The sequence below is a fragment of the Amycolatopsis sp. NPDC003731 genome (assembly GCF_053586895.1).
In genome coordinates, this window is sequence record NZ_JBSFNC010000037.1 from 1 (window position 1) to 57221 (window position 57221).

Consider the following 57221-nt stretch of genomic DNA (forward strand, 5'->3'; position numbering starts at 1 on the left):
GGATGCTGAGGATCGAGTCGCCGCCGAGCTCGAAGAAGTTGTCCTCGACGCCGACCTCGGGCAGGCCGAGGGCGTCGGCCCAGATGGTCGCGAGGAGCCGTTCGGTGCCGGTGCGCGGCGCGACGCGGGTGGTGCCGCCGGTCCAGTCCGGGGCGGGCAGGGCGCGCCGGTCGAGCTTGCCGCTCGGGTTGAGCGGCAGCCGATCGAGGGGCACGAACGCCGAGGGCACCAGGTGGGCGGGCAGCGAGGCGCCGAGGAAGTCCCGCAGGTCGGCGGGCGCCTCGGGCACGACGTAGGCGACCAGCCGCTGGTGCCCGCCGTCGGTGCGCGCGACGACGACCGCCTCGGTGACGTCCGGGTGCTTCCGCAGCGCGGCCTCGACTTCGCCGGGCTCGATCCGGAAGCCGCGGATCTTGACCTGGTCGTCGGCGCGGCCGAGGTACTCCAGTTCGCCGCGGGCGGTCCAGCGCACGACGTCGCCGGTCCGGTACATCCGGGCGCCGGGCGCGCCCGCGGGGTCGGCCACGAACCGGCTCGCCGTCAGCCCGGGCCGGCCGAGGTAGCCGCGGGCCACCCCGGCCCCGCCGAGGTGCAGCTCACCGGCGACGCCGACCGGTACCGGCCGCATCCCGCGGTCCAGGACGTACGCGCGGATGCCGGCGATCGGACGGCCGATCGGCGGCGTGCGGTCGGTGTCGTGGTACCAGGCGGTGGCGTACACAGTGGACTCGGTGGGCCCGTAGATGTTGGCGATCCGGCTGTCCGGCAACGCTTTCCGGATGTCGAGCAGCGCGTGCCGGGTCAACGCCTCGCCGGCCAGGACCACGGTGGACGGCCGCACCGTCACCGCGCCCTGGGCCAGCAGCTGCGCGAACGCCGAGGGCACGCCGCTGACCAGGCCGACCGGCCGGCCGGTGTGCTCGCCTTCGCCGAGGGCCAGCACGTCCCGGACGATCTCGACGGTGGCACCGGTCATCAGCGGCGCGAAGATCTCGAACACCGAGACGTCGAAGTTCAGCGACGTCGAAGCGACCACTGTGGACCCCGGCCGGAAGACGTCCGCGAAGTCCGTGCGCGCCCAGGCCACCAGGTTCGCGGCGCTGCGGTGGGCGACCACAACGCCCTTGGGGCGGCCGGTCGAGCCGGACGTGTGGATCACGTAGGCGGGGTGGTCGGGGTTCGTGGCGCGGTCTCGCTGTGCGGGGGCGCCCTCGAACAGGGCGGGATCGTCGAACGCGAGCGCGGGGACGGACCCGGGGCCGCGGCCGTCCGGGGTGAGCAGCAGGGCCGGGCCGGCGTCGTCGAGGATCAGTTCCTGGCGGTCGGCCGGGTAGGCGGGATCGACCGGGAGGTAGGCGGCGCCGGACTTGAGCACCCCGAGCAGCGCCACCAGGATCCGTTCCGTGCGCGGCAGGGAGACGGCGACGAACCGTTCGGGCCCGGCTCCGCGTTCGGCCAGGACCCGGGCCAGCCGGTCGGCCTGCTCGTCGAGCTCGGCGTAGGTGAGCGAGCGGCCCTCGCAGACGACCGCGACCGCGTCCGGCGTGCGGGCCACCTGGGCCTCGAACAGTTGCGGCAGCGTGACTTCCGGCTCTTCCAGGACCGGCCCGCACGAGAGACCGGCCAGGTGCGCCAGCTCGGCGTCGTCGAGGATCGGCAGCTCGGCCACCGGCCGGTGCGGTTCGGCGACCACCGCTTCGGCCAGCACCCGCAGGTGCCCGGCGAAGCGGTCGATCGTGGCGGCGTCGAAGAGCGCGGTGTCGTACTCGATCGCGACACTGCGGCCCTGCTGCTGGAACTCCAGCACGAGGTCGAACCGGGCCCGGGGGCGGGGCAGATCGTGCTCGCCCAGGCGGAGGGCGCCCGCCTCCCGGGGCCGGACGAGGTCCTGCTGCAACACCAGCAGGACCTGCACCAGCGGGGTCCGGCTCGGGTCACGGGCCGGCCGCAGGTCGTCGACGACCTGGTCGAAGGGCACTTCCGCGGCGGCGAAGGCCGCCAGCGTCGTTTCCTTGACCCGGCCGAGAAAACGGTCGAACGGTTCCGCCGCGTCGACCGCGGACCGCAGGACGAGGGTGTTGACGAAGAACCCGGCGAGCCGTTCGAGCTGGTCGTGGTCGCGGCCGGAGACGGCGGTGCCGACGGCGACGTCGTCCTGCCCGGTGTAGCGGGCCAGCAGCACCTGGACGAGCGCGGTCAGCGTGGTGAACAGCGTCGCGCCGGTGTCGTGGCCCAGTGCGGCGAGGTTGTCGGCGAGCTCCGCCGGCAGCTCGTACCGGCGGATCGCGCCCTCGGTGGCCCGGACGGGCGGGCGCGGCCGGTCGGTGGGCAGGTCGAGGGGTTCGAGGCCGGCGAGCTGCGTGCGCCAATACGCGAGCTGCCGGTCGCGGAGGCCGGCCAGCCGGTCGTGGTGCCAGCGGGCGTAGTCGCGGTAGCCGATGTCGAGCGGGGCGGGCTTCTCCCCCGCGTAGAGCGCGGCGAGCTCGTCCACGAGCAGGCCGACCGACCAGCCGTCGGTGATGATGTGGTGCTGGCACAGCAGGAGCAGGTGGTCGTCCGGGCCGCGGCGGATCAGCGTGGCCCGGGTGAGCGGCCCGGTCGTCAGGTCGAAGGGGCGGTCCAGTTCGGCCGCGAGCTGCGCGTCGAGGTCCGCTTCGGCAGCGGTCTCCCGCAGCGGGATGGTGCCCTCGTCGGCGACGATCTGCACGCCCTCGCCGTCGACGGTCCGGAACGTCGTCCGCAGCGACTCGTGCCGCGCGGCCAGCCCGTCGAGGGCGGCGCGCAGGGCGTCGCGGTCCAGCGGGCCGGTGAGGGTGAGGCCGACGCCGGCGTTGTATTCGGTGCTGCCGGGGTTCTGCTGGTCGAGCACCCACAGGCGGCGCTGGACGGGCGAGAGCGGGACCACGGCCTCGTGCGGCACGGGCTCGATCCGGCCGGCCGGGGCGCCGTCGTCGGGCAGCAGCTCGGCGAGCTTCGCGATGGTGCGGGCGTCGAACACCACGCGTGGGGACAGGTCGGCGCCGAAGCGGGCGCGGATCCGGGCGAGCGCGCGGGCGCCGAGGATGGAGTCGCCGCCGAGTTCGAAGAAGTCCGCGTCGACGCCGATGTCCGGGACACCCAGGACGTCGGCCCAGATTGCGGCGAGCGCGTGCTCGGCCGGGGTCCGGGGCGCGGTGTGCGTGGCGCGGACCTGGGCGGACCAGTCGGGTTCGGGCAGCGCGTCGCGGTCGAGCTTGCCGTGGTGGGTCAGCGGCATCGCGTCCAGGGGGACGAAGGCGGCCGGGACCATGTACGGCGGCAGCCGGTCGGCCGCGGCGGCCCGCAGGTCGGCGGGATCGGCGTCCCCGACGACGTAGGCGACCAGGCGTTTGACGCCGGGCTGGTCCTCGCGGGCGACGACGACCGCCTCGCGGACGTTCTCCTGCCCGAGCAGCAGTGCTTCGATTTCGCCCGGTTCGATCCGGAAGCCGCGGATCTTGACCTGGTGGTCGGCCCGTCCGACGAACTCCAGCTCACCGGTTTCCGCGCGGCGGACGACGTCACCGGTCCGGTACATCCGCGCGCCCGGTGCGCCGAAGGGGTCGGCGACGAACCGGCTCGCGGTCAGGCCCGGCCGGTCGAGATAACCGCGGGCCAAGCCGGGGCCGGTGACGTAGAGCTCGCCGGTCTCGGCGGGGCGCAGCGCGTCGTCGAGGACGTACGCGGTGGCGTCCGGCAGCGGGTGGCCGATCGGGGGCGTGCCGCCGGGGACCAGCGGGTCGCTCCAGGTGGCGACGACGGTGAATTCGGTGGGACCGTAGGAGTTGATCATCCGGCGCCCGGGCGCCCAGGTCCGGACCAGTTCGGGCGGGCAGGCGTCGCCGCCGACGATCACCGTGCGGAAGTCCGGCAGCGCGTGGCCGGCCGGCAGCGTGGCCAGTGCGACCGGCGGGATGAGCGCGTGGGTGACCCGGTGCTCGGCCAGGACGTCCGCGAGCCGCTCGCCCAGCAGCGGGCCGGGCGGCGGCACGACGAGAGCAGCCCCGTGCGGCAGCGCCATGCCGAGTTCGAGGACGGAGGCGTCGAAGCTCGGCGAGGAGAACTCGAGCACCCGGTCGCCGGGGCGCACGTCGTATTGCTCCCGCATGGCGGCGCAGAAGCCGGCCAGGCCGCGGTGGGTGACGAGGACGCCCTTGGGCACGCCGGTCGAGCCGGACGTGTAGATGAGGTAGGCCGGGTGGTCGAGGTGCAGCGGGGGCGTGGGGTCGGCGGCTGTTTCGTCGTCGGTTTCGCTGTCGGTCTCGCTGTCGGTTTCGTCGAGGTCGAGGGTGGCTGCCGCGTGCCCGCGGCCCACGACGAGCACGGGCTGCGCGTCGGAGAGCACGAAGGCGACGCGCTCGGCGGGCTGCTCGGGGTCGACGGGCAGGAAGGCGGCCCCGGCCTTGGCGACCGCCAGCTCGGCGACGACGAGGTCGGCCGACCGGGGCAGCAGCAGCGCGACGACCTTTTCGGGGCCGGCGCCGCGTCGCACCAGCACGCGCGCCAGCCGGTTCGCCCGCGCGTTGACGGTCGCGTAGGTCAGGGTGCCGTCGGCGCCGGTCAGGGCCGGTGCATCGGGGGTGCGGGCGACTTGCGCCTGGAACAGCCCGGCGAGGGTACGCGCGGGCACCGATCTGTCGTCGTCGGCAGCAGGAACCGAGACGTCGTATCGCGGCATTGCGGAAACCTTTCGAGCACGGATGAGGTCAGCGCGGGGCCGTCCAGGCGCTGGCAGAAGACAGGCAGAAGGGGCCCGCGACCAGGGAAATCGGCAAAAGACTTCCGTCCGGGCAACCGGGTATTTGCCACTCGTTCAACAAATCGGCCCGGCGTGCCACACACCGGGCGAACCCGCAGGAACGAGCGCGAGACACATTGATCCTTTCCAGCGTGACAGCCGCGCGGCAACCCCCGGAAACAGTTCCGATTTCGACGGCACCCCCGCCGTGCCGATTAGGCACCGGCGACCGCCGAACGCGCGCGACAACCAGCGTTCTTCGTGCAGCAGGTCGGTCACCCGGCAGTCGAGTACCCCCAAGACCAGCCGGATTGGCATCACGCTACCCAGTGAACGCGTTGCTCGTACCGCCGAACGGAGCATTGGCAAAAATGTCCAAAAATCGCGGAGGCTTTGCCCGGACAGCGAGTAGTACAGCGACAGTTTTTGTTCACTCTTCTGCCGGAAAATGTTACCTCGATTGGGAGGTTTGACTTTACAGCAGAGCGCTCACCAGCGAAGACACCGCGTCACTCGGGTGACGAAGCCGGGTGACGCCGGGAGTATGCCGGTTTCGGGAGTTGTGGTTCAGCTTACGACACGTCACCCGATTGGCGGGTAACACGGAAGAGAGAGGTGCACCGGTGAAATGATCGATCGAAGAAGCGGTCCCGGGGCGCGGGATGCAGATCCTTGACGGGTCCCGCCCAGTGGGCCGAGTTGACGCGGGAATGCCGGAGGTCGCCGATTGAGCGAGAGGTGAACGGCGTTCACCGGGCCGGGGAAGCGGCGGGGGTTGGCCGGCGCGCTGCCCGTGGTGATGACGGAGGGTGGCACCGCGGGCTCGCGTTGCGGAGCGAGGCTTCCCCCAAGCCCGGCGGCGCGGGCTCCCCACTGCGGCCGGGCGACCCAACGGGCCCGGGCTTCCCACTGCGACGGGGCGACCGAACGGGCATGGGCCCCCACTGCAACCGGGCGACCCAACGAGCGCGGGCTCCCCACTGCAACCAGGCGACCAACAGGCACGGGGCTCCCTACTTCAACCGGCCGCCCAACGAGCGCAGGCTTCCCACTACGACCGGGCGACCCAACGGGCACGGGACTGCCCGCCGCGCGCGCCGACCCGCACCCGCCGGCCGGGCCACAGCCGCCCTGCACCGGCGCCGGCTCAACCGGCGCCCCACGCCCGCCGCAGTCAGGGCCCGCGCCTCGCCCCGCCTCGGCCCGCACTCGCCGACCGCGCCACGGCCGGCGCAGTGCACCCCATCCCAAGAGCCAGCACCTCGCGTCGGCCGCCCCGGCCCCGGCCGGCGCCCCGCACCCACCGGCGCCCAACCTCGCTTCCGGCCAGCCGCCGCGCACCCTGCGCCGCCCGCCACCCCACGCGCCCCGCATCCAGCCAAGTCGCCCCGCACCCAACGCCCGCCGATCCCGCCGCAGCCAGCGCCCAACGCCCGCGCCCGTCCCCGATCTGCATTCCCGCCCGCGCTCACCCACCCCAGAGCCGCATTCCCGGCCGATCCCCCCTCACCCCGCCGATCCCGCCACAGCCGACAGCCAACGCCCGCCGCCCCAGCCCCGGCGGGCGCCCCACCTGTCCCCGAACGCATTCCCACCCACGCCGAGCCACTCCCCGCTCGCCCCGCCGATCCCGCCACAGCCCGACACCCAACGCCCGCCGCCCAGCCCCGGCGGGCGCCCCACCTGCCCCCGACCCGCATTCCCACCCACGCCCACCCACCCCAGAGCCGCATTCCCGGCCGATCCCCGCCCACCCCGCCCCGAGCCGCCGACACCCGACCACCTGCCCCCTCTGATCCACAACCACCGGAATTGCGGCCGACGCGATCACGCCATCCCCCCACCGGAGCCCCACCCGACCCACACCACCGACCAGCATTCCCGGAACAACTTCACCCCAACCCGGAATCCGCCGGACGACCCCACCCTCAGCCGTCCGGAAAGGACGTCCACAATAGACCCATCCCGACCCATATCCGACGACCTCAGCCTCTTCGCCCGCCGAGACCCCTGACGCACCCACCGGGACCCGGCCCACCCCCACCCCGCCGAAGTCGTTCTTCACCCATTGAGGCGACACCCACCCCATTTCCCACCCCCGTCGACCCCGCCTCCTTGCCGCTTCGATGCGGGCAATTACGCCGAACGGACCCGCCCCTGTTTTACCCGCGAGTTGAATTCCCTTTCGCGCCGGTTGTGGATACACTTCCCCGGGAACGCGGGCGCATTGTGCTGTTCGCGTTCTCGAGCGCACATCCACCGGAGGAGCACCCACGTGGCCCAGAAAGTCTCCGTCGAGATCCTCGACGACATCGACGGCAGCGCCGCCGCCCAGACCGTCCAGTTCAGCCTTGATGGCGTCACCTTCGAAATCGACCTTTCCGACCGGAACGCGGCCGCCTTGCGTGACGAACTGGCCCGCTACATCGGCGCCGGCCGGCGGGTCGGCGGGCGCAAGGTGCGCGTCGCCACCGGGCAGTCGACCACCGCCGCCGATCGTGAGCGCAACCAGCGGATCCGGGCCTGGGCGAACGCGAACGGCTTCGACGTCTCCGAGCGCGGGCGGCTCTCCTCCGAAGTCGTCGCCGCCTTCGAACGGGTGCACGGGGAAGACGCGGAATCGCCCGTTCCGTCGCCGCGCAAGCGCGCTCCGCGCAGGAAAGCCGCCGCCTGACTCCCGAAAACGGCAGGAAACATTTTCCCGGCCCTTCGCCGGCGCGCCGGAATAACCGGCCGCGCCCGCGGTAATGCCTGATCGGCCCTTGTGGTCCAGACCCACCCGCCCTACGGTCGGCGAGGTCCGGGCCGCCACGGGGAGGAGCCGAAAAGGTGCTGGGAACCGTTCTGGCGAGCGCACTTCTGCTGACCGGCGCCGCCCCGGCCGTCGCCGACGCCGGCTGGACACCGGCGCCGATCGTCTGGTCGGCGTGCCCCGTCGACCCGGACAGCCCCACGCCGCCGGACGGCGAGTGCGGCACGGTCCGGGTGCCGCTGGACTGGAACTCGCCGCACGGACCGTCGATCGACCTCGCCGTGGCCCGGCACCGGGCCACGGATTCCGCACACCGCCTCGGCGTGCTGATGGCGGATTTCGGCGGCCCTGGCTCGTCGAATGCGGAACTCGCCGTGACGCCGACCGTGTTCAGCCCGGAGATCCGGGCCCGGTTCGACGTCGTGGGCTTCGACGTGCGCGGCACCGGCCGCAGCCACTTCATCGAATGCGAGAACACGGGCGCGCCGCCGAGCGACGAGCCGACCGGGCCGGCCGAGTTCGCCGCGCTGCGGACCTACAGCGAGAAACGAGTCTCCGCCTGCCGCGCCCGCAACCTCCCCGTCTTCGACCACGCCGACACCGGCGTCAACGCCCAGGACATGGACGCGGTCCGCCGCGCGCTGGGCGAAGCGCGGCTCAGCTTCTTCGGCATCTCCTACGGCACGCTGCTCGGCCAGCAGTATGCCGAGAAGCACGGGGACCGGGTGCGGGCGCTGGTGCTCGACAGCTCCATCGACCACAGCGCCGGCCTCACGCGGTTCCTCGGCGACCGGGCCGCCGCCGCGGACGACGCGTTCCGCCAGTTCGCCGCGTGGTGCGACCGGACGACGACCTGCGCGCTGCACGGCCAGGACGTCTTCGCCGTCTGGGAGAAAGCCCTCGCGATGACCGCCGGGGAGCCGCTGGCGCAGAACGAACTGCGCGACCGGGTGCTGAAAGACATGTACCGCCCCGACTACACCGACCTGGGCGAGACGATCGCCGAAGCCGCGGCCGGCAATCCGCCGATGACCGCCCAGTTCTCCTACAACTACGACTCCATCCGCCTCGCCGTCGTCTGCCAGGACTTCGACCTCCGGATCCGGAGTTTCGCGCAGTACTCGGTGCTGCACGCCGAGGAGCTGCGCCGCGGGCCGCTCATGCGCGGCAGCACGTTGAGCCACAGCGAAGCGATGGCGTGCCTGGGCGTCCAGGGCCCGCCGTCGAACCCGCCGCACCGGCTGAGCATCCCGCGCGCGCCGCAAGTCCTCCTGCTGAACTCCCTCCACGACCCGGCGACGCCGTACGCCTGGGCCCTCGCCATCCACCGCCAAGCCCCGGCGAACACCACGTTGGTGACGTACGAGGGCGCGGCCCACGGAGTCTTCGAAAAGAACACCTGCACCCGGTCGGCCGTGGCACGCTACCTGCTGGCGCTGGAAGTGCCGGACCGCGACATCAGCTGCCCGGCCTGACCCCTACCGGCGCCACGCCGTCCGCGACGGCCTGCACGGCGACGGCGGGAGGGCTCGCAGGTAGATGTGCTCGTCCAGGTCGTCCCGGCTTCGGGAGAACTCCTCCGCCGAGCCGGGTGCCTTCGTCCACTCCCGACACTCCACAAGAGACGCCGGCGGGCAGGCCGGTCACCAGCGGTAGTTGCGGCGCAGAGCCCGCTTCACGACCTTCCCGGTCGCATTGCGCGGCAGCTCCTCCACGAACACGACGTCTCGCGGCACCGCGAACCGCGCCAGCCGCTCCCGTACGTGCGACCGCACCGTGTCCGCGTCCAGGTGGGCGCCCGGGGCCAGCACGAGGTAAGCCGCCAGGCGCTGGCCGTACTTGGCGTCGCGGACTCCGACCACCGCCGCCTCGCGGACCTCCGGGAGGCTCAACAGCACTTCCTCCACCGGGGCCGGGGCCACGTTCTCGCCGCCCGACACGATCATCTCGTCTTCGCGGCCCTGCACGAACAGCAGGCCGTTCGCGTCGACGTACCCGCGGTCGCCCGTGTCCATCAGGCCGTCGCGGACGTCCAGCTGCTCTCCGTCGGTGTACCCGTCGAACAGCAGGCGGTTGCCCACGTACAGCCGGCCCGTCGCGCCCGGCGGGACCGGGTTGCCCGCCCGGTCCAGGACGCGGATCGCCGTGCCGATCGGCGGGCGGCCCGCCGTTCCGCGGGCCGCGCGAAGATCTCCTGGGCCGGCGATCGCCGCCCACGACACCTCCGTCGAGCCGTACAGGTTGTAGAGGATGTCGCCGAACGCGTCCATGAACTCCTCGCCCAGCCGGCCCGGCAGGCCCGCGCCGGAGCTGGCGACCACGCGCAGCGACGACAGGTCGTAGCGGGCCCGGGTCTTCTCCGGCAGGTCCAGCAGCCGCCGCAGCATCGTCGGCACCGCGAACAACGCCGTGCAGCGCTGCTTTTCGATCATCGACAGCGTCGCCTCGGGGTCGAACCGCCGGGGCAGCACCAGGCCCGCCCGCAGCGCCATGGCGAGCTGGAGCGCGGCCAGGCCCCACGTGTGGAACAGCGGCGCGGCGACCAGGATCGGTTCCCCGGCCCGCAGCGGGATCTCCGAGAGCACCGCGGCGGCGTCCGCGACGTTGTTCGGCGTCGGGCGGCGGGCGCCCTTCGGCGGGCCGGACGTGCCCGAGGTGAGCACGACGAGCCGGCCGGGCTTGGCCGGCGGGGCGAGCCGGGTGGGCTCCTGCGCTTCGATCAGCCCTTCGATCGTCGGGCCGTGCCACCCGTTGCCGGGCGGCCAGGTCCACAGCTGCGGGATGTCAGACGGCAGCTGCCCGCGCAGGGCGGCGAACTCGGCGTCGGCGAGCACGAGCTGGGAGCCGTGCCGCAGAGCGAACTCCGCCGCCTGGCCCAGGGCCAGCCCGGTGTTCATCAGGGCCACGTCCGCGCCGAGCTTGCTGCAGGCGATCATCGCCTCGACCATCGCGTTGTGGTTGCGGCACATCAGGAGGACCCGCGACCCCTCGGTGATGTCGTAGCGCTTCAGCACTGCCGCCAGCCGCGTGGTGCGGTCGTCGAGCTCGCCGAAGGTCCGCTCGGAACGCTCGTCGCACAGCGCGAGGGACTCCGGCGCGCGACGGGCGACCGCCTCGTAGCCGCCGGCCAGGGTCGAGCCCCAGCGGCCCACCGCCCGCAGCTGCCGCAGCGTCCCGGCGGGCTGGGCCGGGGTGAGCACGCCGGCCTTGACGAGGATCCGGGCGAACTCGCGCTTCGACGGGCGCGGCGGCAGCGGATCGGCCGCGGGGACGCCGCCGAGGTGGTCGCTGATCGCCGCGACCGCGTCCAGGATCCGCTGCCGGATCCGCGGGACCGCCGGCGACCGGCCGTCGAGCAGCGTGAGCAGGAGGGTGATCGCGCAGCCTTCGGGCACCGGGCGCAGAACGACGGACATCCGGTGCCGCCGGCCGGACCAGGCCAGGTGCTCGTCCCGGCGGTGGACGAAGATCTCGGCCTCGCCCTCGCCGCCGGCGCGGTACCGGTAGCGGGCGCCCCGGCCGGTCGCCTCGGAAACCGGCTCGCACGCGGTGATCCCCCGGACGAACCGCGGGTACAGCTGCGGGCTGCCCACGATCGTCCACACCGCCGCGGGCGGGTGCGGCAGGGTGACGGTGATCTCGAGGAGTTCGGGCTCCATCAGGACACGGCGGGAGGCGCCGGCACGGCGGTCATGACTCGGCTTTCTCCCTTGTGTCGATCCGGGGGGTTCGGCCTTTCGGCCGCTCTGCCGAGCATCCGTTTGCGCCGGCCGTCGTGTCAACACGCGGTCGCACGATTCGATGTATTCAATCGTGTGGAGCGCGCAAAAACCAGCGAACCGCCGAGTGCTTCACAGCTTTCTCACGCCGCGGCGGATCACCACGGCGGCGGGCCGGTGCTGCCCCGGACCACCAGGGACACCGGAATCCGTTCGAGCGTCGCCGTCCGCGCGCCCGACCCGAACTCGCCGAGCAACGTCCGCACCACCCGGTCGCCGAGTTCGGCGAACGACTGCCGGACCGTGGTCAGCGGCGGCCAGAAACTCGCCGCCTCGGCCATGTCGTCGAACCCGACGACACTGACCTCGCCCGGCACGGAACGGCCGGATTCGTGCAGCGCCCGCAGGAGTCCCAGCGCCATCTGGTCGTTGGCCGCGAAGACCGCGGTGATCGCCGGCTCGTGGGCCAGCACCCGGCCGAGCGTGTAGCCGGATCCGGCCGTCCAGTCCCCGACCACCGGCACCGGCACCGTGCGGTCGAACCGCGTCAGCGTCCGCCGCCACGCCCGTTCCCGGTGTTCGGCCGCGAACGAATCCGTCGGGCCCGCGATGTGCCACACGGTTTCGTGGCCGAGGGCGAGCAGGTGCTCGGTCGCCAGCACCGCGCCCTGTGCCTGATCGGTGTCCACGGTCGGATATCCGGCGCGCACGTTGGAATCGACGACCACCACCGGGATGCTGTCCGGGAAAACGATTCCCGGCCAATCCAGGTCGTATTCCTCGACCAGCACGACCAGCCCGTCGACGACGTGGTCCCGCAGTTCGCGGAAGGCATCGGTGACCGCGTCGCGGGTCGGTTTGCCCAGGGGCATCAGCTTGATCGCGTACCCCTCGGCCGCGGCCGCCCGCGCGACGGCGTCGAGCGTGCGGCTGTTGCCGAGCGTGGCCAGCGTCGAGGTGAGCACGCCGATCGAGCGCGCCGGGTCCGGCAGCACGACGGCCGCGCCGCCGCAGAGGTCCCCGCTGGTCCGTTCCCGCACGCCGCCCACCCCTCATCGGTCGCCCACACGACGACTCCGTCGCTTCGAGGTCACCACAGCGACGGGCGATGTTCACCTTGACGTGGGCAACACCGCTGTTCGCGACGCTCGTCAGCCAATCGCCATCCGCCATGAGAAGCGGTTCCGACCTGGGCACCTGTGCCACCGGAGGCCCCGCGTGGCCGGCAGCCGTCCTGGGCGGCTCGTGAAGAAGATCACTAAGCGACCGCTCAGTAACAGGCTGGCACCGGGGCGAGGGCCGGCCGCCGGTGGTGGTGCGGCGGGGTGACGAATCGGCGCGTTCGACGGATTCGACGGCGAGCGCACCACCGAGTTCTGCCTGCTGCACCGGGGCTTCCCGTTCACGCGGCCGTGCTGGCCGGCCGTGGCTAGGCTGGGCGAACCTGACCGAACGAAGGAGTTCCGCCTCGCGAAAGGTCCCCGCCATGTCGCAGCAGGTGCAGCACGACACTTCGGCCGACGGTGGGGTGAACCGGCGCCGGGTGCTCGCCGGCCTCGCCGGTTCCGTCGCCTCCGCCTCCGTCGCCTCCGCCGGGCTGCTCGCCCCCGCCGCCGAAGGGCAGACCGCGCGCCCCGAGCGGAATCCGCGGGTCGAAGCGCTGCTCGAGCAGATGACCCTCGCCGAGAAGATCGGCCAGCTCCAGCTCGTCGGCGACGAAACCACCGCCCGCGCCGCCCTCGCCGGTGGCCGGCTCGGCGGGGTCTTCTCCGTCGTCGGGGCCGCGAAACTCAATGCCCTGCAACGCATCGCCGTCGAGCAGACGCGCCTGAAGATCCCGCTCGTCTTCGGCCTCGACGTCATCCACGGGTACACCACCAACTTCCCGATCCCGCTCGCCCAGGGCGCGAGCTTCGACCCCGCCGTCGCCGGGACCGACGCCGCCGTCTCGGCCAAGGAAGCGCGCAGCAGCGGCATCCACTGGACCTACGCGCCGATGATGGACGTCACCCACGAGCCGCGGTGGGGGCGGATCGCCGAGGGGTACGGCGAAGATCCCTACCTGGCGACGCAGTTCGCCGTCGCCAAGGTCCGCGGCTACCAAGGGAACGACTACTCCGCCCCGGACCGGCTGGCCGCCTGCGCCAAGCACTTCGTCGCGTACGGCGGCGCCGAAGGCGGCCGGGACTACAACACCGTCGACGTCTCGCTGCAGCGGCTGCACAACCTCTACCTGCCGCCGTTCAAGGCCAGCGTCGAAGCGGGCGTCGCCACCGTCATGGCGAGCTTCAACACCATCAGCGGCGTCCCCGCGCACGGCAACGGTTACGTCCTGCACGACGTCCTCAAGGGCGCCTACGGCTTCCGCGGCTTCGTCGTCAGCGATTACACCGGCATCGAGGAACTCATCCTGCACGGCCTGGCCGGCGACGGCGCGGACGCCGCGGCGGCCGCCCTACCCGCCGGTGTCGACATGGAGATGGTCAGCACCAACTACGCCCGCTTCGCCGAACGGCTGCTCGCCGAGCGCCGGATCACCCGCGACCAGGTCGACGACGCCGTCCGCCGGATCCTGCTCGTCAAGGTCCGGCTCGGCCTGTTCGAACGCCCGTACGTCGACGAAGCCACCGAGGTGAAAGCGCCTTCTCCGGCCGCGCTGGCCGCGTCGCGGCAGGCCGCCGGGCGGTGCATGGTGCTGCTCAAGAACGACGGACCGGTGCTGCCGCTGGCGAAGTCCGTCGGCTCGGTCGCGGTCGTCGGGCCGCTCGGTGCGGCGACCTACGACCTCAACGGCACCTGGGCCGGCCTCGGCACCGGCGCCTCGACGACGCCGCCGGTGACCGTCGTCGACGGGATCAAGGCGGCGGCCCCCGGCGCCACCGTGACCTACACCCCCGGCTGCCCGGTCGACGGAACCGACACCGCCGGATTCGCCGCCGCGCAGCAGGCGGCGCGCGCCGCCGACGTGACGGTCGTGGTGGTCGGCGAAACCGCCGCGATGAGCGGCGAAGCGGCGGCCCGCAGCAGCATCGACCTCCCCGGCGTGCAGCAGCAGCTGGTGGCCGCGATCAAGGAGACCGGGAAGCCGTTCGTGGTCGTGCTCGTCAACGGCCGCCCGCTGACGATCCCGTACCTGCACGACAACGCCCCCGCCATCCTCGAGGCGTGGGCCCCCGGTGTGCAGGGCGGCCACGCGATCGCGGACGTCCTCTTCGGCGTGGTGAACCCGGGCGGCAAGCTGCCGGTGAGCTTCCCGCGCGCGGTGGGCCAGATCCCGATCTACTACAACCACGAGAACACCGGGCGCCCCGCCGACCCGGCGAACAAGTACACGTCGAAGTACCTCGACCTCGCGAGCGGACCGCTCTACGAGTTCGGCCACGGCCTGTCCTACACGACGTTCCGCGTCGACACCCTGCGGCTTTCGGGCACCCGCCTGCCGGCCCGCGGCGGCCGGATCGAGGTGAGCGCCACCGTCACCAACACCGGCGGCCGCGCCGGCGACGAGGTCGTCCAGCTCTACCTGCGCGACCCGGTCGCGAGCATCGTCCAGCCGGTCCGGCGGCTGCGCGGCTTCCGCCGGGTGACCCTGGCCGCGGGCGCGTCGACGACGGTGTCGTTCACCCTCACCCCGGACGACGTCGGGTTCTACGACAACACCGCCCGGTTCCGCGTCGAGCCGGGGAAGATCGAGGTCTACGTCGGCACCAGCTCGGCGGCCACGCTGTCGGCGAGCTTCACCGTGGTCTGACCCCGCTCAGCCGGCCGGTGCGTGGACGGCCGGGAGGTGCAGCCAAGCGCGCGTCGTGGTTTCCTTCACGGCGGCGAACACCGAGGTGTAGCTCCCGGGATCGCCGAGCTGGAGGTGGCGGATGACCTCTTCGTAGAACCAGTTCGACGTGATGACCGCGATGTCTCCGTCCGAGGCCGACAGGGCGTCCTTGACCGCGCGGGAATCGAGGAGCCGGAACGCGTGGATGATCGCCGAGCCGGTGAAACCGTAGGCGTCGCGGGTGATTTCGCCCGCGTGCAGCGCCATCCGCAGCCGGATCCGCTCCTCGGCCGCGTGGGCGTCGTTGTGCGCGAGCAGGTTCTTCGCGAGTTCCTGCGGCACCCGTTCCCCGAAGACGGCCTTCGGATACGCTCCCGGAGCCAGCAGGAGCACGCCGTCGCCGAGGTCGCTCCGGTGGCAGCCCTGCCACCGGACGCCCGAGGCGGCCAGGGCCTCCTCAACCGCTCGGTACAGCCCGGACCGGACGACGACCCGGTGGAGATTGGTCCGTTCCGGAGCGTTGAAGCGTTCCACGTCCACGGCGAGGATCGTGTAGTGCATGGCGTCCGCGATGGGCTTGATCCTTCGCTCGGTGGTCGGCTGAGGGGCCGTGGTCTTCCGGTAGGGCATCTGTTCTCCAGGTGGGGCGTGGGTGGGGCCGATCAAGATCCGGGTAGCCCGGCCATGAGCACGGTCGTGACGTTGAACGGCGTGGACAGCATCTTCTGGCTCAGCATCAGATCGGCGACGCGCTGGAGCTCGCCGAGATCCACGTAGGCGGGGTAGCTGCCGACGCGGACCTCACGGGCGGTGCCGGTGTCGATGCCCAGGTACTGCTGGAACACCTGCTCGCGGACATCGCGGTTCTGCACGTCGCCGACGCCACGGGCGAGCGCCCGCTGAAAGGCGCCGACCACCTCCGGCCGGCTCGCGGCGAAACTCGCCGGAGCGACCCAGCCGGACATGGGGATCTCGAAGTTCAGGTCGAGCCCGAGATCGAGCAACTGGACCGCGCCGGCTTCGGCGGCCCTCGTCACGAACGGTTCGGCGACGACGGCGCCGTCGAGCTCGCCGCGCTGCATCGCCGGCACCATCGCCCGCATGTCCATGGTCTTCCAGTCGATGTCGGCCGGATCCCCGCCGGCCTGCCGGATCTCCGAGATCGCGAGCAGGTCCGAGATCGATCCCCGGCTCGTGACCCCGATCCTCTTGTGCGCGGCCTGGTCGGGCCGGGTGAAGGACCGGTTCGGTGCGCCGACGAGCATCAGGTGGCCGGGCTTGGCGACGTAGGCCGGGGCGATGACCTTCAGGTCCGCCGCGTGGGTGGCCTGGGCCATGAACATCCCCGGATAGCTGCTGAAAGCGATGTCGAGCCGGCCCGTCCGGAGCCCGCGCACCGCCTCGGGACCGCTGGCCACGGTGGTGACCTGGACGTCCAGGCCGGCCGACCGGAAATACCCCTGGTCGACGGATCGGTAGAAGGCGGCGACGTCGACGAGGGGCAGGACGCCCACGCGGACCGTGATCGGTGGCGGCGCCGCCGGTTGCCCGGACCCGCGGCTCCAAGAGAAGCCGCCGACGACGGCCGACACGACCAGCACCACCGTCAAGACGACCGCGGCCGCCTGCCGGCGCTTGCCGGAGACCCGTCCGCGGCCCGCGGCGAGGTCGGGTCCGGCCGGGCCACGGCGTCCGGCTTTCCGTCGCGACCCCACCAGCCGCAGCGGCACCGCGGCGGCGCCCGGGTGCGCGTCCGGGCCGGTGCCGCTGATGGCGAGCAGCTCGCGGCCACCGGGCCTGCGGCGACGCGCCGGGTGGTCGGACCCGGTACCACCCCGGTGCGCCGGCGCGGAGCCCAGCGCCCGGCGAAGATCCGCCAGGCGCCGGTCGAGCTCGACGTCGTCGATCTCGCCGGCCGTTCGGCCGAACCATCCGAGAACCATGCTCCCCGCTCCTTCGCTCGTTCTGTCCATTGCGCTCAGTCGGCTCACGTGCTCTCAGCGGTGGGGCGTGCCGAGAGCCCGCCGGAGCCTTTCCCGGCCTTTCTTGTAGCGGCGCTGGGCCATCCGCAGGCTGATTCCCAGGATCTGCGCCGTTTCCGGGAGGGAGAGTTCGTCCAGGCAGACCAGCGTCACGACTTCTTGCAGGTCGCCGGGCAGCGCGCGGAGTGCGTCAAGGGCGTCGATGATCTCGGCACGCCGGTCCGCGAAATCCTCCTGGCGCAGGGATTGAACGGCGATCAGGGTCTCCGACGGCAGCAAGACCTCCCGGCCGTCCGTCCGCGACTGGTCGATCGCGAGGTTGCGGGCGATCGTCAGCGCCAGCGGAACCAGGCTCGCCGCCTCGGCACCGGGATTGCGGTCCAGGTGCTGCTGAAGCCGCAGGATGGTCTCGGCGACGACGTCGTCCGGGTCCGCCCGACGGGCGTGCGCGCACGCGTATCTCCTGATTTGTGGACCGACGAGCTCGAAAAGTTCGGTGAGGTACGGTCCCCCTTGATCGGCGGGCCGGGTTTCCCGATCACTGGTCACCCTCACTCGCTTTCGGCGAGCCGGCGACCAGCGGCCCGGAATCTCCCCGGACCGCAAGTACGCCCCCGGACCATGCGCTCCACGGGTGATTCCTGATCAATGGCGTCGACGCTCATGCTCAGGAAGACGAATCGATCACGCCACCGCGACAGATATCACCCGATCGGGCGATATCGATTGAGTGACGGAAAAGCAATGCATTGACGCAACGTGGTCCTTCGAACTCCGCAGGAATGAGCGGATCCGGCCGCGGAATCGCGCGCGAATTCAGCCGCCGACGCCGACCACCCGGGTTTGCAAGCGTTTCCGCCATTCCCGCCGCACGTACGGCAGACCGTTGAGGTGCACCACCGGCACGGACCCGTCGCGCCACGCGGTGGCGCCGAGCACGATCCGGTCGGTGCCGGCGTGCGGGCCCCACGGCGGCGCGCCCGGGCCGTGGCGATCGGCGCTGCGCCAGACCGCGCGCTGGTGCGGCACCAGCACGGTGCGATCGCGGTCGGCCGTCAGTTCCAGTTCGGCGCCGCCGGTCACCGTCAGGGTCGGCGCGCCCGTCCGGACGTACTCGCCGTGCACCGCTTCGGTCTCGACAGGGAGCCCGAAGGCGCCGCCGGCCGCGTCGGTGCGGCCGAGCCCGTCGAAGAGCTCGCGCAGCAGCCGGTAACGCTCTTCGCGCAGCTCTTCGCCGCGGTTGTCCAGCCACACCACCCCGCGGCCGGCGGCGGGGTCGATGACGAGCTTCGCCCACATCCCGCCGAAGAACCCTTCGTGGCCGATCTGGCGGATGCCTTGCACGGCAGGCGAAAGGGAGCAGCCGAGCCCGTAGCGCAGGTCGACGTCCAGCCGCGGGTCCGCGTGCGGCAGGTGCATCTGGGCGAGCTCGGCCCGGGCGCGCAGGTGGTGCGCCCCGAGCCGGGCGAGGTCGAGCGCGGTGGAATAGCACAGCGACGACGGCTCGTGCTTGGCCCCGGCCTTGGCGCCGTGGTCGACGCGCAGCCCGTCGCCGCCCGGAAGGTGGTGCTGGGCCAGCGGGTAGGTCATCGCCACGGCCGGGTCGTGGGTGCTGCGCGCCATGCCGAGCGGCTCGAACACGTGCTGCCGGACGACTTCGGCGAAGGGCAGGCCGGTCACCTCCTGCGCGACCAGGCCGGCCAGGCTGACCCCCAGGTTGCTGAACCCGTAGAACTCCCCCGCCCGCGCCAGCACCGGCGTCCGCGCGAAGTCGTGGCGCACCGCGGCCGCCAGCCCGCCGGGGTCCCGGCTCAGCCCGTCGTGCAGCACGGCGTCCGGGAGCAGCCCGGACCGGTGGCTCAGCAGGTGGCGCAGCGTGGTGCCGTCGCTGCCGGTCCCGGTGCGGCGGCGCAGGCCGCCCAGGTAGCCGTCGACCGGCGCGTCGAGGTCGAGGACGCCGTCGGCGGCCAGGGACACGATCATCGTGGCGGTCACGAACTTCGCGACCGAATAGATCCGGAACACCGTGTCCGGGGTCATCGCGTGCTGCGTCTCGGCGCTGGTCACGCCGTCGGCGACGGCGAGGTCCGGCCCAGCGGCGGTGAAGGTGCACACGACGACCCCGGGAACGTCGTGCTTGCGGCGGAAACGCCGCAGTGCGCGGCGGACGACTTCGGTCACGGAACTACCCCTCAGTGCACGGCGAACAGGGAACCGCGCCCGCTTTTTGAGCGCCGAGAGCGAAAGTCAGCTGGTGGCGACCAGCGTGACCCCGAGGCCGACCAGCGCGGTGCCGGTCACCCGGTCGAGGGCCTTGCGCGGGCCACTGCGGCGCATCAGGCCGGACAACCGGGCGGTGAGCAGCACGAACAGCGCCCACCACAGGACGCCCAGCGCGATGTCGAGGGTGCCCAGCACGAGCACCTGCGCGGCGGCCGGGCCCGTCGGGTCGAGGAACTGCGGCAGGACGCTGACGAAGAACAGCGCCGCCTTCGGGTTGAGGACGTTGGACAGGAAGGCCTGCCGGAACACCCGCGCCGGGCGGAGCTCGGTGTCCGGCTCTTCGGGCGGCGGTTCGGCTTCCTCGGTGCCGCGGCGGCGCCGCCACGACTGCCACAGCGCCTGGGCCCCGAGGAACACCAGGTAGGCGGCGCCGACGAGCTTCAGGACGGTGAACAAGACCGGGCTGTGCAGCAGCGCGGTGGACACCCCCAGCGCGGCGGCGGCCATGTGCACGCACAGGCCGCACTGCACCCCGGCCGCAGCGAGGAACCCGAAGCGCCGCGCGCGGGCGGCGGCACGCAGAACGACCATCCAGTCCGGGCCGGGGACGACGTAGGCCACCATGACGACTCCGGCGAACGCCAGCAACACCCCGATGCTCATGTCCCGCCCTCCCGCGGTACCGGATCCGATACGGTCCGTAATCGATTACCCACGTTCGCGGATCTCAATCGCGCGGTTCGGCGAGCGGGAACCGGTAGAGGACTTCGGGGTCGTGCCCGCCGCCGAGGTCGGCGCTCTCGAACAGCGTCGACACCTCGGGGGTGCCGCCGTGGTGGCGCGCGAGCTTGCGGATCAGCATGATGACCGCCCGGTTGCCGGGATTGACGGTGGTTTCGAACCAGCGGGCCCCGGCCCGCCGCGCCCGCCCGGCCACCTCGGTCATCATCGCGAACGCCAGCCCGGGCCGGGTCAGCGCGGGATCGACGGCCGACTGCCAGGCGAAGTAGGTGCCCGGATCCCGCGGCGGCCGGTAACCGGTGACGAACCCGGCCAGCCGGCCGTCGTACCGGGCGACCACGGACGTCTCGGCGAAGTCCCGGCACCAGACAAGGTAGGCGTAGAGCGAGTTGACATCGAGCGGCGGCGACCGCACGACGAGCTCGTGGATCGCGGCCGCATCGGCGATCGTGGGCGGGCGCAGCTCGATGCCGGGCAGCGCCGGGGTGTGGAGGTCGGGCGTGGTGGACACGGGGGTCACCTTTCCGGTGGTAGGGGTTTCGGGCAGGCCGCGCGGGCGATGGTGGTTGGCTGCGGCGAGTTTCGCCAGCGGGCCCTCGCGCGCGGCGGCGGTCGCGATGAGTGGCGAGCCACGCCAACGGCCCCGAAGCGAGCCGCCGAGGCGGAGCCGTCGCGTGCGGCGGTGGCGAGCGCTAACGGGCGCCGAGGCGGGCCGTCATGCGCGTGGCCAGTCCGTCCAGAGCGTGCTCGGTGTTCCAGCGGACCGCCCGGTCCAGGCCGGTCTCCAGGCTCTCCTCGTGCGGCGCGTCGAGCTCGCGCTTGAGCTGCGCCAGTACCGGGCCGGGCTGGGCCCGGACGCGGCCCGAGAACGCCGTCAGGTCGGCCGCTCCGCCGTTGACCAGGCCGATCCGCTCGGCCCGGGCGGCGCCGATCCGGCCGCCGCCGAGGACCAGTTCGCGGACCACGCCTTCGCCGAGGAGGCGGGGCAGGCGCTGGAGCCCGCCGAGGTCCGCGACCAACCCCAGCTCAGCCTCCGGCAGCGAAAACCAGGCGCGGGCCGAGGCGTACCGGACGTCGCAGGCGCAGACCAGCTCCAGGGCCGCCCCGGTGCACTCGCCGTCGATGTCGGCGATCACCACGCGGCCGCTGCGGGCCAGCCCGGTGATCGCGTCCTGGAGACGCCGGGCGTCGGCGGCGAGCACGTTCCCGCCGCGCCGGGCTGCCCGGCGCAACCGGGTGACGTACCAGCGCAGGTCGAGGCCGCGGGAGAACACTCCGCCGTGGCCGCGCAGGACGAGGCTGCCCGGCCGGTCGGTGGCCTCGGCGAGCGCCACGACCTCGGCCAGCTCGGTCCAGAACGGGCCGCCGAGGACGTTGCCCGCGCCGGTCCCCCGGATCGTCACCCGCAGGTCGCCGCCCGGCGGCCAGGTGACCTCCAGGGTCTGCCACTCCCGCGAGGCCGGCGCCGCGAGCGCGACGCTCACCGGACGCCCGCCCGGTCGACGATCGCGGCCAGGTCGCCGACGCGTTCGAGCGTGTCGAGGTCCTCGTCCTCGACGACGCAGCCGAACCGTTCCTCCAGCTCGGAAAGCAGGTCGACCACCTGGGCCGAGTTCAGCCCGAGGTCGTCCTCGAGCCGGGACTCGGCGGTGATCCCCGCGGGCGGTGTCCCGTCGAGATGGCGGGCGAGCAGGTCCGCCACCTCGGCCACAGCTGTCGTCATGTCGTCCTCCTCGGGAGTCAGTCGCTCGCACCGGCGGCCACGAGCACGGCACCGGTGAGGGCTTGGGCGGCTTCGTGTTCGCGCTCGGCGAGTTCGGTGAACGCGGCGCGCACGAGCGTGGGCCGGGATCGGCCGCGTCGTGCCGACGTCGCGGCGAAGCGCAACGTGCGCGGCAGCTTTTCCCAGCACTTCATGGCTTCTTCGAGCGCCGAGCGCCGCTGTTCGCTCGTGGTCCGGAACCCCAGGTGCCGGCCGAGACGCCGGTGGCTGCAGAGGTGGTGCTGCGCCGCGGCCCAGCAGTCGTCGACGACGTCGGGGTCGCGGACCAGCGCGTCGCTGTCGGCCAGGTGCGTCCCCAGAGCGCCGAGGGCCTTGACGGTCCCGGTCACCCAGTGCGCGGGCAGCGGGTTCGGGTGCACCGGCCGGGACTTCCGGCGCAGCAGCAGGTGGCGGCAGCCCGCCGGGGCCGGGTTCTCGAAGCCGAACGCGAGGGTGTTGCGCAGGTGGTGCTTCGCCGGTTCCGGCCCGTCCCGGCGCGTCAGGCGGTCCAGGTCGGGCTCGCCGATCCAGCCGGTGAACGGTTCCTGGTGCTGCCCCGACGTCATCAGGCCGGTGAACCGGTCTTCGACGTGCCAGCGGCCGTCTTCGAAGCCGTCGACCAGCAGGAAGTGCGGGGCCGCGGTTCCCTCCCGCTGCGCCGCCCAGGGCAGCTGGGTGCTGTAGCCGACGACCAGGGCGCACCCGTAGTCCCGCAGCTCCCGGTCCAGGTCGGCGCGGAACCCCGCGAAGTCGTCGTGGCCGCGGTAGGTGAGCCGGGTGCCGTCGCCCATCCGGTCCAGCGGGCGGTCGTGGTGCGAGACCGCGACGAGCCCGTCGGGCCGGCGCAGGTCGACGGCCAGCCGCACGGACACGGCGATCGCGTCCGCGGCGCCCGGGGTGCCGTGGTGTTCCAGGTAGGCCGCCAGGTTGGCGGTGTAGCAGCTCAGGCCGTCGGTCATCGCCCCTCCGTTCGATCGGCGTAGGCGCAGCAGAGGGCGAAAGCGCTGGCGCGGTCCCGCAGCTGCGTCCACGTGAGGTCACGCCAGCGGCCGGACGCGGCGGCCGCGGTGACGGGAATGCGCCAGGGCCGGCCCGCGATCCCCTGCCCGGTCGCCTTGACGCAGGCCTCCTGGGCGGCCCACACGCGGGCGAAGTCCCGTCCGCCCGCCGCCGGTTCGGCCGCCATCCGCCCGGCTTCGCCCGGGCAGCACCGCCGCAGCATCGCCGGCCCGGGCAGGCCCGCCTCCTGCACGTCGACGCCGACGTCCCGGCCGCGGGCCAGCGCCACCGCGACGACGTCGTCGGAGTGCGCCAGGCTGACGTGCAGGTCCGGCCGGCCGGGCACGACCGGTCTTCCGCGGTCCGTGCGGTCCAGCGGGTGCGCCGAGCCCTCCACTTCGGACACCAGCCGCACGTACAGCGCCCGCACGGCCAGGTATTCGCGGGCCCGGCGCGGTGCCATGGCCCGGGCCTCGCGCTCGGCCCAGGCCGGCACCGGCAGCTCCGCCAGGGCCGCATCGGCCGGCGTCGCCGCCAGGTGCACCCCGGGCGCCACCTCGACGGCGGTCACGAGACAGCCTTGAGCTCGCGCCGGTGCACCAGCAACGGGTCCCGGTCCTCGCGGATCTCCGTCCAGGTCGGCGCGCCGACCAGCAGGACGTGGTCCGCGTACGGCAGCTCGTCGTCGAGTTCGCAGGTCAGCGCCGCCACCCCGCCGGTCGGCAGCGGCAGCCCGTCGACCTCCCGCAGCTCGGTCGCCGAGAAGCGTTCGGTCAGCGGCAGCCGCGCGAAGTCGGCGCACAACCCGGCCTGGGCGGAGCTGAGCACGGTGATCGCGAAGCGGCCCGCCCGCCGGATCGCCGCCAGCGTCGCGCTGCGGGCCAGCAGCGAGACGACCACCAGCGGCGGACTGTCCGAAAGGGACATCAAGGCGCTGACCGTGCAGCCGGCCGGGCCGGTGCCGTCCGAAGTGGACACGATGGTGGCACCGGTCGGCCACTGGGCCATCAAGGTCCGGAACGCGAGCCGGTCGCCCGCCACCGCGGTCACCGCCGGCCCGCCCAGGCCAGTGTGACGCCCCGGTCCAGCAGCGCGATCGCCCCGTTGGCGTCGTAGAGCCGGTCGTTCGCGTAGTTGAGGCTCGCCGAGCGCAGGTCCCGGTGGACGCGTTCCAGCGGCAGCGCGGAGTCCCGCATGTACCCGTGCCGCAGGCCGGTCAGCTCGACGAGCTCGTCGACGACGGCGGCGCAGCGTTCCGCCGCGTGCACCTTCAGGCCGTTGAGCCGCAGCTGCACGTCCGGTGCTTCGGCGTCGGGAGCGTCGGCCGCGTCGCGGATCACCTGCGCCAGCAGCGCCGCCACGGTGTCCAGGTCGAGCCGGGCCCGCGCCAGCCGCCGCCGCAACAGCTCCGACGTCGGGTCGAACGACCCCCGCGTGCGCGGGTCGCGGATCATGCCCAGCACCGAGCTGAGCGCGCCGCGCGCGGCGCCGAGCCAGCAGGCGGCCCAGCCGATGTGCCCGGCCGGCACGAACGTCCGCGTGGCCACCGTCCGGAACCCGCCGGGCTCGCCGACGAGCTGGTCCGCCGGGACGTCCCCGGTGATCCGCAGCGGGACGCTGTGCGTGCCCCGCATGCCCATCGGGTTCCAGCTGCCACGACCGGGCTCGGCGGTGACCTGCCCGCGGTCGGCGTAGACGAGCGAGACGTCGTCGTAGCCGGCCTCGGGCGAGGCCCGCATGGTGATCAGGAACCCGTCGGCGACCGCGCCGCCGGTGACGATCGGGGCGTCGCGGTCGATGCCGAGCCGATCGCCGTCCGGGCGCAGCGGCGCTTCCGCGGTGAGCAGGTGCCCGCCCTTGCCGCGTTCGCTGGTGACCGAGGCGACGTAGACCTCGCCGCGGGCGATCCGCGGCAGCAGGTCCGCACGCAGCCGCGGCCCGGCGTGGGCGGCGATCGCGGCGACCTGCTGGCCGTGCATCGCCCAGATCATCGCCGTCGACAGGCACGCGCCGCCGAGTTCCGCGGCGGTCCGGGCCAGGTCGGTGAGGTCGCCGCCGAGGCCGCCGTGCTCCACCGGCACCAGCAGGCCCATCAGCCCGCTTTCCCGCAGTGCGTCGAGGGAGGCGACCGGGAACGTGGCGCTGTCGTCGACCGCCCGCGCGTGCTCGGCGAGCACGTCCACGACCCCGGCCGTGCGCTCGGCGAGCGTGGGCGCGGCGGGGGCGAGCGCCGTCACCGCGCACCCGCCGTGGTGTCCTGGGCCTCCCGCACCCGGTCCAGCAGGGCGTCACGGGTGGCGAACGTGTCGTCGGTCATCGCGTCGTCGGGCAGTTCGACGCCGAATTCGTCCTCGAGGTCGAAGAGCAGGTCGATGGCGCGCATCGAGTTCAGGCCGAGGTCCTTGAGCCGGGCGTCGGAGGTCAGTTCCTGCTGCGGGGCGAGGTTCTTGAGGTACTTGCGCAGGATCGTGTCGAAGCGTGCGGTGTCCATGGTCTTTCCTTTCGTCAGAGCGGGTTGCGGGTCACGTGCAGCCGGGACGCGGACTCCAGGCGGCCGCCGTCGACGACCGCCTCGGCGGGTGCCGGGTGGCCGAGGAACGCGAGCAGGCCGGCGGTCGGGCCGTAGGCGCCGGCGTTGGGCACGCCGACGAGGTCCCCGATGCCGGTGCTCGGCAGCCGGGCGCCGCGGGCGAGGACGTCGAGCGGGGTGCACAGCGGGCCGGCCACCGTCACCGGCTCGTCCTCGACCTCGCCGGAAGCCAGCACGTCGGCCGAGATCGACGGGATCCTGCGCAGGCCGGACATGCCGCCGAGGTGGTGGACGCCGGTGTCGAGCAGGACGTACCGGGTGCCTTTGGACTCCTTGACGTCCACCACCCGGCTGAGCAGCACCCCGCAGTCGCCGACGAGGTAGCGGCCCGATTCGAAGGACACGCGGGGCGCCCCGTCCCGCCACCCGGGCAGGCGGTCGTCGAGCAGCGTCTCCAGCGCCGCCGCGAGCCCGGTGAACCGCGGCCGCTCCCCCGCCCGCGCGTACGGCAGGCCGAACCCGCCGCCGAGGTCGATTTCGCCGAGGTCGGGGAAGAGCACGGCGAGCTTCTCCGCGATGCCGATCCCGACCTCGAACTGGGCCAGCAGATCCTTCTCCTCGGTCAGGTTGGTGCCCATGTACAGGTGCAGCCCGGTGACGCGGGCGTGCCCGAACCCGGTGAACCGCGGCGTCTCGGCCAGCACCCACGACAGGTCCGCGCCGAACTGCGACGACGTCCCGGTCATGCTGAGCCCCGCGCCGGGCACCGGCTCGTCGGCGTTGACGCGCAGCGCGCACCGGGCTTCGGTCCCGGACCGGCGCGCGAGGTCGTCGACGCGGGCGAGGTCGTCCGGCGAGTCGACCGAGAAGCGCGTGACCCCGTGGGACAGGGCGTGCGCGACCGTTTCCGGGGTCTTGGCCGGACCGGTGAGCAGCACGGCCTCCGGCGGCACCCCGGCGCCGAGCGCGGCGTCGATCTCGCCGGTCGAGCTGACTTCGGCTTCGCAGCCCAGTGCGTGCAGCAGCGCGATGATCCGCGGGTGCGGGTTGGCCTTCACCGAGTAGTACACAGTGGACGGAGACGGCAGCGCGGCGGTCAGGTCGGCGTGGGCGCGGCGGACGGCGTCGAGGTCGTAGACGAACGCGGGCGTGCCGTGCCGGTCCGCGATCTCCTCGTGCAGGGGCGTGATCACAGGGCGGCCTCCAGGGCGCGCTTGTCGATCTTGCCGTTGACGCCGTGCGGGAGCGCGTCGACGACTTCGATCCGGTCGGGGATCTTGTGCGGTTCCAGGCGTTCGGCGAGCCCTTCGCGCAGTTGCCCGGGGTCGAGGGTGCCGGTGACCGCGAGAACGGCCGGCCGGTCCCCGGCGGGCGGGAGCACGGCGGCTTCGGTGACACCGTCGACGTCGGCCGCGGCGCCTTCCACCTCGACCGCGCTGACCCGGAAGCCGTCCTGCTTGTACTGGTCGTCGTCGCGGCCTTCGAAGTACAGGTAGCCCTCTTCGTCGACGCGGCCGCGATCGCCGGTCAGCAGGGTCGCGCGGCCGTAGGCGTCCCGCGGGAATCGGCGCGCGGTCTGCTCGGGCGCCCGCCAGTAGCCGGCCATCACGTTCGGCCCGCGGACGGCGAACTGGCCCACCTCGCCGGGCGGCAGCTCGGCGCCGTCGTCGTCGAGGACCAGGACCTCCGTGCCGGGCAGCGGCCGCCCGACCGAGCCCGGGCGGTCCAGGTACGCGTTCGGCTCCTCGATGGAGACGCGCTTGCACTCGGTCAGCCCGTACATGGCGACGACGTCGAGGCCCGGCGAGAACTCCCGCAGCCTGGCCGACAGCGAGGCCGGCAGGGCGGCGCCGGTGTTGGTGACCAGGCGCAGCGCGGCCGGGAACCGCCCGGCCCGCGCGGCCAGCCGGGCCAGGGTGGCGCCGAGGCCGGGCACGAGCGGCAGCACGGTCACCCCCTCCCGCTCCACAGTGGACAGCAGGGCCGGCCCGGCCGCGGCGTCGTCGCCCAGCACCAGGCAGGCACCGGCCTCGGCGGCGAGGAAGACCTGGTAGAGGCCGTAGTCGAAGGACAGCGGCAGGCAGCAGAACACCCGGTCCTCGGCCCGGTAGCCCAGCCGCTCGGCGATGGCGGAAACCGCGAACAGCACCTGCTCGTGCGTCGAGACCACGGCCTTCGGCATGGCTGTGCTGCCCGAGGTGTAGATCAGGCTGAGGATGTCGACGCCGGTGGCGGGGGACGCGGGGACCTCGGCGTCGCCGGTGGGCGGGAGTTCGCTCAGCTTGTGCACCTTCGCCGTGCTGCGCGAGACGGTTTCGGCCGCGGCGTCGGCGGCCAGCACCAGTTCGGGCTCGCTGTCGGCAAGGATGTGGTCGAGGTGGAACGGCCGGATCCGGTCGCTGACGACGACGTAGGCCGCGCCCAGCCGCGAAACCGCGTAGAGCAGCGCCACCGTGTCGGGGTCGTGCGGCGCGGCGACCAGCACCCGGTCACCGCGGCCGACACCCTTGCCGCCGAGCCAGGCGGCGAGCGTCCGCGACCGGCGGGCGAGGTCGGCGTAGGTCCAGCGCAGGTCGTCGCGGGCCAGCGCCGGGGCGTCCGGCGTGGCGGCGGCGCGCCGGTCGAGCAGTTCGTGCAGCAACCGCGGGATCACGGGTGTGCTCCTTCCGGGAGGGCGGTGTCGAGCAGCGACCGCAGGGCGGTGAGGCTTTCGAAGGCCTCGGGCACGATCTCTTCGGCCGGCACCTCGACGCCGAGGTCGTCTTCGAGGCGTTCGAGGACCGAGACGATGGCGATCGAGTCGAAGCCGGGCAGGTCGAACAGGGAATCGGCGGACAGGACGTCGGTGGCGGGAACGCCGAGCACGTCGGCGACGGTCCGGGCGAGGGTGTCGGTCATCGCGGGTCTCCCTCGAGCGTTTCGGCCAGCACCCGTTTCGCCGTCTTGCCGGTGCTGGTGGTGGGCAGGGCCGCCAGGACGTGGACCCGGGACGGCACCATGTAGTGCGGCAGCCGGGCGCGGCAGTGGCGGAGCAGTTCCGCGGGCAGCGTCTCGTGGTCGGCGCCGGCGCGCGGGACGACCGCGGCGTGCAGCCGGTGGGTGGTGGCCGGGTCGGGCAGGGCCACGACGGCGACGCCGTCCACGCCGGGGTGCGCGGCGAGGTGGGCTTCGACGTCGCCCAGTTCGACCCGGTAGCCGCGGGTCTTCACCAGCCCGTCCGCGCGGCCCAGCAGGTGCAGCGTCCCGTCGGCGTCGCGGCGGGCGATGTCGCCGGTGCGGTAGCAGCGCAACTGTCCGGAGTGGACGATCGCGGCGGCGGTCAGGTCCGGCCGGCCCAGGTAGCCCGGCGTGACGCAGTCGCCCGCGACGACCAGCTCGCCTTCGCCCTCGCCGTCGAACCCGACGTGCCCCTCGGTGTCGCGCAGGCCGATGACGGCGCCGGTGACCGGCCGGCCGATCGGGAGACGGCTGTCCGGGTCCGGCGGGCCCGGGAGCCGGTGCGCGGTGACGACGTTCGTCTCGATGGGGCCGTACAGGTTGGCCGCGGCCGCGCCGGGGACCAGGGCCATCAGCTCGGCGAGCGCGGCCGTCCGGAACTCCTCGCCGGCGAACAGCAGCTGCCGCAGGTCCGGCAGGTCGCCCGCGGCCAGGCCGCCGCGGCGGGCGAGCGCGGCCAGCGCGGTCGGGACGGCGTAGATGCTGGTGATGCGCCGCTCGCGCAGCAGCCGGGCCAGCGCCGCCGGGAAGAGCGCGGCCCGCTCGGGCACCAGGTGCAGGGCGGCGCCGCCGCGCAGGCCGGCGTAGAGGTCGTAGACGGGCAGGTCGAAGTGCAGCGGCGCGTGCACCGCGACCCGATCGTGCGGGGTGAGCGGGAATTCGGCGGCGGCCCAATCGGTGAACGCCGCCGCGTTGCGGTGGGTGATCACGACGCCTTTGGGGGTGCCGGTCGAGCCGGAGGTGTAGAGGACGTAGGCCTCGTCGTCCGGGCCTGGTGCCGCCGGCTCGCTTTCCGGCTTTCCCTGCAGCGCGTCGAGGTCTTCGAGGTCCAGGAGCGTTTCGCAGCCGGCGTCGGCGAGGACGAAGTCGCGGCGGTCGGCCGGGTGGGCGGGGTCGATCGGGACGTAGGCGCGGCCGGCCCGCAGGCAGGCGAGGAAGGCGACGACGGTGCCGATCCGCTTGCGGCTCACCACGGCCACCCGGCCGGGCCGGTCGCGGAGCTGCCCGGCCAGCCCGGCGGCGGCGCGGGCGAGCTCGCCGTAGGTGATCGACGGGCCGTCGTCTTCGACGATCGCCACGGCGCCGGGCGTGCGCCGGGCCTGGGCGAAGAAGTGCTGGTGGATGAGCATCAAGCGCGTCCTTCCGGGTGGTCGAGGGAGGTGCCGGCCAGCTCGGCTTCGGCGGCCAGCGCGGCTTCGAGGGCCGCGTGGACGGCCGGCGGCGCCGAGCGGCCGGCTTCGACGCGGCGGATCGCGACGTAGGTGAGTTCCTGGAGCTTCTGCCAGCGCGGGAGGACCGTTTCGTCGAAGGCGCGGGAGAAGCCGGGTGCGGGGGTGCCGGGCAGTTCCCGCAGCCAGAGGCCGTGTAGTTGCCGGTCACGGGTGATCAGCCAGCTCTGCAGGGCCAGCCGGTGCAGCGCGACGGCGTCGGGCTCGCGGTACTGCCCGGCGAAGGCGGCCGCCGTGCCGTCGGCGTGGGAGGCGAGGATCGCTTCGCAGTTGGCCCGGACCTCGCGTTCGGCGTCCAGCGGTTCGGCGGGCCCGCACGGTTCGAGCACCGCCCAGGCGCCCTGGTCGAGGGCGTGGCCGAGGTCGCCGAGGACCACCTTGGTCGTCGTCGGCCGCGCGTGCCCCCACCGTGTCCGGTTTTCATAGGGATCGACGACGTGCAGGACGGATTCCCGCCCTCCTTCGACGCCTTCGACGACGAATCCGTGCTCCATGTGCTCATTTCCGCAGTACGGAAGCCACGGCAGAAAAAAGGCATCCGCGGTGACGGCGACGGCGTTGCCCCGGCCGATCTCGGCCGCCCACGAATCAACGCATTCCGCCGCCGTCCCATTGGCCGTCCATTTCGGACGAAATCCGGTGAACCGCGCAACGGACCGGTCCCGCGCCCGCGGCGGCAGGTCGGGCTCGAGCACGCCGTCGATTCCACCGACGACCCGAAACGCCCACTGGTAGGCGAAAGGAGTACGCACATCGGCCACCCCGGCGTGCGCCAGCAGCAGCGCCACGACGTCCGACACACAGTCCATGCAGGCGGAATCGACCCGTCCCATGAGACGGGCACAGGAAACGAAGGCGTGGCGATTCGACACGGATCCCCCAGGGAGGCAGCGATGGTCAATTGCATTCATTCGCCATTGGCGAAGCGGTGTGCAATTACTTTCTACCGCACCGGAAATTGCCGGGCAACGCGGCCCATTTGCCGGTCAACCGACCGGAACCGAGGTGGATCCCCACGCATCGGAAGCCCCAAACCCGGGCAAGCGCAGCAACCCGGGCGGCAAACGGAGTAATTTCGCGACGCTGTCCGGCCCAGTGGCGTTTCAGAGTTCACCCGCTCGGCGGACGCTCCGCCGGGGGTGTACACGTCAGCGCTCCGACGACGTCCACGCGTCCGGCCCAGCCCCTCGGTGACTGAGCCGGCACACGCTCCTCACCATGACTTTGGCCACGCAGGTCGGCGTCGACCCTGATGTCGTAGAGGTTTCCGGACACTCTGTCCGGACACGATGTCTTGACAGCGCGTCCGAACGAGCTCATCCTGATCGGGACCGACAGGGAGGCGGCGATGAATTCCATGGTGTTTCGTTGCACAGCAGGAGAAGCCCGGTGACCGCGGTGCTCTGGGTGGTACTCGGCTTGGCCTGGCTCACGTTCGCCGGCACCGCGTGGCTCTGGATCCACCTGGCGCGGCAAAGCCGGCGCGGAGACACGGCAGCCGACATGATGGCGCTCAGCCTGTCGCCCTTGTGGGCAGTCGACTTCCTGCTCGCCGTGCTGGGCACGGCTGCGGGCGGCTGGCTCACCGTCCGGCTCGACGGTCTCGGCGCCCGGCTGACCGCCGGCATCGGGGCCGCGGTGCTGCTGGCCCGCATCGCGCTCGGAGCGGTGCAGACGTGGCGGGCTCGCTCGGCCGAGTGACTCGCCGCGCAAACGTCACCGCGGCAACGTCCGCTTCTGCCGATGTGCGTGTGGAGGCGAGAACGGCTTGGCAACCCGCGGTCAATCGCCGATGAACCACAGATACCAGTGCGTTCCGCGTTCGACGACCTGGCACAGCTCGCGGGCATGCCTCACCCAGTCACCAGCGCACCGTGCAGGGACCCGGTCAAGTTCGGCCAGCAGCAGTGGCACCTGCCGCTGGTTGAACACCGCATCCCCGTACGGTGTCAGAGCCCAGAGCATCGGGAACTCGACCGGGTTCAGCTCCGCGAAAGCGGGAGTCCACTCCACCCCGCCCTCGGCCTGGGCAACGACCCTGCCGCTGTCACCGCGCACTGCCATATCGATCACACGTCAACCATAACCGCACTCATCCGGACACCGGCACGGTCACGATCGGTGGACCCGCTGCGACCGCATCGGCTCCTCAGCTGGGCACCACCGACGCCGGCCAGGTGCTGTCGAAATCGGCCCGCCGCAACCTTCCCCGGAATCGTTGGTCCATCCGGCGGAACATCGTTCCTCCCGTGTCACGTTTTCTCTGATCGAAGCGAGTCACGATGGGCGAGATCTCTCGAATAACGAGACAGAGGCGAATATGACACCGATCCACCGTCGAGCAACCAGTGCTCTCGTGGCCGTGATCGTCCTCCCCTGGCTGACCGCAGAAAGCTGCGAACACGACACACAACCCCACCCGGACCCCTCGGCGCAGCAGAGCACCGGAACACCGGCCGCTCCCGGCGGTACCCCTGATATCGGCGGCGATTCCGTGACCACGAGTCCGCTGGTGGGAACTCCGCCTTCCGAGGACAGGCCTGAAGCCACCGGTCTCACGATCACCCAGCCACCGGCGAGCAGCACCTCGCCGTCTCCGACGACACCTTCTGCCGTGGAGTCGTCGATTGCCGGTACCTCGTCGGCGCCATGACGAACCCGACGACGAAGAAGCAAGTTGATCAAAGCGGTCCGTGGGCCCGCATCTCGACCCTGCTGTCGCAAACAGTGCTGCTGTCAGCCCTCTTGTACTACTTCGGCTGGGTTCGCACTCAGGCCGTGTGGGACTACTTCGGGATAGACACGAGCCTGTTGGGATTCTCGACGCCGGACTACGCCTTGCGGAGTATCAACTCGACCATTCTGCCGCTGATCGGCTTCGGCATCCTGGCCTTGTTCCTGGTGGCACTTCACCGAACGGTGTTTCTCCCGGCGGCCACAGCGGCACGGTCCACCTCGCGGCGAAGGCTGGCCGACCATGCAATCATCGCCTGCTACACCGTGGGCGGCCTGACCCTTGCGGCGATCGGGATCGGCTTCCTGATACCCGCAAGTGTGAACTGGGTCCCGACCAACGCTCTCGCCCTCATGTTGCTGACAGGCACCGGCCTCGTTGCCTACCTGGATCACCTGCGATCCCTGCAGACACGGATGACCAGCCGCCGCCCACGCGAGAAATCATCGGTCCGGCCGTCCGTACTCGCCGCTTTGGCCATGATCGGCGCACTGTGGTTGGTCTCCTCGTATGCCCGGACCAATGGCGAGCAGTCTGCCCGTGACATCGCCGGCCACTTGGATTCACGCCCAGCGATCGCGCTCTACAGCGTGGGCCGGCTTGCCGTATCCGGCCCGGGCATCTCGGCCACCGAGATCAGCCAGAAAGACTCGAAGTACAAGTTCTGCTACACGGGCCTCGTCTCCTTGATCCACACCACGGACAAGTATCTGCTGATCTCGCAGCGATGGAGACACGGACGGGACGCCGTGTACGTGATCCCGATCAGTGGTGATGTACGAATTGACGCGATCGCACAGTGAGTTGTCGAAGAGCGGCCATGACCACAGCCGTGGATGTCCAGCGCCTGGTAGAAGCCGCCACGGGGCTCGACATCCAGCCGCGCGCCCGCCGGTGGGCGCATCTGCCGGTGTGCGTGCTGGACGCGGTTTTCTCGATCAACGCCCGGTACTCCAGCACGATCGCCGTCTGCGACCGGTACGCGAAGCACCAGGGTCTCGTACCCCACCTCGTCGACGTCGCCGACTTCGCCACCGTGGCCGGCACCCCCGCCGAGCAGCCCGTCGACGCGCTGGCGGAACTGGGCCGCCGGCTGGGACCGGACCGGCTCGCCGCCGACGTCCTGGAAAACCGGAGCCGCACCAGCACCCGGGGCGGCGTGCTCAAGGCGGAAGCCGCGGTGCGCTACGCCGAAGTCCTCGCCGCCTCCGGCGTGCACACGCTCGGCGACGTGACCACGCTCCTGTCCGACCTCACCCGGCTCGGCGCCGTGGAAAGCCGGCTGCGGGCCGTCCCCGGCAACGGCGGGCACGACGTCCGGCTCGGCTACCTCTGGATGCTGGCCGGCGCCGACGAGCAGGTGAAGCCGGACCGGAAGGTGCTTCGCTGGTTGAGTCGCCACCTCGGCCACCAGGTCGACGTCCCATCCGCGCGGCGGCTGCTCGCCGACGCCGCCGCCGAACTGGGCCGGACGCCCTGGGAACTCGACCACGCCATCTGGAAGGCCGCCTGACCGGAGAACCTCGGCCAACGGACGAACATGCTGCCGAGTACCAGTCGTCGGCAACCTGCAAGAGGCGCACTGCGTCCACCTCCAGGACGAGGTCGACCGCCCGCTGGTCACCGACGACCGGCCGACCGTGTTCCGGCCGCTGCGAGACGAATGCTTCCGACCGGGCAGGAGAAGTGATGCGAACGTGGTGGTCGAGGCGTCGACGTGCGCCGCAGCCGTCCGGGCTCGGGGTGTTTCTGCTCGGGATCGGGATCGGAGTGCTCACCAACCTGGTGACCGCGAGCCCGGACCGGTGGCCGGGGTGGGCTCAGCCGATCGTCAAGTGGTCGTGGCTGATCGGCGCGGCGGTGGTCGCGGCGGTCAGCGTGCGTGCAGGATGGCTGTGGTGCCGGGCGCGGTCACCGGCACCGGAATGGACCGGTGAGAACCCGTACCCGGGCTTGGACTCGTACGACCGTGACCGGGCGCCGGTCTTCTTCGGACGTACGGACGACCGGCGTGACCTGGCGCGACGGGTACAGGGGGCCACTGCGCCCTCGCTGCGGTTCGTGCCGGTCGTGGGGCCGTCGGGCAGCGGCAAGTCCTCCCTCGTGCTGGCCGGGTTGCTGCCGGCGCTCGGCAACCGGTGGACGGTTCTCGGATCGATCACCCCGGGCACATCCGGTGTGGACGAGCTCACGAAGCTGCTGGGGACGGAGGTTCGCGGGGCGGCGGAAACCGTGTTGGCGGCGGTTCAGGACGGCGGGCCCGCACCGGGACCGGAGCCCGTGTTGCAGGCTCTGCGGGCGGCGAGAGGGACCCGGCCGCGCGTGCTGCTGCTCGTCGACCAGTTCGAGGAAGCGGCGGTCCGGCACACCGAGAAAGAGCGAAACCTGTTCCTGGCGCTGCTGTACGCGCTGGTGACGCACGATCACAGGCTGCACGTGGTGGCGACACTGCGCTCGGAATGGGTCGGCCGGTTCCAGGACGGCCCCGGCGCCGGACTGTTCACCGACCCGTTCATGGTGAACGTGCTCGAACCCCAGCGGATCCGCCAGGTCGTGGCCGGACCCGCCCGCCTGACCGATACGACGTTCGAGCCCGGCCTGGTCGAGGAAATCGTGCGGGACACCGGCCGCGGTGACGCGCTGCCGCTGCTCAGCTCGCTGCTCAGCGAGCTGTACGACGGCCTCGGCCGCGACCGATACGTCAGCCGGGCCGATTACCTGACTGCCGGCAAGGTGGGCGGGGCGGTCGCCGGACGCGCGGAGGCGGCCGTGGCCGCATCGGGACACGATCTGGACACGACGCTGACCACCCTGCTGCTGTTCGTGGACCTGCAGGGTGAGGAAGCCACCCGCCGACCGGTGTGGGACGACGCGCTGGCCGCAGCGCAGCGCGAGGTCGTGATCGCGTTCGTCCAGGCGCACCTGCTCACGAGCGACACCGGCAGTGGCGGTCGCGTTCGCTACGACATATCGCACGAGGCATTGCTGCGACAGTGGCGACCTTTGGCCGACCACATCACGACACACCGTGGCACGCTGCAGCGGATCACCGAACTGCTGGCGCTCGCGAAGGCGTGGGTGAACGCCGGGAGGTCCGCCGGCTACCTGGTCCCCGCCTCGCGGTTCGCCGACCTGACCGCGAACACGGCGGTGGCGCTGCCCGAGCCGCTCGCCGAGTTCGCCGCCGCATGCACGGACAACGACGAAACCGATCACCGGCGCCGCGCGGACGTGGCAGCCGAACGAGCTCTGGAAATCCTCGACCACGACCCGGCGACCGCGATCAGCCTGTCGCTGGCCGCGTGCACCGAACTGACCCCGACCGCGGCCGCGAGCACCGCGCTCCACCGGTCGCTGGCCACCGGCCTGCGGCACGTCCTCACCGGGCACACCGCAGACGTCTGCTGTGCCCGCGTCGCCCAAGACGGTCGCGTCGCCACAGCGGACGAACGCGGCACGATCCGGATCTGGTCCGCGGAGGGCACCCTGCTGCACGACCTGACCGAAGACCGGGAGCCGGTCAGTGCGCTCACGTTCGCGCCGGACGGCCGGCTCGCCTCCGGGAACACGGCGGGACGTGTCACCGTGTGGGACGCCCACGGGAAGGTGATCCACCACCTCGACGGCACCCTCCACCAGGTCACCAGCCTGGTGTTCGCCGCCGATGGCCGGCTTGCCGCCGCAGGCCCGCACGCGCTGTGCCTGTGGGACCCCGATGGAAAGCTGATCCGCCGGTTGACCAGTGACGGAGAGCGGACAGCAGTCGTGTTCGCGCCCGACGCCCTGCTGATCACCACCGGCGAGGACGGGGAGATTCGGATCTGGGGCAGCAGCGGCCCGGAACAACGCTGCTTCCAGCCGGCCGAGGGGTCGTTGGTCACCGCGCTGGCGGTGAGCGTCGATGGGTGGATCGCTGCAGGTCACCGGAACGGTGCGGTGCGGGTCTGGGCGCCGGACGGCGCTCTCCCCTTGTCTGACGGCTCAGAAGCGGGCATCTTCGTGACGGTTGCCGGGCCGGTGCGTGATCTCGCCTTCTCCGAAACAGGTCATTTGTGCACGATCAACGGCATCGGGAGCGTGGTCACTTGCCGACCGAACGGCCCGTACCCCAGGGTCTCCGAACCCGGCTATCCCGACATGACGGGGTTCGCTTCGGTGGTGTGCGGACCGGATGAGCTGCTGGCCGCTGCCACGAACGGCGAGGTGCGGTTGTGCGTTCCCGAGGGCATGGTCGCTCGCATCAAGATGGCGGACACGGCTTACCTGACCGTCCTCGACTTCAGCGCGCACGGCTGGTTGGTGACGGCGACATCCAGCACGGTGCACGTCTGGGACGTCAGTCGGCTCGTGCGGTTGCTGACCCGAGCTGAAGGTACCGCTCGGTTCGAAGAGCTCGCCGTATCGGATCCCGGCCTGATGACGGATGCGGTCAGCGTTCTCCGCGCCGGTTCGGGCCGTGGGCAGTCGGCCCGGGACGTCGCCGCGCCGATGCCGATGGCACGAACGTGAAAGTGCGGGCCGCCGACGGCACCTTGATCCACACGCTCGCCGGACACCGGAACCTGAGTGTGCGGCACTTGGCCTTCGCCCCCGACGGGCGCCTCGCCGCGGCGTTCGACCGCACGGTGCAAGTCTGGGACTGTGCCGGCAAGGTGCTGCACGTCCTCGACGCGCACGAATCGGCGGTGGGCCGGATGGGCTTCGCGCCGGACGGCCGGCTCATCACCGCCACCACCAGCGGAGCGCTCCGGATCTGGAACACCGCGGGTGAGGTCCGTGTGCTCGAAGAGGCCGAAGAAAACAAGGGAACTCTCGCTTTCACGTTCGCCGAAGACGGTCGGCTGGCGGCCGCATCGGCCGGCAACACCGCCCGCATCTGGGACCACGACGGTGTCCCGCAACACGTGCTCACCGGTCACACCCAACCGATTGAACACCTGGCCTTCGCCCCGGACGGCGCCCTGATCACGGCAACCGGGGACGGTGACATTCGCCGCTGGAGCCGAGACGGGTCTTCCACACGGATGCTCGGCGGCGGCAGGATCGGCGCGCTCGCGGTCACCGATGAGGGATTGGTCGTCGCCGGCGGCGGCTGGGATCACACCACGTGGGTCTGGGACTCAGCCGGACGGCTGCTGTACGAGCTGCTCCCCCGCGACCGCAGCCTCGGAATCAGCCTGCTGGCGTGTGGCCCGAGCGGCCGGCTCATCACGGCCGGCGTCGACAGAGTCCGATACTGGCCAGGGGTGCTTCCACTGGCAGATCTCATCGCCGACGCCAGGCGACGCACCCTGCCGCCCCTCGCGCCGGCCCTCCGTCACCGTTGCATGTTGCCGGACACTGAGCACTCCGTGCGCCCCTAAAACAACGTCGCAGGCTCCACCGGCTCCGGCTCCGGCAACGCCGCGACACCGGGCACCAACGCCCGCACCTCGTCGTGGAACCGCCGCGCCAATTCACGTGCCTCGTTGTTGTCCGGCGTGTGGACGAACACCGTCGGCGAGCGGCCCTCGCGCAGCCAGCCCGCCACCACCTCCGTCCACGGCTGCCACCCCTCGACCGTCTCCGCCACCGCGTCGCGGCCCAGATACCGGATGATCGGACGGTCGGTCAGGGCTCGCGTCCGGCGGGGCAGGCGCGGCTTCTTCGCCCACGCCTCCTGCTCCGCCTCGCTGACCGGCGGGGTCCCGAAGAACACCGTCGTGTCGAACGGGACCCACTCCGCGTCCGCCACCCCCAGAGCCCGCTCCAGCAGCGATGTCGACGCCGCCTCGGTGAAGAACTCCGGGTGGCGCACCTCCACCGCACGCCTCAGACCGGGCGGCAAGCGACGCAGGAACCGGACCAGCGCCTCGACGTCCGCGGGGCCGAACGAGCCCGGCAGCTGGGTCCACAGCACCGCCCGGTCGCCGAGTGGCTCGATCGCGTCCAGGAACGCCCGCATCTCCGTCTCGACCCCGGTGAACCGGCGCTCGTGCGTGACCAGCTTGGGCAGCTTGACCACGAACCGGAAGTCCGGGCCGGTCTGCTGCGCCCACGTCTCGACGGTGGTGCGAGCCGGGGTCGCGTAGAACGTCGTGTTGCCTTCGACCGCGTTGCACCAGCCCGCGTAGGCGCGCAGCCGCTCGCGGGCCGGCACCGAGGGCGGCAACGGCCACGCCTTATGGGTCCACATCGCGCACCCGACGTGCAGGGCCGGCACCGAGCTCATGCGGAAAACCTACCGGGCCGGCACATCGGGATCGACCAGGCCGAGGAGCCACGCGCTCCACGCCGTGTCGGCGCGCTGCTCCGGCAGCTCCAGTGCCGTCGACACCGTCTGGACGAGGCCCGTCCCGAAGAACGTCCGCACCCGCAACGCATCCGCGCCCGTCAGGCGCGCGATCGTCGCCATCAACGCCAGGTGCCGGCGGCGGACCGCCTCCCGGACCGGCTCGTCCGCCGACGCCGCGTAGCCCTGCAGCACCACCAGGCCGACCGTCGGATCGCTTTGCAGGAGCCGCACATACGCCACACCCAGTGCGGACAGCGTCGGCTCGGCGCCCGCGAAGGCCGCTTCGATGCGGTCGTACGCCGCGTGCAGCACCTCGAGGAACAGCTTCCTCTTGGAGCCGAACATCTGCACGATCCGCGGGTGCGAAATCCCGGCCCGGCCGGCGATGGCCTCCAGGCGGGTGCCCGCCAGGCCGTTCGCGGCGAACTCGGCGTCGGCCGCCTCGATGATGCCCGCCCGGCGGGCCGCGGCGGGCAGCCGGGCCGGGCTCGCGTCACCCACCGAGCTGGCTCAGCACGAACTTGTTGTCGTACAGGCAGCGGTACGCGTGGATCAGCCCGTCCTCGCCCAGTTCCAGCCGGTCGTCGCCGTGGAACTCCACGACCTGGCCCGTCTTGGCGAACGTGCCGGTGAAGCGCCACGCGACGAGCACCGCGCGGCGGGTCACCTCGGTGTAGAGCCCCCTGCGGGCGAACGAGTAGTCCGGGTAGGCGTGCGCCATGCGCGTCACGAACCGGCGGATGGACTCCGGCCCGTGGGCGGTGTGCCCGAGCGCGGGTTCGTCGTAGACGAGGTCGTCCGCGCACATCGCGGCGACCGCGTCGGCGTCGTGGCCGTTCCACGCCTTCTCCCACTGGGCGCTGAGCGCCTCGGCCTCGTCGGCCGTGAACGTCGTCATGCGTTCTAACTTACAAGTAAGTAAGAACCCAAGACAAGACATCACATGTCTCCTAGTCGAAACTGGTGAATCAGCCACCCTTGCGCAACACCGATGCCTCCTTAGCATGCATACATCATATGACTGCTAGACTGATTCCCTAGACAAGGAGGGCCATGGCGAAGTCGCTGACCGACGAAGCGATCGACCGGATCCGGGAGTTCGTCCGGTCCGGCCGGTTCCCGGCGGGCGCCAAGCTGCCCCCGGAACACGAACTGGCCACCGAGCTGGGGATTTCCCGCAGCCCCACGCGGGAGGCCGTGAAGGCGCTCGCGCTCGCCCGGGTGCTCGAAGTCCGCCGCGGCGACGGCACGTACGTCACCAGCCTCGCGCCGAGCCTGCTCCTCGAAGGCCTCGGCAACGCGGTCGCGCTCATGCAGGGCGGCAGCGTCCTCGAGCTCACCGAGGTGCGCCGGCTCCTCGAGCCCGCGGCGACCGGCCTGGCCGCCACCCGGATCACCGACGCGCAGCTGCGCACCGTCGGCGAGCTGCTCGACGCCATGCACGAAGCGGTCGAGGACGTCGAACGCCTCACCGTCCTCGACGCCGCCTTCCACCGGGCCGTCGTCACCGCGACCGGCAACGAGACCCTCACCGCGCTGCTGGACGGGATCTCCTCCCGCACCCTCCGCGCGCGGGTCTGGCGCGGCACCGTCGAACGCGGCGCGACGCACGTGACGCTGTCGCAGCACAAGGCCATCTACGACGCGCTCGCCGACCGCGACCCCGCGGTGGCCACCGCCGCCGCGCTGATGCACGTCGACACGTCCGAACGCTGGCTGCGCGCGCACCTGGCCGAGGTCCGGGAGCTCGACGGCGGAGCGCCGTGACCGGAGCCCGGTCACGGCGCCCGGGAATCCGTCAGGCAACGGAGATCGACCAGCGGAGGTTGGGACTGCCGTCGTCGTTCCACACCTTCAACGGCGAACCCGACGGCACGTTCCCGCCGCCGTCGAGCACGAGCCCGGTGACCCGGTTGGCGAGCACGAACACGCCGCCGCCGGAGTCGGTGACCGACCACTGCTGGCTCGCCGCGCCGGTGTAGGCCGACTGCACCGGGTTGCCGCCCGCGGTGGTCGCCCCGGCCCCGTCGATCACCAGGCCGTTGGTGCGGTTGGTGAGCTTGACGAATCCGTCGCCGATGTCCTCGATCCCGAACTGCAGGTTCGGGCTGTCGTCCGGGGTCCAGATCTTCAGCCTGCTGCCCGCCGCGACCGCTCCCCCGCCGTCCACGGCCAGGCCGTTGGTGACGTTGACGATCCGGAACCACCGGGCGGGGTCGAACGCCACGCGCAGCGAGACGATGGCGGACGCCGGCACGTCCGGGGTGGCCACGGCGAACCGGCTCGGCGTCCCGGTGAAGTCGTCGGCCGGGTAGCCCAGGGCCTGGTAGCCGTCCCCGGGCCAGATCGCGGAAATCGGCGCGGCCAGCGCGCTCTTCAGCCGGGCGGCGGGGTAGCTGCCGACGCCCAGCGTCGCACTCGCGCCGCGGAAGCCGCGGTCGGCGAACACCTTCGCGCCGGACGCGGGACCCACCACCGGGATCTTGCCCGCGAACGTCAGCTTGAGCACGTAGGCGGGCGAGTCGTACGGCTTCGCCGGCAGCGTGACGTGCAGGGCACCGGCGTCCTGCGTGTACTTCAGCGCGCCGGGGGCGCCGAGCAGTTCGACGCGCTCGAGGCTGCTCAGGTCGATCCGCTTGCCGGACAGCGTGGTGAGGTCCGCCGTGGCGCCGGGCCAGGCCAGCACGGTCGCGTACAGCACGCGGCCGGCCTTGTCGCGGGTGAACCGGAAGTCCTTGGCCGTGCCCACCTTCGGCGAGACGAACGAGCCGCCGCCCATCTTGGTCGGGCCCTCGCCGTAGACGTCCCAGACGCGCGTGGCGTAGATCGACTCGCCGACGCGGCCGAGGTAGGTGCCGATGTCGGCGAGCACCGCGCGCTGCTCGGCCGGGATGGTGCCCTCCAGCGTCGGGGAGATGTTGAGCAGCATGTTGCCGCCCTTGCTGACCCGGTCGATCAGCGCGTGGATCATCTGCGTGCTCGAGTAGTAGCCGATGCCCTGGGTGTAGCTCCAGCTGCTGCTGGAAATCGCGTCGTCGGTGAGCCAGTACGGCGTGACGATGTCGGCCGGCCCGCCGCGCTCGTAGTCCGCGACCTCACCGCTGGTGTTGAACCCGTGGTCGAAGTGCTTGAACGTCGAGACGACGTCCTTGCCCCACTTCCGCGCCTGGTTGTAGTAGTAGGCCAGGAATTCGAGGCGCTGCCGCTCCCCCACCGCGCACGGGCCGCTGTTGATGCAGTAGCCCGGCGAGTTCAGCGAGAAGTCCTGCCAGAGGACGTCGGGCTTCGCGCGGTCGATCACCTCTTTGAGCTTGGCCAGCCAGAGCGCGTCCTCCTCGGCGCGCGGCAGCTGGCCGTACAGCTTGCGCAGGGTCGGGGTGGCCTGCGGCGGGGCGAAGTCGTAGAAGCCGTTGTAGTTGAACGCGTGGTGCATCGCGACCAGCAGCTTCAGGCCCTGCCCGCGGATCGCGTCGGAGAACAGCTTGAGCAGGTTCAGCCGCGGCCCGCGGGCCACCGAGTTCCACTCGTTGACCTTGCTGTCCCACATCGAAAACCCGTCGTGGTGCTCGGCGACCGGCCCGGCGAACTTCGCCCCGGACGCCTTGACCACGCGCGCCCACTCCCCCGGATCGAACTGCCCGCCCCGGGAAACCAGTTCCGGGGCGAACTGGACGTGGTTGCCGGCCACGTCCGTGCCGCCGTCGATGAACCGGTCGTAGCCCCACACCGCCGGGTCGCCGTAGGTCGCCTTGTGGTGTTTGTTCTCGCCGCTGTCCGGGATGTACATGTTCCGGCCGTACCACTCGCTGCCGTACTCCGGCGTGGTGAAGGCGCCCCAGTGCCAGTAGATGCCGAACTTGGCGTCCTGGAACCACTCCGGCGCGGGCGGGTGCCGGTCGACCGACGGCCAGGTGGGCTCGTAGCACCGCGCGGCGGCCGCTGCCGGACCGGCCAGCGCGGGCGGGACGGCGGCTGCCGCGAGCCCGGCGGCCGCGAAGGCACCGAACCGCCGGCGTGACAACGGATTCTGGGCAGGGGGCGTCATGGCACTCTCCAAGGGGTGCTGGGGAGCTAACAGGAAACCAATCGGGACAACAGCTCCGGCGGGACCTCGCGGCGGAAGGCGTCGAGGTTCGCCCGCACCTGGCCGGCGCTCGTGGCGCCGACCAGGACGGAGGTGACGGCCGGGTGCGCGGCGGCGAACGCGAGCGCGCACGCGGCCAGGTCGTACCCCGCCGACGCGGCGGCGTCGCGCATGCGCTGCGCGCGGGCCAGCAGGTCCGCCGGGGCCGGGGCGTAGTCGAACCAGGCACCCGGCCGGGGGTCGATGAGCAGGCCGGAGTTGAACACCCCGCCGAGCACGACGTCCACCCCGCGCTCGCCGCAGAGGTCGAGCAGGCGTTCACCGCTGCGGTCGAGCAGCGTGTACCGGCCGGCGAGCAGGACGGCGTCGACGTCGAGCCGTTCGACGAACCGGGCGGGCATCTGCCACTGGTTCATCCCGACGCCGATCGCGGAGACCACGCCTTCGTCGCGCAACCGGCACAGCTCCGGCCACGCCTCGGTCGCGGCCTGCTCCTCGTGGTCGTCGGGGTCGTGCAGGTAGACGACGTCGACGCGGTCGCGGCCCAGGCGGTCGAGACTGCCCTCGATCCCCCGGCGGACGGCGGCCGCGGAGAAGTCGAAGTGGCAGCCACCGCCGGTGAGCGTCCGGCCCACCTTCGTCGACACCACGAACGGGCCCGCGGGAAGCGCCCGGCCGAGCCGGCGCTCGGCCAGCCCGAAGCCGTAGTACGGCGCGGTGTCGAAGGAGCGCACCCCGGCGCCGGCCGCCGCGGTGACGATCTCCGCGGCGGCTTCGGCGCCGACCTCCCCGAAGACGTTGCCCAGGCCCGCGGTGCCCAGGCCGAGGTCCGCCATCAGGTCTGCCGCTTGCCGCTGGTGATGCGGGACATCACCAGCGCGATGAGGATGATCGCGCCGTTGAGCGCACCGATCCACTGGGCGGGCACCCCGGCCAGGGTCAGCACGTTCTGGATCATGTACAGCAGCAGGATGCCGGTGAACGCGCCGAAGAGCGTGCCGCGGCCGCCGTTCAGGCTCACGCCGCCGATGACCGCGGCGGCGAACACCGTGAAGATGTAGCCGTTGCCCTGCGCCGCGGCCACCGACGCCAGCCGGCCCGAGAGCAGCAGCCCGCCGAGCGCGGCCAGCACGCTGGCCCCGATCAGCACGATCCACACGATCCGGTCGGTCCGGATGCCGGCGGCCTTCGCCGCGTCCTCGTTCCCGCCGATCGCGTAGAGGCTGCGGCCGAACCGGGTGTAGCCGAGCAGGACGATCCCGCCCGCGAACAGCAGGACGCAGATCCAGATCGACGCCGGGATCCCGGCCCACAGCGTGGTGCCGAGGTAGAGCATCGAATCGGACATGCCGAAGAACGTCTGGCCGCCGGAGATGCCGGTGAGCAGGCCGCGCAGCACGATCAGCATGCCGAGGGTGACGACGAACCCGCTCAGCCCGAACCGGACGATCAGCAGGGCGTTGAGGGCACCGACCACGACCCCGACGAGGAGCACGATGGGGACCCCGGTCCAGGACGGCAGCAGCCCGAGGGAATGGCCGCCGGTGATCGTCAGCCAGGCCGCCACGCCGGGCGCGAGCCCGAACGTCGATTCCAGCGAGAGGTCCATCTTGCCGACGACCAGGACCATCGTCTGGGCGAGCACCAGCAGGGCGATCTCGGACATCGTCTGCAGGATGTTGATCACGTTGTCGTACTGGAGGAACACCGGGTTCACCAGCTGGCCGACGACGGCGATCGCGATGATCCCGGGCACCAGCGCGAAGTCGCGCAGGCGGGCCAGGGCGATGCGCCGGGGCGCGGCGGCCGGTCCGGTCCGCGGCGGGGCGCCCACCGCGGCGGGGCTTTCAGGCATCGAGGTCGACTCCTTCCATGGCGGCCACGACCTCGCGGTCCTGCCAGCCTGCGGGCATTTCGGTGGTGAGCCTGCCGTGCACCACGACCAGCAGCCGGTCGCACAGGCGCAGGTCGTCGAGTTCGTCCGAGGCGATCAGCACCGCGGTGCCCGCCGCGGCGGCCTCCGCGACCTTGCCCAGGAGGAACTCCTTCGACCGCACGTCGATCCCGGCGGTGGGCGTGATCAGCACCAGCAGCCGGGGGTCGCCCGCGAGGGCACGGGCCATCACGACCTTCTGCTGGTTGCCGCCGGACAGCGCGGACACCGGCAGTTCCGGGCCGGGCGTCTTCACCGCCAGCCGGTCGATCATCTTCCCGGCGAGCCGGTCACGCAGGCCCGACCGGACGAAGATGCCGGGACCGAGCCGGTCCATGACACTCATCGTCGTGTTGTCCGCAATGGACATCTCCGGCACGAAACCCTGGTGGTGCCGGTCTTCCGGGACGAACCCGACCCCGGCGGCCAGCGCGGAGGGGACGTCGCCGGGCCGGGGCCGCCGGTCGGCGACGAAGACCGTGCCGGACGTGGGTTTGCGCAGCCCGGCCAGCGCCTCGGCCAGCTCGGTCTTGCCGCTGCCACCCGAGCCGGCCAGCCCGACGATCTCGCCGGGGGCGACGTCGAACGACACGTCCTCGAAGAACGGGGCGAGGCTCAGATCGTCCACGCGGAGGACGGGTTCGTCGCCGTGCCGGACCGAGGACGCGCGTTCCTGCACCGTGACCGCGTTCTCGCCCGTCATCGCCGCGACGAGGTCGGCCTTCGGCAGCTCGGCGACCGGCGCGGTGAGGACGTGCCGGGCGTCCCGGTACACCGTCACCGTGTCGCAGATTTCGTACACCTCCTGGAGGTGGTGGCTGATGAACAGGAACGTGACGCCTTGGCGCTGCAGCTCGGCGATGTGCCCGAACAGCCGGGTGATGGCGGCCCCGTCGAGCTGCGCGGTCGGCTCGTCGAGGATGACGAACCGGGCGCCGAACGACAGGGCCCGCGCGATCTCCACGAACTGCCGCTGCTCCACGCTCAGCTCCCGGGCCGGCCGGTGCACGTCGACGTCCACCGACCAGCGTTCCAGCAGCTCGGCGGCCGAACGGCGCAGCGCGGCCCAGCGGACGAACCCGCCGCGGGTCTCCTGCCGGTTGAGGAACAGGTTCTCCGCCACCGACAGCTCGGGGATGATCGTCGACCGCTGGTACACGCAGGCCACCCGGGACCGCCAGGCGTCCCGGTCGGCCAGGGCCGGGGCCGGCGCCCCGGCCAGCCGCACGGTCCCGGCGTCCGGCTCGGTCAGTCCGGTGAGGACGGACACCAGGGTCGACTTGCCGGCCCCGTTGCGGCCGACCAGCGCGTGCGTCTGTCCGGGCAGGACGGTCAGGTCGGCGTGGTCGAGCGCCACGGTGGCGCCGTAGCGCTTGACCACGCCGCGCGCCTCGACGACCGGCACGGTGCTCATGTTCGCTTCCTCTCGCCAACCGGATCAGCTCTTGCTGTTGCCCCACAGGGACTGGTCGTCGACCTTGACGCTGCTCACCGGCCCGAACGTGGCGCCGTCCGCGGTGACCAGCGGCGCGGCCAGCTGGTCCTCCATCAGGCCCTCGCGGACCTGGATGATGGTGCTGTCGTGGTCGGTCTTGCCGGCCGTCGGCGTCTTGCCGTCGATGGCGTCCTTGACGTACTGCAGGGCGTACTTGGCGAACAGGTCCGCGGGCTGGGACACGGTCGCGTCCATTTCGCCGGCCCGGATCTTGGCGAGCTCCTCGGGGATGCCGTCGTTGGACACGATGAACACGTGCTTCGGGTCGCTCGCCGGGACAGCAAGGCCACGCTGCTTCAGCAGCTGCAGCGTGCCGGAGAGGGCGAAACTGGACTGCATGTAGACGCCCTTGATGTCCGGGTTCGCGGTCAGCCGGGTCTGCAGCTTCTGCGCGGCGGTGTTGGCGTCCCAGTTGGTGGCCTCGCCGAAGACCGTGATGCCCGGGAAGTTCTTCTTCATGCAGTCGTTGAAGGCTTCGGTGCGGTCGCGGCCGTTGATCGAGGCGAGGTCGCCCTGCAGCATGACGACCTTGCCCTGGCCGCCGAGCTTGGTGCCGAGGAACTGGCAGGCCTTCTCGCCGTAGGCGCGGTTGTCGGCCCGCACGACCATGTAGACGTTGCCCTGGTCGGGCCGGGTGTCGACGGAGACGACCGGGATCTTCTTGGTCGCGAGCTGCTGCAGGGTCGGGATGATCGCCGCGGTGTCCTGCGGGGCCATCACCACGCCCTTGACGCCCTGGCTGATCATCGTCTGCACGTTGGCGGTCAGGTTGGCGACGTCGTTCTGCGAGTTGGTGGTCTTGAGGTCGAGCCCGAACTGCCCGGCGAACTGGGGCACGTACTTGATGTAGGCGTTCCAGAAGTCGGTGTCCGAGCGGGGGTAGTCGACCCCGACGACGGTTTTGCCGCCCGGAGCGGCGCTCGTGCCGCCGCCGCTGCAGCCGGCCAGTGCGGCCGCGGTCAGGACGCCGGCGGTGACGACGGCGGCGGCGCGCAGGTACTGGAACTTCATGACCTCTCCTCGTTGACAGGTTTCGGGCGGAGACGGAGGCCGGACATCCCGCCGTCCACAGCGAGATCGGTGCCGGTGGTGGCGCCGGAGTGCGGGCCGGCCAGGTAGCAGATCGCCGCGGCGACCTCGTCGGCGGTGACGAGCCGGCCGGTGGGCTGACGCGCGGCGAGCGCGGCCAGCTCGGCCTCGGGATCGTCGGCTTTCGAGAGCAGCCGGTCGATCCACGGGGTGTGCGCGGTGCCGGGGTTGACGCAGCACACGCGGATGCCTTCGGCCAGGTGGTCGGCGGCCATCGCGCGGGTGAGCGCGAGGACCGCGCCTTTCGTGGCGCTGTAGAGCGCTCGTTGCGGCAGCCCGGCGGTGGCCGCGATCGAGCAGGTGTTCACGATCGCCGCCGCGCCCGACTCCCGCAGGTGTGGCAGGGCCGCGCGGGTCACCCGCACCATGCCGACGACGTTGACGTCGAAGACGCGGTGCCACTCGGCGTCGTCGTTGTCGGAAACCGTGCCCTGCGCGCCGATCCCGGCGTTGTTGACCAGGACGTCCAGGCCGCCGAGGTGCTCGACCGCGGCGGCGACCGCGGCCCGGACCGACCCGTCGTCCGAGACGTCGGCCCGCACCGCCGTCAACGGTTCCCCGACCTGGTCGTTCAGATCGAGGCAGACGACCCGGGCGCCCCGCCCGGCCAGCATCCGCGCGGTGGCGAGCCCGATTCCGGACGCGCCGCCGGTCACGACCGCCCGGACGCCGTCGAACTCCCCGCTCACGCGACCACCACCGCGTCCCGCTGCCAGACCGGGCCGTCGGGGAACCGGTACTGCGCCACGGATTCCGCGTGCAGCCGCGCCCCGAGGCCCGGTTCGCGCGGGGCCAGGTAGCGGCCACGCTCGATCCGCACCGGGTCGACGAAGTGCTCGTGCAGGTGGTCGACGTATTCGATGACCCGGTCCTGCTGGGTCCCGCTGACCGCGACGAAGTCGAACATCGACAGGTGCTGCACCATTTCGCACAGCCCGACCCCGCCGGCGTGCGGGCACACCGGGACGCCGAACTTCGCGGCCAGCAACAGGATCGCGATGTTCTCGGTGACCCCGGCGACCCGGCTGGCGTCGAGCTGGAGGACGTCGATCGCCTCCGCCTGCAGCAGCTGCTTGAACATCACCGCGTTGTGGGTGTGCTCGCCGGTGGCCACCTTGATCGGCGCGACCGCCCGGCGGATGGCCGCGTGGCCGAGCACGTCGTCGGGCGAGGTCGGCTCCTCGATCCAGTACGGGTCGAATTCGGCGAGCGGGCGCAGCCATTCGATGGCCTGCCCGACGCCCCAGGCCTGGTTGGCGTCGATGGCGATCCGCACGTCCGGGCCGACGACGTCCCGCGCGAGCCGCAGCCGGCGGACGTCTTCGTCGAGGTCGGCCCCGACCTTGAGCTTGATCTGGGTGAAGCCGTCCTCGACCGCCTCCTTGGACAGGGCAGCCAGCTTCTCCGGCGAGTACCCGAGCCAGCCGGGAGTCGTGGTGTAGGCGGGAAAACCGGACTCCAGGAGTTCGGCCTGGCGGGCCGCGCGGCCCGGTTCGGCGCGGCGGAGGAGGTCGAGGGCTTCGTCGCGGGTCAGGGCGTCCTGCAGGTACCGGAAGTCGACGAGAGCGACCAGTTCTTCCGGGGGCATCTCGGCGAGCAGGCGCCAGACCGGCTTGCCTTCGCGGCGGGCGCGCAGGTCCCAGGCCGCGTTGACGATCGCGGCGGCGGCCATGTGGATCGCGCCCTTGTCCGGGCCCAGCCACCGCAGCTGGCTGTCCCCGGTGAGCCGGCGGGAGAACGCGCCGAGGTCGGCGAGCGCGTCGGCCACCGGCATCCCGATGACCAGGGGCACGAGCGCCCGGACCGCGGCGACCTCGACGTCGTTGCCGCGGCCGACGGTGAAGGCGAGCCCGTAGCCCTCGTCTCCGGCGCTCGTGCGGATGGTCACGTACGCCGCCGAGTAGTCGGGTTCCGGGTTCATCGCGTCGGACCCGTCCAGGCTCAGCGAAGTCGGGAAGCGCACGTCCACGGCGTCGATGGCGCTGATCACTTCGGCCAACGGGGCCACCTCTCCTTCGGGGCAGACAACATATGTATGGCTACGCGTCGGCACGCGGAATGTCCAGAGTCGATCCGTAACACGGCAATAACTTGGACTCTCGGTAGCTAATGACTACTTTCCGCACTTTTACATATGATGACTGAACGGAGCTTTGAACAAGACATCATATGTCTGCTACCGTCCCCGGCCATGCGCTTCCAACGCCTCGGCGACCCCGGCCACGAGATCCCCGTCGTCCTCGACGAAACCGGCGCGGCGCGGGACCTGCGTGCGCTGACCCCGGACGTCGACGGCGCCTTCTTCGCCGCCGACGGCGTCGCCCGGGCCCGGACGGCGCTGCGCGAAGGCACCTTGCCCGTGCTGGACGCCACGGGCCTGCGCGTCGGCGCCCCGGTGGCCCGGCCCGGCCTGCTCGTCTGCATCGGGCTGAACTACTCCGACCACGCCGCGGAGACCGGGGCCGAACCGCCCGCGGAGCCGGTGGTGTTCCTCAAGGCCACCAACACGATCGTCGGCCCGGACGACACCGTGCTCATCCCGCGCACCAGCACGCGCACCGACTACGAAGTCGAACTCGCCGTCGTGCTCGGCGGGCGCGCGCGGTACCTGTCGTCGCCGGAGGAGGCCGACGCGGTCATCGCCGGGTACGCCGTCTCGAACGACGTCAGCGAGCGCGAGTTCCAGCACGAACGCGGCGGCCAGTGGACCAAGGGCAAGTCCTGCGAGACGTTCAACCCGCTCGGCCCGTGGCTGGTCACCCCGGACGAGGCCGGCGACCCGCAGGACCTCGCCCTGCGGCTGGCCGTCAACGGACAGCCGCGCCAGGACGGCACCACGAAGAACATGCTCTTCGACGTCCGGCACGTCGTCTGGTACCTCAGCCAGTTCATGGTGCTCGAACCGGGCGACGTCGTGAACACCGGCACGCCGGCCGGGGTCGCCTTCGGTGCCAACGACTTCCCCTATCTGTCCGAAGGGGACGAAGTGACCGTGGAGATCGACGGCCTCGGCCGCCAGCGCCACCGGATCGGCCGGGCGTGACCGGCCGGCGCGTCGACGCGCACCACCACCTGTGGCAGACCTCCGTCCGCCGGCACGCGTGGCTGGACGGCGACGGCACCGCGGCGATCCGGCGCGACTACACCACGGCCGACCTCCGGGCGGCCGCCACGGGGATCGACGCGACCGTGCTCGTCCAGGTCCTGCCGGACCTCGGGGAATCGGTGGAGTTCCTGGCGATCGCCGCCGCCGAACCGCTCATCGCTGGTGTCGTCGGCTGGCTCGACCTCACCGGTTCGCCGACACGGGACATCGAACGGCTGCGCTCGGCCCCGGGCGGCGAACTGCTGACCGGCATCCGCCACCTCGTCCAGGCCGAGCCCGACCCGCGCTGGCTCGAGCGGGACGACGTCCTGGCCGGGCTCGCGGCGGTGCGGGACGCCGGGCTGGTGTACGACCTGCTCGTGCTGCCCCACCAGCTCCCGGCGGCCATCGCGGCGGTCCGGGCGCTGCCGGACCTGACCTTTGTGCTGGACCACCTCGCGAAACCGCCGATCGCGAGCGGCGCTCTCGAACCCTGGGCGACCGAACTCGCCACGCTGGCCCGGGAACCCAACGTCGTCGCCAAGCTGTCCGGCCTGGTGACCGAAGCCGGCCGGCCGTGGCGCGTCGAGGATCTGCGGCCGTACACCGACACCGCGCTCACCGCGTTCGGCCCGGACCGGCTGATGCTGGGCTCCGACTGGCCGGTGTGCCTGCTCGCCGGGACGTACGCGGAAGTCATGGACGCCGCCGAAAGCCTCTTGAACGGCCTGACGCCGGCCGAACAGGACGCCGTCCGCGGCGGGACCGCGACCCGCGTCTACGGGCTGGCGTCATGAGAGTCCGGCTCGCGTACGGGGAAACCGGCCTCGACCTGACCATCGACCCGGCGGTCACCACGGTGGTGACGCCGGTGCACCACCCGGTCACCGAACCCGCGGACGTGCTGCTGCGCCGGGCGCTGCGGGAGCCGGTCGCCGGGCCGCCGCTGCGCGAGCGGGTGCGGCCGGGACAGACGGTCGCGATCTCGGCGTGCGACGGGACCCGGCCGCAGCCGCGCGACCTGATGATCCCCGCCATCCTCGCCGAACTCGACGGCGTCGTCCGCCTCGAGGACGTCGTCATCCTGGTCGCCACCGGCACCCACCGCGGCAACACCGACGCCGAGCTGCGCGCGATGTTCGGCGACGAAGTCGTCGACACCGTCCGGATCGTCAACCACGACGCCCGCGACCGCGCGAGCCTGACCTGGCTCGGGCGCCACGGCGACGACGTCCCGGTGTGGTTGAACAGCGAGTGGGTCGCCGCGGACGTGAAGATCACGACCGGGTTCGTCGAACCGCACTTCTTCGCCGGCTTTTCGGGCGGCCCCAAGCTCGTCGCGCCCGGGCTGGCGGCCCTGGAGACCGTCTTGGTGCTGCACGACGCCCGCCGGATCGGGCACGCCAACGCCACCTGGGGCATCACCGAAGGCAACCCCGTGCACGACGACGTCCGCGCGATCGCCGCGGCCACCGGCGTCACCTTCGCCTTCGACGTCATCCTCAACCGCGACAAGGCGGTCATCGGCGCCTTCGGCGGCGACCTCCTGGCCATGCACGCGGCCGCGGCCCGCGCCGCCCGCGACGTCGCCATGCGGCCGGTGCCGGCGCCGTTCGACGTCGTGGTGACAACCAACTCCGGCTATCCCCTCGACCAGAACCTGTACCAGGCCGTCAAAGGGATGTCGGCGGCGCACCGGATCACCCGGGCGGGCGGGACGATCGTCTGCGCCGCGGAGTGCCGGGACGGGTTCCCCGACCACGGCTCCTACCGGGAAGTCCTCGCTTCGGCGAGTTCCCCGGCGGCGCTGCTCGCGGAGATCGCGGCGCGCCCGGTAACCGTGCCCGACCAGTGGCAGGTCCAGATCCAGGCGAAGATCCAGGACGACTGCCGGGTCGTGGTGCACACCGATTTCCTGACCGAGGCCGACCTCGCGACGGCCCACCTGACCCGGACCACCGACATCGCGGCGACCGTGGCCGAGGCGCTCGGCCGGGCCGGGCCGGGCGCGCGGGCCTGCGTCCTCCCCGAAGGTCCCCTGACCATCCCGTACGTGGCATGAGTGCCGCCGACCTCGGGTTCGCGCGCGTCGACCTGGACCGCGAACAGCGGCAAGGACTCCCGGAAGTCGTGTACGGGCCGGGGAAAACCCCGGCGCAGATCGCGGCCATCGTGCGGACGCTGCTCGCGCACAACACGGGGCCGGTGCTGGTCACCCGCGCCGAAGCCGAGCCGGCCCGTGCGGTGCTGGCCGAAGTCCCCGGCGGCCGCTACTCTCCCGGCGCACGGCTGCTGGTCTGGCGCCCGGCCACCGCGACCGCGTTCACCGTCGCGGTGGCCGCGGCCGGAACATCCGACGGCCCGGTCGCCGAGGAAGCCGCGGAAGTCGCGGCGGCCATCGGCCTCGCGGTGCGGGCGGTCACCGACGTCGGGGTCGCCGGGATCCACCGCCTGCTCGCCGAGCGCGACCGGCTGCGCGAGGCGGACGCGGTCATCGTCGTCGCGGGCATGGAGGGCGCGCTGGCTTCGGCCGTCGGCGGGCTGGTCGCCTGCCCGGTGATCGCCGTCCCGACCTCCACCGGGTACGGCGCCGGCCTCGAAGGCGTCACGGCGTTGCTGGCCATGCACGCCTCCTGCGCGGCCGGCATCACCGTCGTCAACATCGACTCCGGGTTCGGCGCGGCGATGGCCGCTTTCCGGCTCGCCCAGGTGCTGCGGAGGACCCGGTGACGATCTGCGTCATCTCGCCGTTCACCGGCCTGGCCGGGGACATGCTGCTGGCCGCCCTGGTCGACGCCGGCGCGCCGCTCGAGCGCATCCGCTCCGCCGTCTCCTCCAGCGGGCTGACCGGGTGGGAGCTGCGCGTCCAGTCCCTGCTCACCCACGGCCTGATGGCGGCCCGCGCGCTCGTCGACGTCACCGACGACGCCACAAGCCGCTCGGCGGCCGAGCTGATCGCCATGGCCGGGCGGGTCGAACCCGCGCCGGTCGCGGACCGGGCGGTCGCCGCGGTGCGGGCGATCGCCGAGGTCGAAGGCCGGCTGCACGGGGAAGATCCCGGGCGCGTCCACCTCCACGAACTCGGCGGGCACGACACGCTGGTCGACGTCATCGGCGTCTGCGCCGCACTGGACGCCCTGAAAGTGTCCACTGTGTACTGTGGCGCGCTGCCCCTCGGCACCGGCACCGTCCGCACCGCGCACGGGATCCTCCCCTGCCCCGCCCCCGCGACCGCGGCGCTGCTGGAGGGCGCGCGGACGGTCGGGAGCGACCTCGACGGCGAGACGGTCACGCCCACCGCGGCCGCGCTGCTGAAGGCCGTCGAGGCCCGCTTCGAGCCACCGCCGGAATCCCGGCTGCTGGCCACCGGCTACGGCGCCGGCACCCGGTCGCTGCCGGACCGGCCGAACATCGCGGTCGTGCACCTCGGCGAGCCGGTCGGCGCCGGGCCCCGCACGCTGGTGGTGCTCGAGACGAACCTCGACGACGTCACCGGCGAAGTGCTCGGGCACGTCGTCGGCGAGCTCCTCTCCGCCGGCGCGCTCGACGCGTGGATCAGCCCGGTGACCATGAAGAAGGGCCGGCCCGCCCACGTCCTGCACGTGCTCGCCGAGCCGGAACACACCCCTCGGCTCGCGGACCTGGTGCTCGCCGAGACCGGCAGCCTCGGCGTCCGCGAATACCCGGTCCGCCGCACCGCGCTGGCGCGGGAAACCGAAACGGTCGATGTCCTCGGCATGCCGGTGCGCCGCAAGCGCGGACCACACGGCGCGAAGCCCGAGCACGACGACGTCGTGGCCGCCGCCCGCGAACTCGGGCTGCCGGCCCGGGTCGTCGCGACGATCGCCGCGGGACGCTGATGGACGGCACGCGGCTCGTCACCCACCTCGCCGGGCTCGGCCGGCTCGCGGTCGCCTTCTCCGGCGGCGCCGACTCGGCGCTGGTCCTCGCGGCCGCCGTCCGCGCGCTCGGCCCGGCGGACGTCCTTGCCGTGACGGCGGACTCGGCCAGCCTCGCCGCGGTGGAACTGGCCGCCGCGCGGCAGATCGCGGCCGAGCTCGGGGTCCGGCACCTCACCCCGCCGACCGGCGAACTGGCCGAGCCAGATTACGCGGCCAACGGACGACGGCGTTGCTACTTCTGCAAAACGACCGTGCTCACCACGATCGCCGAAGTGGCTTTCGCCCACGGGTTTCCGGCGCTGGCCACCGGCACCAACGCCGACGACGCCGTCGACCCGTTCCGTCCCGGCATCCGCGCGGGCGACGAACTCGGCGTGCACACGCCGCTGCGCACCCTCGGTCTGTCCAAAGAGGACGTCCGGGCCATCGCCCGGCACTGGGGATTCGCCTGGGCGGACAAACCGGCGGCCCCCTGCCTGGCGAGCCGGGTCCGGTACGGCATCCCGATCACCACGGCCACCCTGGCCCGGGTGGAACAGGCGGAATCGGCGGTCCGTGCGGCCCTGTCCCGGCGTGGCCTGCACTCCCACGACGTCCGGGTCCGCGACCTCGGCGGCACCGCCCGGGTCGAACTCGACCCCGCCGTGGCCGCCCGGCTCCACGACGACCCGCGGCTGCTCGGGGCCGTGCGGGCGCTGGGGTTCGCCGAGGCCACCGTCTCCCCCTTCCGCTCCGGCGGGCTCAACCACGAACGGGACTGACCGATGCTGCGCTACCCGCTGATCCACCCCCCGCTGCTGCGCGCCCTCGCGGCGACCGGCCACGGTTCCCGCATCCTCATCGCCGACGCCAACTACGCGCACGCGACCAACCTCTCGCCCGGCGCCGAGCTGATCCACCTGAACCTGCGGCCCGGGCTGGTCACGGTCGACGACGTCCTCGAACCGCTGCTGACCGCGATCCCGGTCGAATCGGTGACGGCGATGCTCCCGGACGACGGCGACGCACCCGAGTGCTGGCGTGGTTACGAACGGCTGCTCGGCCCGGAACTCCCGGTGCGGCCGATGGAACGGTTCGAGTTCTACCGCACGTGCCGCGAGCCCGAGGTGGCCCTGTGCATCGCCACCGGCGACGACCGCCTCTACGCGAATCTCCTGCTGACCGTGGGTTTCCTGCCCCCGGCGGGGTGAGCCGCGGTCAGCCGCCGGGGTTCGCCGCGCGGGTGGCCCGGCCGGCCAGGTCGGCAAAGGCCGCCCGCAGCTGCGGCGGGCCCACCACCTCGATGTCGCAATCGAACCGCAGCAGGCCGGCGGCGAGCGCCGCCCACGACCAGGAGCCGGTGACCAGCCGGGTCTTCCCGGGCGCGGCTTCCTCGGCGACGCCGTCACCGGCGAACGGCGCCACGCCGGCCACCGGCAGGTCGAGGACCACTTCGCCCCGGCACGGCCAGGCGTCGGTGCCGGAACCCTTGAACCGGGCGGAAAGGAACCTCGCGACGTCGCCGCCGGGCACCTCCCGCGGGGCGAACCGCGGCCCGTTCGGCACCCGCAGCGTCATCCGGTCGACGCGGTAGGTCCGCCAGTCCGCCCGGACGGCGTCCCACCCGAGCAGGTACCACCGTCCACTCCGGACCACCAGGTGGTGCGGCTGCACCCGCCGCGGCGCGCCGTCCGGCGGCCGTGACGGTGTCTCGTAGTCGAACCGGACCTCCTCGGTGGCCCGGATCGCCGAGCTCAGCGCGAGCAGGACGGCCGTGTCCACCTGGACGGTGCCGCCGCCGGCCGCGGCGATCTCCAGCACGTCGACGCGCTGCCGCAGCCGTGACGGCATCACCTGCCGCACCGTCGCCAGCGCCCGCGCGGCGGCCTCCTCGATGCCCGCCCCGGTTTGGACGGCGATCCGCAGCGCCACGGCGAGCGCGACCGCCTGCTCCTCGTCGAACAGCAGCGGCGGCATCCGGCTGCCGGCTTCGAGCCGGTAGCCGCCCTCGGGCCCCTTGACCGCCTGGACGGGATAGCCGAGCTCGCGCAGCCGGTCGACGTCCCGGCGCACGGTCCGTTCGCTGACGCCCAGCCGGCCGGCGAGCAGCGAGCCCGGCCAGTCCCGGCGGGCCTGCAGCAGGGACAGCAGCGAGAGCAGGCGACCCGAGGTCGCCGTCGAGGAAGCGACCGGCACGACTTTCATGGTGCCACGAGAAGCGGACGTTCCCTGACCGCTACTGCTGACAGCGTGGCTCTCGTCGGATCACCCACGAAAAGGACCAACCATGTCGCTCAGCGCTGTCGCCCACCTCAACTTCACCGGCCAGGCCCGCGAGGCCCTGGAGTTCTACCGGTCGGTCTTCGGCGGCCAGGCCACGATCGTCACCTACGGCGACTTCGGGATGCCCGCCGAGCTGCCCGACGCGGCCAAGGTGGTGTTCGGCCAGGTCACCGCGGACACCGGCTTCAGCGTGATGGCCTACGACGTCCCGGGCACCGACGGCCCGGCGCCGGCCGCACCCACCACCCACCGCTCGAACGGCACCACGATCACCGAGGAGAAGTTCTTCCTGTCCGTCCGCGGGACGACGGTGGACGAGGTCGCGCCGGTGTGGAAGGGCCTCGCCGAGAGGGCCACGGTGATCGAGGAGTTCGGCCCGGCGCCGTGGGCGCCGGCGTTCGGGATGCTGACCGACCGCTTCGGCGTCACCTGGATCATCGACGTCGCAGCCGGGTACCAGGCCTGATCCCGGCGGGGTGCGGCCTGCCGCACCCCGCCGGTCACCGCGACCGGAACGTCTTCCGGTACGCGCTCGGGCTGACCCGCACCGTCTGCGCGAACTGCACCCGGAAGTTGCTCGGCGACGGGAATCCCACCTGGCCGGCGATCCGGTCGATCGTGTGGTCGGTCAGCTCCAGCAGCTCCTGGGCGTGCCGGATCCGCACCCCGGTCAGCCACTGGA

At 72.3% G+C, this 57221-nt stretch carries 51 protein-coding genes (1 of these 51 running past the window's edge); 17 read left to right on the forward strand and 34 right to left on the reverse strand.

The genetic code is table 11. The features are described from left to right. The coding region (locus tag ACWDN5_RS17800) for an amino acid adenylation domain-containing protein (protein WP_449677078.1) at positions 1 to 4696 on the reverse strand (4696 nt) is incomplete at its 3' end. Positions 4697 to 7031: 2335 nt separating this feature from the next. On the opposite strand from ACWDN5_RS17800, the gene ACWDN5_RS17805 reads away from it, so the two are divergent. Both ACWDN5_RS17805 and ACWDN5_RS17810 read left to right on the forward strand, forming a co-directional pair. Then, positions 7032 to 7430 (forward strand): histone-like nucleoid-structuring protein Lsr2, encoded by a 399-nt coding sequence (locus ACWDN5_RS17805; RefSeq protein ID WP_310976934.1) that lies wholly within the window; start codon positions 7032 to 7034, stop codon positions 7428 to 7430. A 155-nt stretch (positions 7431 to 7585) separates the two neighbouring features. Next, a complete protein-coding gene (locus ACWDN5_RS17810) occupies positions 7586 to 8983 on the forward strand; it encodes an alpha/beta hydrolase (RefSeq protein ID WP_449677079.1) in 1398 nt (465 codons plus the stop codon). A gap of 168 nt (positions 8984 to 9151) precedes the next feature. On the opposite strand, the gene ACWDN5_RS17815 is transcribed toward ACWDN5_RS17810, so the two are convergent. After that, a complete protein-coding gene (locus tag ACWDN5_RS17815; protein ID WP_449677080.1) occupies positions 9152 to 11167 on the reverse strand; it encodes an AMP-binding protein in 2016 nt (671 codons plus the stop codon). A 218-nt stretch (positions 11168 to 11385) separates the two neighbouring features. Then, positions 11386 to 12267 (reverse strand): substrate-binding domain-containing protein, encoded by an 882-nt coding sequence (locus ACWDN5_RS17820; RefSeq protein ID WP_449677081.1) that lies wholly within the window; start codon positions 12265 to 12267, stop codon positions 11386 to 11388. A 446-nt stretch (positions 12268 to 12713) separates the two neighbouring features. On the opposite strand from ACWDN5_RS17820, the gene bglX reads away from it, so the two are divergent. Then, positions 12714 to 14978 (forward strand): beta-glucosidase BglX, encoded by a 2265-nt coding sequence (gene bglX, locus ACWDN5_RS17825; RefSeq protein ID WP_449677082.1) that lies wholly within the window; start codon positions 12714 to 12716, stop codon positions 14976 to 14978. 6 nt (positions 14979 to 14984) lie between these two features. Here bglX and ACWDN5_RS17830 read toward each other — a convergent pair whose 3' ends face one another. The 18 genes from ACWDN5_RS17830 to ACWDN5_RS17915 form a co-directional block, all read right to left on the reverse strand. After that, entirely contained in the window at positions 14985 to 15629 is a 645-nt protein-coding gene (locus ACWDN5_RS17830) for a hypothetical protein (protein ID WP_310976924.1), read from the reverse strand. Positions 15630 to 15661: 32 nt separating this feature from the next. Beyond that, positions 15662 to 16942: an ABC transporter substrate-binding protein gene (locus tag ACWDN5_RS17835; RefSeq protein WP_310976922.1), complete on the reverse strand. Its 1281-nt coding sequence runs from the start codon at positions 16940 to 16942 to the stop codon at positions 15662 to 15664. 54 nt (positions 16943 to 16996) lie between these two features. Then, complete coding sequence (locus ACWDN5_RS17840) at positions 16997 to 17587, reverse strand: RNA polymerase sigma factor (protein WP_449677083.1); 591 nt, start codon at positions 17585 to 17587, stop codon at positions 16997 to 16999. Positions 17588 to 17797: 210 nt separating this feature from the next. Beyond that, positions 17798 to 19162: a serine hydrolase domain-containing protein gene (locus ACWDN5_RS17845; RefSeq protein WP_449677084.1), complete on the reverse strand. Its 1365-nt coding sequence runs from the start codon at positions 19160 to 19162 to the stop codon at positions 17798 to 17800. 66 nt (positions 19163 to 19228) lie between these two features. Continuing rightward, the gene (locus tag ACWDN5_RS17850; protein WP_310976916.1) at positions 19229 to 19867 is read right to left on the reverse strand and encodes a LysE family translocator; all 639 of its coding nucleotides are present in this window, start codon (positions 19865 to 19867) and stop codon (positions 19229 to 19231) included. A gap of 64 nt (positions 19868 to 19931) precedes the next feature. Next, complete coding sequence (ectA, locus tag ACWDN5_RS17855) at positions 19932 to 20456, reverse strand: diaminobutyrate acetyltransferase (RefSeq protein WP_310976915.1); 525 nt, start codon at positions 20454 to 20456, stop codon at positions 19932 to 19934. Positions 20457 to 20637: 181 nt separating this feature from the next. Beyond that, on the reverse strand, positions 20638 to 21429 hold the full coding sequence (locus ACWDN5_RS17860) for an enoyl-CoA hydratase-related protein (RefSeq protein ID WP_449677085.1): 792 nt from the start codon (positions 21427 to 21429) through the stop codon (positions 20638 to 20640). Next, the gene (locus tag ACWDN5_RS17865; RefSeq protein ID WP_310976912.1) at positions 21426 to 21668 is read right to left on the reverse strand and encodes an acyl carrier protein; all 243 of its coding nucleotides are present in this window, start codon (positions 21666 to 21668) and stop codon (positions 21426 to 21428) included. Before ACWDN5_RS17865 ends, ACWDN5_RS17860 begins: the two co-directional genes overlap by 4 nt. A gap of 17 nt (positions 21669 to 21685) precedes the next feature. Continuing rightward, entirely contained in the window at positions 21686 to 22666 is a 981-nt protein-coding gene (locus ACWDN5_RS17870) for a hypothetical protein (RefSeq protein WP_310976911.1), read from the reverse strand. Further along, positions 22663 to 23277, reverse strand: coding sequence for a 4'-phosphopantetheinyl transferase family protein (locus ACWDN5_RS17875; RefSeq protein ID WP_449677086.1), 615 nt, complete (start codon positions 23275 to 23277; stop codon positions 22663 to 22665). Before ACWDN5_RS17875 ends, ACWDN5_RS17870 begins: the two co-directional genes overlap by 4 nt. Beyond that, complete coding sequence (locus ACWDN5_RS17880; protein WP_310976908.1) at positions 23274 to 23756, reverse strand: flavin reductase family protein; 483 nt, start codon at positions 23754 to 23756, stop codon at positions 23274 to 23276. Before ACWDN5_RS17880 ends, ACWDN5_RS17875 begins: the two co-directional genes overlap by 4 nt. Next, a complete protein-coding gene (locus ACWDN5_RS17885) occupies positions 23753 to 24943 on the reverse strand; it encodes an acyl-CoA dehydrogenase family protein (RefSeq protein WP_449677087.1) in 1191 nt (396 codons plus the stop codon). Before ACWDN5_RS17885 ends, ACWDN5_RS17880 begins: the two co-directional genes overlap by 4 nt. Then, complete coding sequence (locus tag ACWDN5_RS17890; RefSeq protein ID WP_449677088.1) at positions 24940 to 25197, reverse strand: phosphopantetheine-binding protein; 258 nt, start codon at positions 25195 to 25197, stop codon at positions 24940 to 24942. Before ACWDN5_RS17890 ends, ACWDN5_RS17885 begins: the two co-directional genes overlap by 4 nt. A 14-nt stretch (positions 25198 to 25211) precedes the next feature. Further along, positions 25212 to 26429 carry a type III PLP-dependent enzyme gene (locus ACWDN5_RS17895; protein ID WP_449677089.1) on the reverse strand — a complete coding sequence of 406 codons (1218 nt, stop codon included), beginning with the start codon at positions 26427 to 26429 and terminating at the stop codon, positions 25212 to 25214. Continuing rightward, positions 26426 to 27889, reverse strand: coding sequence for a class I adenylate-forming enzyme family protein (locus ACWDN5_RS17900; protein ID WP_449677090.1), 1464 nt, complete (start codon positions 27887 to 27889; stop codon positions 26426 to 26428). Before ACWDN5_RS17900 ends, ACWDN5_RS17895 begins: the two co-directional genes overlap by 4 nt. Continuing rightward, positions 27886 to 28134: an acyl carrier protein gene (locus ACWDN5_RS17905; protein ID WP_310976896.1), complete on the reverse strand. Its 249-nt coding sequence runs from the start codon at positions 28132 to 28134 to the stop codon at positions 27886 to 27888. The genes ACWDN5_RS17900 and ACWDN5_RS17905 overlap by 4 nt, the downstream gene beginning before the upstream one ends. After that, positions 28131 to 29582 carry an amino acid adenylation domain-containing protein gene (locus ACWDN5_RS17910; protein ID WP_449677091.1) on the reverse strand — a complete coding sequence of 484 codons (1452 nt, stop codon included), beginning with the start codon at positions 29580 to 29582 and terminating at the stop codon, positions 28131 to 28133. Before ACWDN5_RS17910 ends, ACWDN5_RS17905 begins: the two co-directional genes overlap by 4 nt. Next, complete coding sequence (locus ACWDN5_RS17915; protein WP_449677092.1) at positions 29582 to 30490, reverse strand: hypothetical protein; 909 nt, start codon at positions 30488 to 30490, stop codon at positions 29582 to 29584. The genes ACWDN5_RS17910 and ACWDN5_RS17915 overlap by 1 nt, the downstream gene beginning before the upstream one ends. 559 nt (positions 30491 to 31049) lie before the next feature. On the opposite strand from ACWDN5_RS17915, the gene ACWDN5_RS17920 reads away from it, so the two are divergent. Beyond that, entirely contained in the window at positions 31050 to 31382 is a 333-nt protein-coding gene (locus ACWDN5_RS17920) for a hypothetical protein (RefSeq protein WP_449677093.1), read from the forward strand. An 81-nt stretch (positions 31383 to 31463) separates the two neighbouring features. Here the strand turns inward: ACWDN5_RS17920 and ACWDN5_RS17925 are convergent, their stop codons facing one another. Continuing rightward, positions 31464 to 31754 carry a hypothetical protein gene (locus tag ACWDN5_RS17925; protein WP_449677094.1) on the reverse strand — a complete coding sequence of 97 codons (291 nt, stop codon included), beginning with the start codon at positions 31752 to 31754 and terminating at the stop codon, positions 31464 to 31466. A gap of 576 nt (positions 31755 to 32330) precedes the next feature. On the opposite strand from ACWDN5_RS17925, the gene ACWDN5_RS17930 reads away from it, so the two are divergent. From ACWDN5_RS17930 to ACWDN5_RS17945, 4 genes are all read left to right on the forward strand, one after another. Then, complete coding sequence (locus tag ACWDN5_RS17930) at positions 32331 to 33218, forward strand: hypothetical protein (RefSeq protein WP_449677095.1); 888 nt, start codon at positions 32331 to 32333, stop codon at positions 33216 to 33218. 17 nt (positions 33219 to 33235) lie between these two features. Further along, positions 33236 to 33928 carry a hypothetical protein gene (locus ACWDN5_RS17935; RefSeq protein ID WP_449677096.1) on the forward strand — a complete coding sequence of 231 codons (693 nt, stop codon included), beginning with the start codon at positions 33236 to 33238 and terminating at the stop codon, positions 33926 to 33928. Between the two features lie 176 nt (positions 33929 to 34104). Beyond that, a complete protein-coding gene (locus ACWDN5_RS17940; RefSeq protein WP_449677097.1) occupies positions 34105 to 36924 on the forward strand; it encodes an NACHT and WD repeat domain-containing protein in 2820 nt (939 codons plus the stop codon). A gap of 2 nt (positions 36925 to 36926) precedes the next feature. Next, the gene (locus tag ACWDN5_RS17945) at positions 36927 to 37778 is read left to right on the forward strand and encodes a WD40 repeat domain-containing protein (protein ID WP_449677098.1); all 852 of its coding nucleotides are present in this window, start codon (positions 36927 to 36929) and stop codon (positions 37776 to 37778) included. On the opposite strand, the gene ACWDN5_RS17950 is transcribed toward ACWDN5_RS17945, so the two are convergent. From ACWDN5_RS17950 to ACWDN5_RS17960, 3 genes are read right to left on the reverse strand one after another with little or no spacing between them, the layout of a single operon-like run. Continuing rightward, positions 37775 to 38590, reverse strand: coding sequence for a DUF72 domain-containing protein (locus ACWDN5_RS17950; protein ID WP_449677126.1), 816 nt, complete (start codon positions 38588 to 38590; stop codon positions 37775 to 37777). The genes ACWDN5_RS17945 and ACWDN5_RS17950 overlap by 4 nt on opposite strands. 45 nt (positions 38591 to 38635) lie before the next feature. Further along, a complete protein-coding gene (locus ACWDN5_RS17955) occupies positions 38636 to 39190 on the reverse strand; it encodes a TetR/AcrR family transcriptional regulator (protein ID WP_449677099.1) in 555 nt (184 codons plus the stop codon). Then, entirely contained in the window at positions 39183 to 39587 is a 405-nt protein-coding gene (locus ACWDN5_RS17960; protein ID WP_310976882.1) for a nuclear transport factor 2 family protein, read from the reverse strand. Before ACWDN5_RS17960 ends, ACWDN5_RS17955 begins: the two co-directional genes overlap by 8 nt. A 155-nt stretch (positions 39588 to 39742) precedes the next feature. Here ACWDN5_RS17960 and ACWDN5_RS17965 point away from each other — a divergent pair, with 155 nt between their 5' ends. Further along, the gene (locus tag ACWDN5_RS17965; protein ID WP_310976880.1) at positions 39743 to 40456 is read left to right on the forward strand and encodes a FadR/GntR family transcriptional regulator; all 714 of its coding nucleotides are present in this window, start codon (positions 39743 to 39745) and stop codon (positions 40454 to 40456) included. A gap of 31 nt (positions 40457 to 40487) precedes the next feature. Here ACWDN5_RS17965 and ACWDN5_RS17970 read toward each other — a convergent pair whose 3' ends face one another. The 7 genes from ACWDN5_RS17970 to ACWDN5_RS18000 are packed head-to-tail and all read right to left on the reverse strand — an operon-like array spanning position 40488 to position 49298. Next, on the reverse strand, positions 40488 to 42734 hold the full coding sequence (locus tag ACWDN5_RS17970; protein ID WP_449677100.1) for an alpha-L-fucosidase: 2247 nt from the start codon (positions 42732 to 42734) through the stop codon (positions 40488 to 40490). Positions 42735 to 42760: 26 nt separating this feature from the next. Next, positions 42761 to 43609: an aldo/keto reductase gene (locus ACWDN5_RS17975; protein ID WP_449677101.1), complete on the reverse strand. Its 849-nt coding sequence runs from the start codon at positions 43607 to 43609 to the stop codon at positions 42761 to 42763. Next, positions 43609 to 44628, reverse strand: coding sequence for an ABC transporter permease (locus tag ACWDN5_RS17980; protein WP_310976876.1), 1020 nt, complete (start codon positions 44626 to 44628; stop codon positions 43609 to 43611). The genes ACWDN5_RS17975 and ACWDN5_RS17980 overlap by 1 nt, the downstream gene beginning before the upstream one ends. Further along, on the reverse strand, positions 44621 to 46120 hold the full coding sequence (locus ACWDN5_RS17985; protein WP_449677102.1) for a sugar ABC transporter ATP-binding protein: 1500 nt from the start codon (positions 46118 to 46120) through the stop codon (positions 44621 to 44623). The genes ACWDN5_RS17980 and ACWDN5_RS17985 overlap by 8 nt, the downstream gene beginning before the upstream one ends. A 24-nt stretch (positions 46121 to 46144) precedes the next feature. Further along, positions 46145 to 47212 (reverse strand): sugar ABC transporter substrate-binding protein, encoded by a 1068-nt coding sequence (locus ACWDN5_RS17990; RefSeq protein ID WP_449677103.1) that lies wholly within the window; start codon positions 47210 to 47212, stop codon positions 46145 to 46147. Further along, positions 47209 to 47979: an SDR family NAD(P)-dependent oxidoreductase gene (locus tag ACWDN5_RS17995; RefSeq protein ID WP_449677104.1), complete on the reverse strand. Its 771-nt coding sequence runs from the start codon at positions 47977 to 47979 to the stop codon at positions 47209 to 47211. Before ACWDN5_RS17995 ends, ACWDN5_RS17990 begins: the two co-directional genes overlap by 4 nt. Then, positions 47976 to 49298: an enolase C-terminal domain-like protein gene (locus ACWDN5_RS18000; protein ID WP_396136997.1), complete on the reverse strand. Its 1323-nt coding sequence runs from the start codon at positions 49296 to 49298 to the stop codon at positions 47976 to 47978. Before ACWDN5_RS18000 ends, ACWDN5_RS17995 begins: the two co-directional genes overlap by 4 nt. A 183-nt stretch (positions 49299 to 49481) precedes the next feature. On the opposite strand from ACWDN5_RS18000, the gene ACWDN5_RS18005 reads away from it, so the two are divergent. Genes ACWDN5_RS18005 through ACWDN5_RS18035 form a run of 7 tightly spaced genes read left to right on the forward strand, consistent with a single transcriptional unit; the run spans position 49482 to position 55467 of the window. Beyond that, complete coding sequence (locus ACWDN5_RS18005) at positions 49482 to 50333, forward strand: fumarylacetoacetate hydrolase family protein (protein ID WP_449677105.1); 852 nt, start codon at positions 49482 to 49484, stop codon at positions 50331 to 50333. Further along, entirely contained in the window at positions 50330 to 51172 is an 843-nt protein-coding gene (locus tag ACWDN5_RS18010; RefSeq protein ID WP_449677106.1) for an amidohydrolase family protein, read from the forward strand. The genes ACWDN5_RS18005 and ACWDN5_RS18010 overlap by 4 nt, the downstream gene beginning before the upstream one ends. Beyond that, entirely contained in the window at positions 51169 to 52437 is a 1269-nt protein-coding gene (gene larA / locus ACWDN5_RS18015) for a nickel-dependent lactate racemase (protein WP_449677107.1), read from the forward strand. The genes ACWDN5_RS18010 and larA overlap by 4 nt, the downstream gene beginning before the upstream one ends. Then, a complete protein-coding gene (gene larB / locus ACWDN5_RS18020) occupies positions 52434 to 53105 on the forward strand; it encodes a nickel pincer cofactor biosynthesis protein LarB (protein WP_449677108.1) in 672 nt (223 codons plus the stop codon). The genes larA and larB overlap by 4 nt, the downstream gene beginning before the upstream one ends. After that, complete coding sequence (larC, locus tag ACWDN5_RS18025) at positions 53102 to 54235, forward strand: nickel pincer cofactor biosynthesis protein LarC (protein ID WP_449677109.1); 1134 nt, start codon at positions 53102 to 53104, stop codon at positions 54233 to 54235. Before larB ends, larC begins: the two co-directional genes overlap by 4 nt. Then, the gene (gene larE / locus ACWDN5_RS18030; RefSeq protein ID WP_449677110.1) at positions 54235 to 55038 is read left to right on the forward strand and encodes an ATP-dependent sacrificial sulfur transferase LarE; all 804 of its coding nucleotides are present in this window, start codon (positions 54235 to 54237) and stop codon (positions 55036 to 55038) included. The genes larC and larE overlap by 1 nt, the downstream gene beginning before the upstream one ends. Before the next feature lie 3 nt (positions 55039 to 55041). Continuing rightward, positions 55042 to 55467: an RbsD/FucU family protein gene (locus tag ACWDN5_RS18035; protein WP_449677111.1), complete on the forward strand. Its 426-nt coding sequence runs from the start codon at positions 55042 to 55044 to the stop codon at positions 55465 to 55467. A gap of 7 nt (positions 55468 to 55474) precedes the next feature. Here ACWDN5_RS18035 and ACWDN5_RS18040 read toward each other — a convergent pair whose 3' ends face one another. Beyond that, the gene (locus ACWDN5_RS18040; protein ID WP_310976972.1) at positions 55475 to 56452 is read right to left on the reverse strand and encodes a helix-turn-helix transcriptional regulator; all 978 of its coding nucleotides are present in this window, start codon (positions 56450 to 56452) and stop codon (positions 55475 to 55477) included. A 91-nt stretch (positions 56453 to 56543) separates the two neighbouring features. On the opposite strand from ACWDN5_RS18040, the gene ACWDN5_RS18045 reads away from it, so the two are divergent. Further along, on the forward strand, positions 56544 to 57005 hold the full coding sequence (locus ACWDN5_RS18045) for a VOC family protein (RefSeq protein WP_449677112.1): 462 nt from the start codon (positions 56544 to 56546) through the stop codon (positions 57003 to 57005). A gap of 34 nt (positions 57006 to 57039) precedes the next feature. Here ACWDN5_RS18045 and ACWDN5_RS18050 read toward each other — a convergent pair whose 3' ends face one another. Continuing rightward, positions 57040 to 57221: the 3' end of a GlxA family transcriptional regulator gene (locus ACWDN5_RS18050; protein WP_449677113.1), read on the reverse strand. Its footprint extends 760 nt past the window's final position; only the last 182 of its 942 coding nucleotides appear in the window; its start codon lies beyond the right edge, outside the window; its stop codon occupies positions 57040 to 57042.

What these genes read in the sequence shown, in the direction of transcription:
- larE (WP_449677110.1), top strand. Translation starts at nt 54,235, where the DNA reads ATGGACGGCACGCGGCTCGTCACCCACCTCGCCGGGCTCGGCCGGCTC.
- ACWDN5_RS17850 (WP_310976916.1), bottom strand. Translation starts at nt 19,867, where the DNA reads ATGAGCATCGGGGTGTTGCTGGCGTTCGCCGGAGTCGTCATGGTGGCC.
- ACWDN5_RS17965 (WP_310976880.1), top strand. Translation starts at nt 39,743, where the DNA reads ATGGCGAAGTCGCTGACCGACGAAGCGATCGACCGGATCCGGGAGTTC.
- ACWDN5_RS17935 (WP_449677096.1), top strand. Translation starts at nt 33,236, where the DNA reads ATGACCACAGCCGTGGATGTCCAGCGCCTGGTAGAAGCCGCCACGGGG.
- ACWDN5_RS17980 (WP_310976876.1), bottom strand. Translation starts at nt 44,628, where the DNA reads ATGCCTGAAAGCCCCGCCGCGGTGGGCGCCCCGCCGCGGACCGGACCG.
- ACWDN5_RS17830 (WP_310976924.1), bottom strand. Translation starts at nt 15,629, where the DNA reads ATGCCCTACCGGAAGACCACGGCCCCTCAGCCGACCACCGAGCGAAGG.
- ACWDN5_RS17975 (WP_449677101.1), bottom strand. Translation starts at nt 43,609, where the DNA reads ATGGCGGACCTCGGCCTGGGCACCGCGGGCCTGGGCAACGTCTTCGGG.
- ACWDN5_RS17890 (WP_449677088.1), bottom strand. Translation starts at nt 25,197, where the DNA reads ATGGACACCGCACGCTTCGACACGATCCTGCGCAAGTACCTCAAGAAC.
- ACWDN5_RS18045 (WP_449677112.1), top strand. Translation starts at nt 56,544, where the DNA reads ATGTCGCTCAGCGCTGTCGCCCACCTCAACTTCACCGGCCAGGCCCGC.
- ACWDN5_RS17940 (WP_449677097.1), top strand. Translation starts at nt 34,105, where the DNA reads ATGCGAACGTGGTGGTCGAGGCGTCGACGTGCGCCGCAGCCGTCCGGG.
- ACWDN5_RS17865 (WP_310976912.1), bottom strand. Translation starts at nt 21,668, where the DNA reads ATGACGACAGCTGTGGCCGAGGTGGCGGACCTGCTCGCCCGCCATCTC.
- ACWDN5_RS17990 (WP_449677103.1), bottom strand. Translation starts at nt 47,212, where the DNA reads ATGAAGTTCCAGTACCTGCGCGCCGCCGCCGTCGTCACCGCCGGCGTC.
- ACWDN5_RS17910 (WP_449677091.1), bottom strand. Translation starts at nt 29,582, where the DNA reads ATGCTCATCCACCAGCACTTCTTCGCCCAGGCCCGGCGCACGCCCGGC.
- ACWDN5_RS17985 (WP_449677102.1), bottom strand. Translation starts at nt 46,120, where the DNA reads ATGAGCACCGTGCCGGTCGTCGAGGCGCGCGGCGTGGTCAAGCGCTAC.
- ACWDN5_RS18035 (WP_449677111.1), top strand. Translation starts at nt 55,042, where the DNA reads ATGCTGCGCTACCCGCTGATCCACCCCCCGCTGCTGCGCGCCCTCGCG.
- ACWDN5_RS17930 (WP_449677095.1), top strand. Translation starts at nt 32,331, where the DNA reads ATGACGAACCCGACGACGAAGAAGCAAGTTGATCAAAGCGGTCCGTGG.
- ACWDN5_RS17970 (WP_449677100.1), bottom strand. Translation starts at nt 42,734, where the DNA reads ATGACGCCCCCTGCCCAGAATCCGTTGTCACGCCGGCGGTTCGGTGCC.
- ACWDN5_RS17905 (WP_310976896.1), bottom strand. Translation starts at nt 28,134, where the DNA reads ATGACCGACACCCTCGCCCGGACCGTCGCCGACGTGCTCGGCGTTCCC.
- larA (WP_449677107.1), top strand. Translation starts at nt 51,169, where the DNA reads ATGAGAGTCCGGCTCGCGTACGGGGAAACCGGCCTCGACCTGACCATC.
- ACWDN5_RS18005 (WP_449677105.1), top strand. Translation starts at nt 49,482, where the DNA reads ATGCGCTTCCAACGCCTCGGCGACCCCGGCCACGAGATCCCCGTCGTC.
- bglX (WP_449677082.1), top strand. Translation starts at nt 12,714, where the DNA reads ATGTCGCAGCAGGTGCAGCACGACACTTCGGCCGACGGTGGGGTGAAC.
- ACWDN5_RS17950 (WP_449677126.1), bottom strand. Translation starts at nt 38,590, where the DNA reads ATGTGGACCCATAAGGCGTGGCCGTTGCCGCCCTCGGTGCCGGCCCGC.
- larB (WP_449677108.1), top strand. Translation starts at nt 52,434, where the DNA reads ATGAGTGCCGCCGACCTCGGGTTCGCGCGCGTCGACCTGGACCGCGAA.
- ACWDN5_RS17835 (WP_310976922.1), bottom strand. Translation starts at nt 16,942, where the DNA reads ATGGTTCTCGGATGGTTCGGCCGAACGGCCGGCGAGATCGACGACGTC.
- ACWDN5_RS17915 (WP_449677092.1), bottom strand. Translation starts at nt 30,490, where the DNA reads ATGGACTGTGTGTCGGACGTCGTGGCGCTGCTGCTGGCGCACGCCGGG.
- ACWDN5_RS17960 (WP_310976882.1), bottom strand. Translation starts at nt 39,587, where the DNA reads ATGACGACGTTCACGGCCGACGAGGCCGAGGCGCTCAGCGCCCAGTGG.
- ACWDN5_RS17815 (WP_449677080.1), bottom strand. Translation starts at nt 11,167, where the DNA reads ATGGAGCCCGAACTCCTCGAGATCACCGTCACCCTGCCGCACCCGCCC.
- ACWDN5_RS17870 (WP_310976911.1), bottom strand. Translation starts at nt 22,666, where the DNA reads ATGACCGACGGCCTGAGCTGCTACACCGCCAACCTGGCGGCCTACCTG.